General features: G+C 32.5%; 45 protein-coding genes. 12 read left to right on the top strand and 33 right to left on the bottom strand.

Annotation, left to right across the window (positions count from 1 at the left end):
• Positions 1–584: 584 nt before the first annotated feature.
• From T384_RS0103255 to T384_RS0103240, 3 genes are all read left to right on the top strand, one after another.
• Positions 585–3,584, top strand: a complete 3,000-nt coding sequence (locus tag T384_RS0103255; protein WP_027119828.1) for a DUF31 family putative serine protease — start codon at positions 585–587, stop codon at positions 3,582–3,584.
• Between the two features lie 326 nt (positions 3,585–3,910).
• Positions 3,911–4,975 (top strand): Fic family protein, encoded by a 1,065-nt coding sequence (locus T384_RS0103245; RefSeq protein ID WP_027119827.1) that lies wholly within the window; start codon positions 3,911–3,913, stop codon positions 4,973–4,975.
• A 230-nt stretch (positions 4,976–5,205) separates the two neighbouring features.
• Positions 5,206–10,035 carry an MGA_1079 family surface serine endopeptidase gene (locus tag T384_RS0103240; protein WP_027119826.1) on the top strand — a complete coding sequence of 1,610 codons (4,830 nt, stop codon included), beginning with the start codon at positions 5,206–5,208 and terminating at the stop codon, positions 10,033–10,035.
• Between the two features lie 232 nt (positions 10,036–10,267).
• Here the strand turns inward: T384_RS0103240 and recA are convergent, their stop codons facing one another.
• On the bottom strand, positions 10,268–11,275 hold the full coding sequence (gene recA / locus T384_RS06355) for a recombinase RecA (protein ID WP_156933125.1): 1,008 nt from the start codon (positions 11,273–11,275) through the stop codon (positions 10,268–10,270).
• A 249-nt stretch (positions 11,276–11,524) separates the two neighbouring features.
• Between recA and T384_RS0103230 the strand changes: the two genes are divergently transcribed.
• The 3 genes from T384_RS0103230 to ffh all read left to right on the top strand — a co-directional run bounded on the left by T384_RS0103230 (position 11,525) and on the right by ffh (position 14,969).
• Positions 11,525–12,634: an Abi family protein gene (locus tag T384_RS0103230; protein ID WP_027119825.1), complete on the top strand. Its 1,110-nt coding sequence runs from the start codon at positions 11,525–11,527 to the stop codon at positions 12,632–12,634.
• A gap of 235 nt (positions 12,635–12,869) precedes the next feature.
• A complete protein-coding gene (locus T384_RS0103225) occupies positions 12,870–13,589 on the top strand; it encodes a hypothetical protein (RefSeq protein ID WP_027119824.1) in 720 nt (239 codons plus the stop codon).
• Positions 13,590–13,610: 21 nt separating this feature from the next.
• Positions 13,611–14,969, top strand: a complete 1,359-nt coding sequence (gene ffh / locus T384_RS0103220; RefSeq protein WP_027119823.1) for a signal recognition particle protein — start codon at positions 13,611–13,613, stop codon at positions 14,967–14,969.
• 127 nt (positions 14,970–15,096) lie between these two features.
• Here ffh and T384_RS0103215 read toward each other — a convergent pair whose 3' ends face one another.
• The 15 genes from T384_RS0103215 to upp form a co-directional block, all read right to left on the bottom strand.
• On the bottom strand, positions 15,097–16,056 hold the full coding sequence (locus T384_RS0103215; protein ID WP_027119822.1) for a hypothetical protein: 960 nt from the start codon (positions 16,054–16,056) through the stop codon (positions 15,097–15,099).
• A gap of 197 nt (positions 16,057–16,253) precedes the next feature.
• The gene (gene uidA / locus T384_RS0103210; RefSeq protein ID WP_027119821.1) at positions 16,254–18,041 is read right to left on the bottom strand and encodes a beta-glucuronidase; all 1,788 of its coding nucleotides are present in this window, start codon (positions 18,039–18,041) and stop codon (positions 16,254–16,256) included.
• A gap of 139 nt (positions 18,042–18,180) precedes the next feature.
• A complete protein-coding gene (locus T384_RS0103205; RefSeq protein ID WP_027119820.1) occupies positions 18,181–19,452 on the bottom strand; it encodes a hypothetical protein in 1,272 nt (423 codons plus the stop codon).
• A gap of 4 nt (positions 19,453–19,456) precedes the next feature.
• Positions 19,457–19,867: a hypothetical protein gene (gene atpC / locus T384_RS0103200; protein ID WP_027119819.1), complete on the bottom strand. Its 411-nt coding sequence runs from the start codon at positions 19,865–19,867 to the stop codon at positions 19,457–19,459.
• A gap of 36 nt (positions 19,868–19,903) precedes the next feature.
• On the bottom strand, positions 19,904–21,301 hold the full coding sequence (gene atpD / locus T384_RS0103195; protein WP_027119818.1) for a F0F1 ATP synthase subunit beta: 1,398 nt from the start codon (positions 21,299–21,301) through the stop codon (positions 19,904–19,906).
• A gap of 14 nt (positions 21,302–21,315) precedes the next feature.
• Complete coding sequence (gene atpG / locus T384_RS0103190; protein WP_027119817.1) at positions 21,316–22,167, bottom strand: ATP synthase F1 subunit gamma; 852 nt, start codon at positions 22,165–22,167, stop codon at positions 21,316–21,318.
• Positions 22,167–23,759, bottom strand: a complete 1,593-nt coding sequence (gene atpA / locus T384_RS06350) for a F0F1 ATP synthase subunit alpha (protein WP_052663481.1) — start codon at positions 23,757–23,759, stop codon at positions 22,167–22,169. The genes atpG and atpA overlap by 1 nt, the downstream gene beginning before the upstream one ends.
• 1 nt (position 23,760) lies before the next feature.
• Entirely contained in the window at positions 23,761–24,315 is a 555-nt protein-coding gene (gene atpH / locus T384_RS0103180) for an ATP synthase F1 subunit delta (RefSeq protein WP_027119816.1), read from the bottom strand.
• Entirely contained in the window at positions 24,308–24,931 is a 624-nt protein-coding gene (gene atpF, locus T384_RS0103175; RefSeq protein WP_027119815.1) for a F0F1 ATP synthase subunit B, read from the bottom strand. The genes atpH and atpF overlap by 8 nt, the downstream gene beginning before the upstream one ends.
• 27 nt (positions 24,932–24,958) lie before the next feature.
• A complete protein-coding gene (gene atpE, locus T384_RS0103170; RefSeq protein ID WP_027119814.1) occupies positions 24,959–25,252 on the bottom strand; it encodes an ATP synthase F0 subunit C in 294 nt (97 codons plus the stop codon).
• A 39-nt stretch (positions 25,253–25,291) separates the two neighbouring features.
• Positions 25,292–26,236, bottom strand: coding sequence for a F0F1 ATP synthase subunit A (locus T384_RS06345; RefSeq protein ID WP_052663479.1), 945 nt, complete (start codon positions 26,234–26,236; stop codon positions 25,292–25,294).
• Positions 26,202–26,756, bottom strand: coding sequence for an MG406 family protein (locus T384_RS0103160; protein WP_027119813.1), 555 nt, complete (start codon positions 26,754–26,756; stop codon positions 26,202–26,204). The genes T384_RS06345 and T384_RS0103160 overlap by 35 nt, the downstream gene beginning before the upstream one ends.
• A gap of 124 nt (positions 26,757–26,880) precedes the next feature.
• On the bottom strand, positions 26,881–28,452 hold the full coding sequence (locus T384_RS0103155; RefSeq protein WP_027119812.1) for a DUF31 family putative serine protease: 1,572 nt from the start codon (positions 28,450–28,452) through the stop codon (positions 26,881–26,883).
• Positions 28,452–29,798 (bottom strand): DUF31 family protein, encoded by a 1,347-nt coding sequence (locus T384_RS0103150; protein WP_027119811.1) that lies wholly within the window; start codon positions 29,796–29,798, stop codon positions 28,452–28,454. Before T384_RS0103150 ends, T384_RS0103155 begins: the two co-directional genes overlap by 1 nt.
• A gap of 156 nt (positions 29,799–29,954) precedes the next feature.
• Positions 29,955–30,575: a uracil phosphoribosyltransferase gene (gene upp / locus T384_RS0103145; protein ID WP_027119810.1), complete on the bottom strand. Its 621-nt coding sequence runs from the start codon at positions 30,573–30,575 to the stop codon at positions 29,955–29,957.
• Positions 30,576–30,745: 170 nt separating this feature from the next.
• Between upp and T384_RS07000 the strand changes: the two genes are divergently transcribed.
• Positions 30,746–31,624 (top strand): DUF1600 domain-containing protein, encoded by an 879-nt coding sequence (locus T384_RS07000; RefSeq protein WP_052663476.1) that lies wholly within the window; start codon positions 30,746–30,748, stop codon positions 31,622–31,624.
• A gap of 80 nt (positions 31,625–31,704) precedes the next feature.
• On the opposite strand, the gene T384_RS0103135 is transcribed toward T384_RS07000, so the two are convergent.
• Both T384_RS0103135 and T384_RS0103130 read right to left on the bottom strand, forming a co-directional pair.
• Positions 31,705–32,646 carry a Rossmann-fold NAD(P)-binding domain-containing protein gene (locus T384_RS0103135; protein ID WP_027119809.1) on the bottom strand — a complete coding sequence of 314 codons (942 nt, stop codon included), beginning with the start codon at positions 32,644–32,646 and terminating at the stop codon, positions 31,705–31,707.
• Between the two features lie 2 nt (positions 32,647–32,648).
• Positions 32,649–33,908 carry a lysylphosphatidylglycerol synthase transmembrane domain-containing protein gene (locus T384_RS0103130; RefSeq protein WP_027119808.1) on the bottom strand — a complete coding sequence of 420 codons (1,260 nt, stop codon included), beginning with the start codon at positions 33,906–33,908 and terminating at the stop codon, positions 32,649–32,651.
• A gap of 112 nt (positions 33,909–34,020) precedes the next feature.
• On the opposite strand from T384_RS0103130, the gene T384_RS0103125 reads away from it, so the two are divergent.
• Positions 34,021–34,977 (top strand): DUF1600 domain-containing protein, encoded by a 957-nt coding sequence (locus T384_RS0103125; RefSeq protein ID WP_027119807.1) that lies wholly within the window; start codon positions 34,021–34,023, stop codon positions 34,975–34,977.
• A 179-nt stretch (positions 34,978–35,156) separates the two neighbouring features.
• Here T384_RS0103125 and T384_RS0103120 read toward each other — a convergent pair whose 3' ends face one another.
• From T384_RS0103120 to T384_RS06330, 7 genes are all read right to left on the bottom strand, one after another.
• Positions 35,157–35,687 (bottom strand): hypothetical protein, encoded by a 531-nt coding sequence (locus T384_RS0103120; RefSeq protein WP_027119806.1) that lies wholly within the window; start codon positions 35,685–35,687, stop codon positions 35,157–35,159.
• Positions 35,688–35,721: 34 nt separating this feature from the next.
• On the bottom strand, positions 35,722–36,729 hold the full coding sequence (locus tag T384_RS0103115; protein ID WP_027119805.1) for a hypothetical protein: 1,008 nt from the start codon (positions 36,727–36,729) through the stop codon (positions 35,722–35,724).
• A gap of 522 nt (positions 36,730–37,251) precedes the next feature.
• A complete protein-coding gene (locus T384_RS0103105) occupies positions 37,252–38,178 on the bottom strand; it encodes a hypothetical protein (protein ID WP_156933123.1) in 927 nt (308 codons plus the stop codon).
• Between the two features lie 191 nt (positions 38,179–38,369).
• Positions 38,370–38,807 carry an SsrA-binding protein SmpB gene (gene smpB, locus T384_RS0103100; RefSeq protein ID WP_027119803.1) on the bottom strand — a complete coding sequence of 146 codons (438 nt, stop codon included), beginning with the start codon at positions 38,805–38,807 and terminating at the stop codon, positions 38,370–38,372.
• Positions 38,808–38,849: 42 nt separating this feature from the next.
• On the bottom strand, positions 38,850–39,221 hold the full coding sequence (locus T384_RS06995) for a hypothetical protein (protein WP_052663474.1): 372 nt from the start codon (positions 39,219–39,221) through the stop codon (positions 38,850–38,852).
• A gap of 1 nt (position 39,222) precedes the next feature.
• Positions 39,223–40,020: an NAD(+) kinase gene (locus tag T384_RS0103090; protein ID WP_027119802.1), complete on the bottom strand. Its 798-nt coding sequence runs from the start codon at positions 40,018–40,020 to the stop codon at positions 39,223–39,225.
• 17 nt (positions 40,021–40,037) lie between these two features.
• Complete coding sequence (locus tag T384_RS06330; protein WP_084266121.1) at positions 40,038–40,622, bottom strand: Spx/MgsR family RNA polymerase-binding regulatory protein; 585 nt, start codon at positions 40,620–40,622, stop codon at positions 40,038–40,040.
• A 115-nt stretch (positions 40,623–40,737) separates the two neighbouring features.
• On the opposite strand from T384_RS06330, the gene trpS reads away from it, so the two are divergent.
• Both trpS and T384_RS0103075 read left to right on the top strand, forming a co-directional pair.
• Positions 40,738–41,796 carry a tryptophan--tRNA ligase gene (gene trpS / locus T384_RS0103080; protein WP_027119801.1) on the top strand — a complete coding sequence of 353 codons (1,059 nt, stop codon included), beginning with the start codon at positions 40,738–40,740 and terminating at the stop codon, positions 41,794–41,796.
• Positions 41,765–42,688 carry a Cof-type HAD-IIB family hydrolase gene (locus T384_RS0103075; protein ID WP_084266120.1) on the top strand — a complete coding sequence of 308 codons (924 nt, stop codon included), beginning with the start codon at positions 41,765–41,767 and terminating at the stop codon, positions 42,686–42,688. Before trpS ends, T384_RS0103075 begins: the two co-directional genes overlap by 32 nt.
• On the opposite strand, the gene tilS is transcribed toward T384_RS0103075, so the two are convergent.
• A complete protein-coding gene (gene tilS / locus T384_RS06325; protein ID WP_052663472.1) occupies positions 42,685–43,566 on the bottom strand; it encodes a tRNA lysidine(34) synthetase TilS in 882 nt (293 codons plus the stop codon). The two genes, T384_RS0103075 and tilS, sit on opposite strands and share 4 nt — an antisense overlap.
• The gene (pth, locus tag T384_RS0103065) at positions 43,556–44,125 is read right to left on the bottom strand and encodes an aminoacyl-tRNA hydrolase (RefSeq protein WP_245595155.1); all 570 of its coding nucleotides are present in this window, start codon (positions 44,123–44,125) and stop codon (positions 43,556–43,558) included. Before pth ends, tilS begins: the two co-directional genes overlap by 11 nt.
• Before the next feature lie 324 nt (positions 44,126–44,449).
• Between pth and T384_RS0103060 the strand changes: the two genes are divergently transcribed.
• A complete protein-coding gene (locus T384_RS0103060; RefSeq protein WP_027119798.1) occupies positions 44,450–45,361 on the top strand; it encodes a Cof-type HAD-IIB family hydrolase in 912 nt (303 codons plus the stop codon).
• Between the two features lie 2 nt (positions 45,362–45,363).
• Complete coding sequence (gene fldA / locus T384_RS0103055) at positions 45,364–45,861, top strand: flavodoxin FldA (protein WP_027119797.1); 498 nt, start codon at positions 45,364–45,366, stop codon at positions 45,859–45,861.
• Between the two features lie 189 nt (positions 45,862–46,050).
• On the opposite strand, the gene recR is transcribed toward fldA, so the two are convergent.
• From recR to T384_RS0103020, 6 genes are all read right to left on the bottom strand, one after another.
• Complete coding sequence (recR, locus tag T384_RS0103050; protein ID WP_027119796.1) at positions 46,051–46,653, bottom strand: recombination mediator RecR; 603 nt, start codon at positions 46,651–46,653, stop codon at positions 46,051–46,053.
• A 22-nt stretch (positions 46,654–46,675) separates the two neighbouring features.
• Positions 46,676–48,601, bottom strand: a complete 1,926-nt coding sequence (gene dnaX / locus T384_RS06990) for a DNA polymerase III subunit gamma/tau (RefSeq protein WP_052663470.1) — start codon at positions 48,599–48,601, stop codon at positions 46,676–46,678.
• Positions 48,602–49,361: 760 nt separating this feature from the next.
• On the bottom strand, positions 49,362–49,514 hold the full coding sequence (locus T384_RS07635; RefSeq protein ID WP_408631977.1) for a hypothetical protein: 153 nt from the start codon (positions 49,512–49,514) through the stop codon (positions 49,362–49,364).
• 6 nt (positions 49,515–49,520) lie between these two features.
• A complete protein-coding gene (locus T384_RS0103035; RefSeq protein WP_027119794.1) occupies positions 49,521–50,366 on the bottom strand; it encodes an IS3 family transposase in 846 nt (281 codons plus the stop codon).
• Complete coding sequence (locus T384_RS07270) at positions 50,297–50,893, bottom strand: helix-turn-helix domain-containing protein (protein ID WP_027119793.1); 597 nt, start codon at positions 50,891–50,893, stop codon at positions 50,297–50,299. Before T384_RS07270 ends, T384_RS0103035 begins: the two co-directional genes overlap by 70 nt.
• A 255-nt stretch (positions 50,894–51,148) precedes the next feature.
• On the bottom strand, positions 51,149–51,436 hold the full coding sequence (locus T384_RS0103020) for a hypothetical protein (RefSeq protein WP_027119791.1): 288 nt from the start codon (positions 51,434–51,436) through the stop codon (positions 51,149–51,151).
• Positions 51,437–51,782: the final 346 nt, after the last annotated feature.

Raw genomic sequence — 51,782 nt, 5'->3', positions numbered from 1 at the left:
CAATTCTAAAAATTGTTTATTTAGGCATCATGAATTACGAACGCGACGATAGGCAAATGAAAGTTCGTAATTGGCAAAGTATAATTCAGCAACTCGAAATTCTATTTGATATAGATTTGCAACCAGAATAAATACAAACACTTAATTTATTGTTCAATCTTGACCAAGAGTCAAAGATTTGCGCGTTTAAATAATGATAAAAACGGAAAATTGCGAAAGCGTTTCCGTTTTTTAGTATACTTTTAATAACACGATGTCAATGGTTTCAAAGAAATCTAGACATTAACACACTTAAATCATTACTTCCCGAAACGCACCTACCCATGCGATAGTTAGCATTCTTTTTTTCAAAATAATCAAAAACCAGGATAGCTTAAGATAACTTTTTTCCTTTAAATTTTTTAAGGCTAGAAAAGAGCTAATAAATAATCATTTTTACCATCATTGTCCCATTTTCCTAATTGATTATCTCAAGGTTTCAAACCATTTGTTTTTTAAATAAATATAAAATATATAGTGTAAATAGAATGAGAAAGTACCATTTTTGTATATCTCTTCTTGTCAAATTTCAGAAGGACATATTCATGCCCAAATTTAAGCAGACGAAAAAACATCCGAAAAAATATTGGTGATTAAGCTTTAGTGGATTATCGGCTTTAGCTTTTGTTGTTTCAGCATGCGCATCTACTTCAACTTCTTCTGAATTACAACCATCGCCAATTCAATCTGAATCAAACGACAACGTAAATTCTAAACCAAATACTGATTCAACGAAACAACCAGTAAAACCAGACCCAGTTGAACCAGCTGGTCCCACTCAACCAACAACTCCCTCTGATCCAGAAAATCCACCCAAGCAGCCAGAAAAACCCGGTGCGGGTGAACAATCACCCAAAGAACCTAGTAATCCTAATCCTGAAAAACCAGATCCTAAGTCTGAAGAGAAGACTGTGGTTTTTCCTGAACAATTAGCTTTAACTGTTAACAGTCAAGACCCTAGTGTTCTTCCTAGCTCAATCATTGGAACAAACTACAGCCAATATGTTGAAATAAACTATCAGACACAAGAGTTTAAACCTATCAATGTTCAAATTTCTAATCAAGACGACAATACAGGTAATTGAACCTTAACGTTTAATTTACAAGATATTGCATCTAAAAAGATCTCGTCAACTACCTACCGTTTCAACTTTTCGGATTTTTTAACAACGCAAGCATATTTAAATCAAATTAATAATTTGGACTTTAATGCTGCTGATACGACAACCCGTCCAGATCAAGTAACTAATGATAACTTTTTACAAAAAGTAACAATTGACAACTTACCAGAAGGTGTCACATTTCATATAGTAACGGACAGTCTTAATCCAGATCAGAAAACAGGGATTCTCAAATTCAAATATACGCTTGAAAAGCAGGGCGAGACTTCAGTACAAAAAGATGGCTCAGTAAATAATTTAAAGGCCCTAAGTCCCTTCAATCCGATTATTAATTTTAACCAAGACAGTATTTCAAAACTAATTGCTGATCGTGAATTTGCTAGTGAAGTCAGACCAAGTGATTTAGAAGATACTTTAACATATACTGAAACTACTAATCCTAAACCCCCTGCTGATGAACAAGTTAATCAGATTATTTATTCTGATTTAACATTTAATAATGCGAAGCGATCAATTACATTTAAATATAAATTGCGAAACAGTTTTAATGCAGAAACTAACCTTCAAACAAAAACAATTACCGGATTTAAAAATGTACTACCTTTCTTGCAAAAAATTACTGTTACTCCAGCAATTACTGAGTTGGGAAGCGAAACATATATTCCCGAAAATCAATCCTTTATTTCACCAAGCAATTCACACCTATATTTTGACCTAGCAGGATCTGATCCACGGATTAGAGTTTCGTTTTTAGGAATTAACCAAACTTCAAATTATTCAAAAAACGGAGAAGTTAGCATCACGGCCAACATTTCCTTGCAAAGCGACACTTCCAGAGACTTTGTCCGTCGAACAATGTCAAAGATTTTACTTACTGGTTTCAACCCATCCAGTGACACCCCAAACCCAACAATTTCGTTTACAAATACAATTGCTGAAAACAATGTTCGACCAGCTAATAACATGTTCCCTTATTTCCAAGTGGGACAATCACCAACGGCACAAGGCCATTTAACAACTAATGTTGATTTAAAAAATAATGCCCAAGACAAAAAAGCCTTTGATTTTATGGCTAATCGGGTTGTTGCTTTGCATGTTAATTTTGATGCAAATAAACAACTTGGTATTCAAGGAGAACCAAACATTCAATCTGTGGGAGGAACTGGTTGATTAATTGGTAAAGCATCCAGTACTGATGATCCTTATGACCCGAATTTCTATTCTTATTATGTTGGTACAAACTTACACGTTTATACAGCATTCTTACAACGCCAGCTTGATCAAAGCATTATTGATTATAGTTGAAGTGCTAATAAGCAATACAATCATCCTGAACAATTCATGTTGCAACGTAACCCCCAAGGCCAATGGGATGATACCCAAACTGCTTTAACTCGATCTGACTATGCTAAAGGTGATATTGATTATGTTTATTCAGCTACAAATTTAACAGCTAAAGTTGATCATTGAACTAAAAACCAAGCAGGCGAAATCACGAATGATTCAAATGTAACTGATAATGTGACAATCAATATCAATAACCAACCGACAAGTGTCAAACTAGCAATTGATTTTGCTGTGATGAAAGTTAACTTCTTATCACCAGAACTAAAAGCAAGTTTAAAGCAAGCAAAAGATGCTAAGATACCAGTAGCAACGTGAGCACAGCAACTCGTTTCTAAATCACAAGCAACAAGTGGGCACAATGAAAATCAAATTCGTACGTGGAATGCTGCTTTCATCCAGCACTTGACTACAAACACATTAGCTAACTTCCCAGATTTACAATTTGCTAAGACAACTTATAATCCAACTGACGGATTTGATCACACCTCTACTGATTTACAATTGTTAGGTTATACAGCAGGTTATCCTGCTTCTTTAGGTGATGACAATGGAACAGCTAAAGAAGAGTTGTATATTGGTCAAAACCGGGGTCAAATTGGTAGCGGATTTATGTTTACTAAAGTCAACAAGATCGACCAAATGTTACAACACGGTACCTTAACAGATTCAGTTGTTAATGGAAACATTCGACGGGATACCACTCAACCTTTAGATTTCTATCCGAATGGTGCTAATTCCAAACCGGGTGATATATCTACTCATGTCCAAAACATTAGTGTAACTAAATCCGTTCAATACTTAAATGTTAGTGGTGGATCTTCCGGCAGTCCGTTCTTATCTACTAATAATCCAGATGTAGTTTTAGGAATCTACCGCGGGGTTTATAGTGATACACCAAACCCCCAAGCGCAAAACTTCTTCGGACAAATTGTCCAATTACGGGTTAACGGTTATTATGATGTTATTGGCGGAGCAACCCCAATGGCGAACACGCCAGCCAATAATACTTTGTATAGCGCATTAGAAAAATTGCATAATGAACATCCAGAAGAATACCGGATCTTGAATTTGAAATAGATAAACGAACAAAAATTTGAGTAAAAACTCTCATCATAATTAGAAGATATTATACTTACTATTAGAGTGGTTTAAATATCTATTCGATAAAAATACGGATTATTCGATACATTCTGATAAAGAAATATGAATTATTCGATATATTATGATAAAAAATGTCGATTATTCGATAAAATCTGATAAAATAATCGTTGATTCGATAATATTTGATAATGTTAAAGTTTTTACGTTTTCATTTAGAAATTATCGAAAGATTTTTTGTTTTAGATAATCCAATTAATATTGCTAATTTAATTTTAGTTAAAACGACGTCAGGAGATTAACCTATGCCTAACTTGGATAGAGTGAAAATTACTTTAAAAATTTTAATGGATATTTCTGAAATTGAATTTTTTAGAGGAAAATGACAATCCGGTGTTAATCTTCCTTCAGAGATTGTTTTGAATCAGTTAATAAGATTTGCAACTATTGAGTCAATTGGATCATCAAATCGAATCGAAGGAAATGTTTTATCAGATGAGCAGGTTGATGAGATATTTGATCAAATAGAAATTAACTCATTTAGAAATCGAGATGAACAAGAAGTTGCAGGATACGCAAACATCATAAAGAAGATTTATGATTCTTATGAAGATACTCCATTTTCTGAAAATTTTATTAAATCATTTCATAAAGAATTGATGATCTTCTCTGATAAAGACCAATATCACAAAGGCAATTATAAAACAGTGTCTAACCACGTTGTTTCCACTAAAGATGGTGAAATTCAGGGAATAATTTTTCAAACAGCTACTCCTTTTGATACACCTTTTATGATGGAAAAACTAGTTCAATGAACTAATGAAAATTTAGAAAAAAAAGTCCACCCACTAATAATCATTGGAATATTTATCGTCCATTTTTTAGCAATCCATCCTTTTGCGGATGGTAATGGGAGACTCTCACGTCTGTTAACAACTTTTTTAATGCTTAAGTGCGGTTACTCATATGTCAAGTGTTCGTCGCTTGAGAGTATTATTGAAGCTAATAAAATTGAATTTTATAAGTCAATACGAGCAACCCAAATGTCAATTTGAAACGAAGCCGAAGTCAACTATGAACCTTGGTTATCTTTCTTTATTAATTGTCTCGTAATTCAAAAAAGAAGATTAGAGCAAAAATTAAAAAATTTACCAAAACAAGACGACGCTATGAAATTAACCGAAAAAGCATCACACATTCTAAGCCTTTTTAAACCTAAAGTTTCTCTCTCAGTTAAGCAGATACTAGAACTGCAAACCCTTCAGATAAAATACGATGCACTTAGGAAAATTTTAAGTAATCTCGTAAAACATGGTTATATATTGAAAAAAGGAACAACAAAAAGTACAAAATATTCACTTAAATCATAGGAATTATTGACAACACTTAGCTGCTTTTTATTTATTTGCTGAATGAAAATAATCTACCATTCAAAATTGTCCAAACATCTAAACAGAAACTAAAAGCTGTTTCTTCGTTCTAGCTCTTATTTTGGGAAGACCTGACACATAAAAGTTCACTGCGTTGTTACATCAAAAGTTGTTTAATAATGTAAAATTCTTGGAATGATTAAATCTTTATTGAAATGAATAATTATTAAATGAAAAAAACAGATATCAATCCTTTTATCGTAAAAACTAAACCGCCGGTTAATCCTACTCGTAAAATTGTTTCTAATAGCAACAATATTTTTCAAGTTAAGATTGCTCATAGAAACAACGAAATTAATCGCCTCAAAAAGATCCGCCGAAAACGGATTATTATTTCTGCTGTTGCAAGTGCAATCTCAGCAGCGGCTGTTATCATAATTGTACCTTCAGCTGTTTTAACTACTCGCACAAACGCTACAGATATTAAAACCGCAGACCACCCAACAACCCCAGTAAATAATCCAGGAGCTAATGAAAACCAAAATCCAACAAACATAAACCCAAATATGCCACCATCTGGTTCAATTCCGGCAACTAATCCTTCTCCTTCAAGTCCAGTTGGTTCATCTGAACCAACTGGCAATCAACCTGAACTAAATACTCAGGCAGAACTAAAACAAAAGCTTAATCAGTTCAATCTTGAGCAGCAAGACTTAGTATTTACTAACCAACCAATTAGTGATGCTAACTTTCAAGATGTTAATACTGATGTTAACAATATCAACTTAGCAAGTGATGTACTTACTAAGTTACAAACCCAAGGCTTGAACAATTTAAATTTAAAAATTTTAAATCATACATATGATCAAGCCAAAGGAACTATGAATTTGTCATATCAATTGAGTGATCAAAATCTTGTAAGTAGTCCCAAGCAATTGGTATTACATGAAGCAAGTGAATATAATGTTCTCAGATCAGTAGCCAAAACCAACATTGATTTGGTTCCTAAAAGCGCAGGTATTTCCCGCTTTCAATTAGCTTTGTTTTCAGCTAGTATTACTCCTAACAATTACCAAACATATTTCCAAATGGATGATGTTAACGGATATCCTTATGAGCTGGTTAACATTAGTGTTAATCCTGAAAATATTAATCAATCGATCTTAACTTTTAATTTATTTTCGAAAGATAAAAAATATCACATTAAGATGGTTCGGACTTTTAATGCGCTTGGAACGAATGATTTAAACACATTAATTAATCAAATTAAAACAAATGTTGATAATGTTGATCCAAAAGATGAGGCTGGCAAAGGTAAACTAGAAACCTTATTTGATTTTCCTTCTAATTTACGCGATACGAATAACATTAGTCAGTTTAATGACCCCGCATTTTTAAATAACTTTGTTTCTAAATACAACCATTATTTCAGTTTTAAAATTAACCATATCGCTGGGTCAGATGCAATTGTTGATATTTATTTAAAAAACAATGAAAATCCTATCAAGGTTTCTAGTGTAAATGTTCCCCTTCAGAACTGAACCCAACAGTATGATAATAACATCGCAGTTGGTGTTCAACAAGCTGCAATTGATTCAATTAAAAATTTAGCAACTACGCCAAAACAATTCTTCACAGCCAACGGTCAACGATACACAAAAATATTTGTGGGCCAATCAAGAATGACTCGAATGCAATTGTTATTTGTTAATGCCATTGAAAAAGCAGCTAATAGTATTGACTTTAAAGGGACTGCGACAGATAGCACAGATCCAAATATGTTTAACAAGTACGAACGGCTTTGAAATTCTTTTGAAGGACCAAATTTTCAAAGCGCTCGGGCATGATTTAATTCCAATAATTATTCTGATCCTTCCTGATTGAAAATGAATCAAGCTAGTTGAAACCAAATCCGGTCAATTGCCCTTTCAGATATTTTGAATATTGACCAAACTCGTAGCAACGGTGTTGTTCAACGTGATGCGAATGGAAACTTGGTAATTAATAACATTACAACTGCTGACCGCGATCAACAATTAGTAGTTGCTTTAAATGCCGTTAATAAAACCACTAACGTTATTGTTCCCCTTAATGTGACTCTCAATTTTAATTCCCAAGCAATTAGTGATGCTGAAGCAACTTTAATTAAAAATATTCAAGCCCGACCATTAACTTACATTCGTCCTAAAAACAACGCTAATATGAACGCAATCATGGCAAGTGCAGTAAATTTGAATGCTGACTTTGAGCCCATTCAAGTTCCTGGATATACGCTGACTTTAAAACCATTTAATAACCCTAACCAATCTGTTCCATACGACGATTTAAATGGCGCATATCACTTTGCAATTGAACTTACACGGACTGGTGAAAATACCCCAATTGCGACCGTTATACAAACTAACGGGAATGGTTTGAATATTCCAAACTTTGTTAAACAACAAGATCCAATTGATGATGGTTCATTTAATGATGCTTATTTTACAACACCAAATTCAGCCGATATTCAAAACCAAGCTAATCAAATTAATGGTAGTGATTTTGCTTTGATTACAACCAATGGTTTTTCTTATTTAGAACCAAAGGCAATGACCAACCAAAACATTAAATATTTCTTACGTTTCACTGGTGCAACTCCACCAGCTCCAACCGAAAGTGAAGGCGATAAAAATAAATTTGGTTTAGATAATCCTGTTGCTGACAAAGATGCTGGAATATCTGGTCATGAAACTAGTGGGACAATAACAGTCCCACCTGGGCAAATTTCTAATGATCCAAGTTCACCTGTTAACATTAATTCACTAAGAAGCAATTATTTCTTTGCTTATTATGATGTAAAAGCACTTAATGATAAAACCGTTACCTTTAAAATTGGTTTTATTAATAAACGAAATCCGGCTATCCGTGGCCATAGCAAGACAGTTACTTTAACTAATTTAGGAAATAAACTAGCCGATAGTAAATATCTGTGACAAGATTTAAACAACATCCGTCGTCAGGATTTATTTGTTGATACTAGTAATATTAGTGGCATCAGTGGTGTCACCCCACAACAGTTTATGAGTTTTATTAATTCAAAAACACCAACTGTAATTGACCCAAATGAAGCCATTCGTGTTAAATGATCAGATAAATTTATGTACCAAAAATACCAAAGTAAACGTTTCATTAATGAATTTAAAATTGCTGAAGCAGCACAGCCTGACAATGCCAATGGAACGCTTTTTGTGCGTTTTAAATATACTAATGAAAACAACCAAACACAAACTTCTAATACCTGAATTCAAATTGCTGGTTTCAAAAAAACTGCTGGAACAACAGGACTTGATCAAGCCACGGCCTTTAATAATTTGACCAACACAAGTTTAGATGTCAATAATTCAAATTTATTTAGCAATCAAAATATGGCTAGTGTTCAATTTGATAATCTTAATGTCACCCGCTTGCGTAAATTAGAATTAGCTAAAAAAGATGCTACTTGACAAATTGATCAAGACCGTACGAGTGCGACATTTACGCTTGATAAAAAATATTACGACCCGTTATTAAATAATTCTAATCAACCCACAATTGGTGATCCAATCATTAACTTGAAATTTACGGGTGGTGTCAATAACACTCATGATCGGGCTTTTGATTTTTTTAGTAATCGTCCAATCCAAATTAGTTTGAATTACAACCAACTTAAACAAGCGCAAAATCAAACTATGGTGTTTCATAAAACTGCAGTAGGTAATACTTTATTAAATAATGCTCCTGCTCCAACTATTAATTACACTATTACAACAACATTAACAGCTAGCGGGCTGAATGTTAAATTAGTATTAGATAATCCAACTTTTAAAATTACAGACAATTACTTACAAGATGTCAACACCAATGTTGTTGCCACACCACAAAACCAGTTTGGTGTACTACATAACAACACCGCTTTTTATTTAGACTACGTTGTTAGTAATGTTGCAGTTAGATATACTAATCAAGTTGCTAATGAAAATTTCATTAACTACCGATCGAATCTATTTGATTACAATCACGTAACGTTTACCCAATTAAATGAACCAATTATTTTAAAGGGACAACCTGATAATGTTGATCCATTTATCTTTAACCCAAACCAAAATTTAGACTACAAATGAACCCAAGGTTATAAAATGAACTTGGAATATGTAAGTGATACAGCAAACTACCCGGGTTTTGATGATGTTAAAGCTCGTACTTTTGCGGGTAGTTATGGATCATTAAGTATGTTGCGAAAACTTACTGACGATCCAAACGATTACCGTTATTTTATGGTAACTAATAATCACGTTTATGATCACCCACGTAACATCTTTGATCCTACTCCCGTGAATAATCCCAACCAAAATTTTGGGATTACCAAGCATAGTAATGACTTTAGTAACATGTACTACAATGGTTTCAGTTACTGGGGTGGTAAAAACGTGGTCGCTGTTGATTCCAAAGAATTTTGGGATGGCAAAGACCAAACAAGTAAAGATGGTAAGGGCAAAACATCAGTCGATTATGCAATTGCGGTTGTCGATATTAAAAGCGCTTTGCAAAGCGCTTTAGATAATGGCCAATATGATATGTACAATTGGTTAAGTAATTGGAAAAACTTAAAACCGTTAAATATATCTTATGATAATCAAAACTGAAGTCCATTCCAAAATGGCGTAACTTATGATTACTCATTCAGTGGTTTCCCATATGGAAATCAAGCTTCATATTTATACCGTCGTTTAGATGGTAGTATCAGTGATAATAATTATGTCTTTAGAGGCGATGGAATTAATCCAATTTATCACGATGCTGGAAACTCTGGAACCGGTGTCATTAGCAACGATGGTCAATACGTTGCGGCTATTAATTCAGGTGTTCCAAGAGCATTATTAGTCGCTTGAAAATTAGATCGTAGTGGTTTTGATTTTTGGGGTGGAAACGCTGATGGAATTAGCGTTTTAGATAAACAAAATCCAGCCAGTTTTACTGCAACATACTTACGAGCCAATGCATATGATCCTGTTGCTTACCCTTTATTTGCAACAATCAAATAAATTAATAAATTCAATTGAAGTCAAATCAAACTTAACAAACACCAAATTTTGACATGCTTATATTTTAAGCTGTTTAAATTAATCTAGTGAATCTACTATCCTGAATTAAATAAATTTTAACTAGTTTAGTATTTACGTTTTTTATGAAATAAAAAAGGTAACTTATACAAATAAAAAAATCTTAATAGACTAAAGCCTACTAAGATTTAAAAATGTTTGAAACGTAATTATTTTACGCTTGTGATTTAGGTCTTTTAACAGGTGTTGCTTTTGTCAAAGTCAAAGTTTCAATTTCGGAAAATAAAGTATTATCGTTTTCAATTAACTTCAATAAATTTTCTCTACCTTGACACAATTTATTAGAGTTAAAACTATATCAAGATCCGGCTTTTTCAATAATTCCATATTGCACTGCAAAGTCAATTATTTCAGCACGGTAATTAACACCTTTATTAAAGTAGATTTCAATATACGCAACTCCAAGCGGTGGAGCCACTTTATTTTTTACTACAGTAACTTTGGATTTAATTCCAACGTGTTGATTTTCATCACGTAATAATTCCGAGCGTCTTACCTCCAAGCGTACCGAACTATAAAATAATAAGGCCCGCCCACCTGGGGTTGTTTCGGGATTACCAAACATAATCCCGATTTTCTCGCGAATTTGATTAATGAAAACAATACAAGTGTTGGAATTTGCCATAAATGATTGCAACCGGCGTAATCCTTTTGACATCATTCTAGCGTGTAGCCCTACAACCTGGTCTTCCATTGTTCCTTCAAGCTCGGCTTTAGGGACTAAAGCGGCTACAGAATCCACTACTATTAAATCAATCATATTTGTTTTTACAAGAGCTTCAATTACCGAAAAGGCTTGCTCGCCATGCTGGGGATGAGCTACTAATAGCGTTTGTAAATCAATTCCAAGGTTTTTAGCATAACTTGGATCTAAAGCGTGTTCAGCATCAATATAAGCGGCTTTACCGCCAGATTTTTGGCATTGAGCAATAGTTTGTAAAGCAAGAGTTGTTTTTCCAGAAGATTCATTTCCATAAATCTCAATTATTCGGCCTTGTGGTAATCCACCAATTCCAAGCACCTTATCAAGTTTTAAACTTCCTGTTGAAATTGCAGGAAATTTATTTTCGGCATTGCTATTAAAGAAGTTTAAACTTTCTTTACCATAACGCTTTTGGATTTCAGCAACTGCTTGCTCATATATTTTGTCGTCTTTAAGCATAACTTTTTTGTCCTCCATTAAATAGAATGTCGAAAAACCTCAAAATTTAAGAAAAAATTTTCAAATATTTTTTATTTTCGGTCAAAATGATTGTGTTAAAGAATCAAAAAAAAGTAATTAAAGACCTAAAAAATTTGAATAATAATACTTACTAATTATAATTAATAAAGATCAAACAAAGCGTTTCAAACATCGTTTGAATCATCACTCTCAAATATCTAACAATTAGAAAATACGATTATTAAAATTATGAATACACTAAAAGTCTACACAAGTGCAGTTCAACAACTCAATCGCCTAGAAGCTTTTTACCAATTGAAGATGAACACAGTACAAAAAAATAAAATTGAACTTTATTTAAATTCTTACGGCTACGAAAGAGTTGTATCAAGTGCTAAACCATTAATTTTTGACTATGAAAAAAATATTTTTAAACCAGAATTTAATGGTCAAGACCTTTGTAAAATATTTGATATCGATCGAAATATTAGTTCAACAATATCACGCTATTTGCTAAAGTCTGCTGAGATTCAATTCAATACTTTAGTGGCAAATCAAATTGCTCAATTATTATTTGAAGCAAATATTGAAACTCATGGTCTTATTGGCGCAGTTAAAGATAAAGATTTAGAAAAGATATTTGATCAACACAAAAAAGTCTATAAAGTTTTCAAAAAGCAAAAAAATAACAAAAATCTAATTATTCCTGCCATCTGACAATTAAAAAGAGATTTAATATCTCGTCCTGTTTCTAAAGAAAAATACAATAAAACGATTGAAGAATACAAAAAGGAAATAACTAAATGTCCAGAAATTGCAACAATCATTAACGACTATATTAACAAACGCCCAAACGATGAAGCGGTCGAAAATTGTTGATTGCCAATTTGGATATTAGCTACTAACTGAACATTTGATCGCACAATAGCAATCTATCACTGCTTATCACCAAAAGTGCAATACCAAATCGCTAAAAAGTTTATTAGTAATCCCAAATGATTAATTGATAATGACTTTGATAATACTTTTAATAATAGTTTTGATCTTTTTTTAGATTGAATGAAAACGGTTCGAAACATTATTGCACACAACGATCAAATATATAATTTTTCATACAATTTACAAGAAGTTCAAAACGATGTTTTAAAACTAGAAAAAACCAGAGACTTCTTATCTCAGGTTGTTAAAATTGAACCAAAAAGTGGCTTTAAATATGGGTTAATATCTTTTGTTAAATTTTTAGAAGGCTGTTTAAACATCCCTCCAAAACAAATAGTTAAAGAAATTAAGCAATTATTTCAGAAAGAAACGATCTCAGAACGATTGAAACTACTAATGCAAGACACAATAAATTGGTAAAATATCAGTACTAAAAATTTAATAAGAGGGCATTAGTATAAGTTCATATCAACACACATGGCTCCAAAAGCAATTATTTAAAGAAGGTTACTCAATTGACTATTTTTATATTGCGCAAGACAATTGATTTAAGCAAAAATTTGGAGCCCAACTAGAACAGATTGGAAAAACTTTATATGACGAGCAACAAGCGTCATTAAAACGTTGGACAAACCTATTAACAGAGATTGAATTTTTGTCTTGAATTGGCTTTTTTAAAAAAATTCAAAATAATGAAATAAAAGTTAATCCAAAAATCGTTGCTGCATGCAAGTTTTATCCTGTCGAAGAATTAAAAAAAACAAAATCCGAAATGGATTTATTGCAAAAACAAATAGATGATATTTTGATTCAGCAGCAAAGACCTCATAAAAATAGCTCACAGACCAAATTAGATTTAGAACATAATTTAATTGATTTAAATCTTCAATTGAAAAATGCAAAATCAACTTACGAATCTAAAATTAAATATAATGCAAATAAGTACGAAAAATTACTTCAATTTTTAAGAAAAAAAATTCAAACTTTTAGACGTGTTAAATCTGATATACTGGATTTAAAATACGAAGAAAAAGAAAAAGCCGTTTACCAAAACATCAGTGGTTTTCAAAAATCTTATTTAGAGCATTATGCTTATTATCTAAATTTATGAGAAAATAAGACGCAAGTAATTTCTCAATATGGAGACATTGTCTACAAGTTAGATAGCGGTAGCTCCCAAACAATTATTATTAATCTTTGATTTAATAACTTAGTATATGGGACTTGTTTGTTTGATCCTAAAGCCTTACTTAAGAATCAAAACGCCGTGACTTTAATATCCAAAGTCAATGAACAAAAAATTACCGAAGAATTTAAAAAAGTCAGTTTACAAATTGCCAACTGAATTTTAAATGAATGCAAAAATTTAAGTTAAAAATATCTAGGAGATAAAGTTATGTTAAAAAGTATGATCGCATCCATCGTTGCCAAAAAAATGCGCCGGCGATTGGATTTACAAACTATTCAAAAAGACGATATCGCAGATGTTTTAAAAGAAATCAGAATTGCTTTATTAGATGCTGACGTAAATTTACAAGTTGTCAAAAAATTCATTGAAGACATTGAACAAAAAGCAGTTGGTCAAATGGTCAATGTCGGTCAAGATCCCCAACAAATCTTTTTAACAATCATTAAAGATGAATTAATTAACATTTTAGGACGTAAAACCCAAGGGATTAATTACGCTCTTAAACCTTTAAAAATAATGCTGGTCGGATTGCAAGGTTCAGGTAAAACTACTTCAATCGGAAAACTTGCCACGCTTTTAAAAACCAAGCACGAAAAGAATCCATTAATGGTTGCTTTGGATGTCTACCGTCCTGCAGCTATTGAACAATTAAGAACCTTATCTCAAGAAGTTAAGTGTAACTTCTATGAAAAAGGAACCCAAGCTCCAGCAACTACGGCAATTGAGGCTTTAGAGTTAGCTGAAACCCAAAATAATGATGCAATTTTATTTGATACTGCTGGACGTTTGCAAACAAACCAAGAATTAATGGATGAATTAGTCAGTATTAAAAAAGCAGTTCATCCTGATGAAATCATCATGGTAGTTGACGGATTATCTGGTCAAGAAATCATTAATGTTGCAACCGAATTTCACCGGGTTCTTAAGTTAACGGGAATTGTTATCACGAAATTAGATTCTGATGCACGTGCAGGGGCTGCATTGTCATTAACTAGTTTATTAGATGTTCCAATTAAATTTACAGGAATTGGTGAACGTTTAGGATCATTAGACCTGTTCTATCCAGAACGGATGGCAGACCGGATTTTGGGCTTAGGTGATGTGATGACCCTAGCTGAAAAAGCGGCTGATACAGTTGATGAAAAAGACGCCATGAAAACAATGCAAAAAATGCTTTCAGGACGAATGGATTTAGACGATTTAATGAAACAAATGAGTGCAATGTCAAAAATGGGTTCACTTGGTTCGATTATGAAGATGGTTCCTGGTGCAGGTAAAATTAGTGACGACAAAATTGAAGAAGTTGAACAAAAACTCGGTATTTGGAAAATCATGATGTCTTCAATGACTTTAAAAGAAAGAAGACAACCAAAATTATTACAACGTGATTCAAGTCGTAAAGTTCGAATCATCAAAGGTTCTGGCCGAAAACCAGATGAATTAAATAAACTTCTCAAAGAATGAGACACAGCTTCAAAGAAAATGGAACAAATGGGAAAAATGCTTCAAAAAGGACGCAATCCATTCTTAGATTTAATGAAGGGTGGGGGCGGATTTAACTTCTAAATCTAAAACTTAACTAAAAAGACACCGTTACAATCTATCTTAAATTAAGATTAGACTGAAATGGTGTTTTTTAGTTCGTATATTGAATGATAAGATCAAGATTACTAAAATCTAAAATAATGTTTTACTAAGAAGTAGCCGCTCCTATTACTGTAATCGCAATTCCCGCAAATGGGTTTGCAGCAGAAACAGGATTACCTTGCAAATTATAAACGGTTCCATCACCGCTAACTAAAACTAAACTAAAAGTTAAGGTCCCATTAGCATCACTAGGCGATATGTTGTTTGCGTGCAATTTAAACCCAAGATTTGTAATTTGTCCAAATAGAGGAGCTAAACCAAAATTTGCAAGTACAGAATTTTTAAGCGTGTTAAGCATTGTAGCAGAATCTGATGCAGCATTAGCTGTTGTTAATTCCGCTGCAAGTTGGGATGCAGTTTTAGTTGATGAAGCACTATTAACGGTGAAGTTTCCTCTAATACTGTCTTGAAGGTCTATATATTGTTGAGCAACCAAGGACGGTAATGTTCGATAACCTCCAAAATTAACGATTTCTCCAGCGCTTTCAGCAGTGCCTACTGTTCCGTTAGCATTATAGAAAACCGTTGGCTGTTTAGAAGGATCAGTCAAAATAATTTTAACTGGTAAAAATCCTTCAATGATATTTGCAGGTTGAATTTGAAATTGCAAAACAAAACCTACCAGGTCTGCACCCGGAGCAACAAGTTTAGCAGAATTAGCATCTAAAAGATTGTTTATTGAATCAATCGTTGAAGCGTTTGTAATTGAAGATCGATCTGATAAATTAGCACCTTCGCCAGCAGCCAAATCGCGAACGATAAAACGTTGTGCCCGCAAATTTTGATAATAATTTGCAGCGCTTTGTTCTGTTGGACTAAGAACAATCGGTGGTTGAGGTGGTGACGAAGGAGTTTCTGGTTGAACTGGTTTTTCTTCTTTAACTATTAATGCTGTATTCGGGTCAAATTTAGAATCTAAAACCATTACAACTGGAACAATTAATCCAATTAATCCTAAGGTCGTTCAAGTTCCAATCCAAGCCTTAATGTTAAAACGATTTTTCATTTTATTTTCCTAATAAATATAAGAATGACATCACATGAATTGTGATTATTGGTCTGACTAATGATTCAAAGTAAAACCTATTATAGAACTATATGTAAATAAAAATTCATAAAAAAAACAATAACTAAAAAAACCGATTACCCTAAATCGGCCTTTTTAATTAAATAACTTATCAAAAAATAAAAAAGAATAGTATTTTAATTGCCTAATTTGGCTTTCAGTTTAAGCCAGCGGTCACGAACAACATAAGCATTATGTTTGGGTTTACGGTCACGAGTGAACATCCCTTTTTTATTTCCCCCAACACGCATAATTCCAGATACAGTCATAAAGTCTGCAAAGTTTCACATTTGTTCTCCAACAACTTCTGGATGACGATCAAAAACCTTATGAAACATACTTAGCATATCTGCTTGGTATTCTTCACTTCAAGGTTGATGATAAAAATCATGAAGACCTGCTAAAGTATCTGGCCCGTATTCAGTAAAGATAATCGGTAATCCAGGGTGTTTTTTAATTCAGTGTTTAATTTCTTGTTCAAGACTTCGTTCAGCGGCTGCTAAATCTCCAGTTTGAAAATATCATCCGTTATAACGATTAAGCATTATTAAGTCAAAAAATCCCGTAATCTTGTCAAGTTCAGGAGGAGCTAGCATTACATTAACAAAACCAACCGGACGAGTTGGATCAGCTTTTTTAGCTAATTTTGCTAGTGGTTCAAAGTACTTGGCAGCACCTTCAGTATGTGATTCTGGCTCATTGGCAATTGATCAAATAATAACACTTGGGTGATTTTTATCGCGAGCAATTAAATCTAAAATGTGTTGCTTATGAACATCTTGCGTTTTTTGGTTAATTGTTTTTTCACTAAAAGTTTCAAACTTTTTGCCAAGCCCAAAAGCTCCACCATCGACCCCCATATTCATTCCCACAGCTGCAGTTTCGTCAATAACCATAAAGCCTTGTTCATCAGCATAATCCAAGACTTCTTCAGCATACGGATAATGACTTGTCCGGAAGGAGTTTGCGCCTTGTCATTTCATAATTTCAAAATCATGAACCAACATTACTGGATCGTGTTGCTTACCACGAATTAGATTATCTTCGTGGCGTCCGTAACCCCGTAAATATACTGGTTTGTTATTTATTAATAGTTGGCTATCTTTAATAGTTACTGTTCGAATACCAACACGAACTGGATACACATCATCTCCAACCCGAATTTTCAAAGTATACAAGTATGCAGCGCCAGGTTGTCAAAAATGAGCATTATTGATTTTTATTTTCCCGTTAGCACCAGCAGCCTTTAATAATTCCTTACCATCTTGATTATACAAGTGGACGTGAACTTCTTTTTTAAAGCCACCAACTAAAACTTGATAATTAATAAATCCTGTTTTGTCTTCGATGTCGGTAACAATTCGAACATCTTTCACATAAGTGAGCGGTCTTGTATAGATTGCAACTGACCGATGAATTCCAGCATAATTGAAAAAATCATGTCAGAATTTCATTTTAGTTCTTCCTAGTTCATCAGTTGTGACGTTTCCTGGAGGAATTGTTTGAAAACTTAAACGATTATCACACAAAACAGTAATGACAAATGATTTCTTATCATTAATAAGATCACTAATATCAGCTTCGAATGGTAAATATCCACCAGTATGTTCAGCAACTTTAACACCGTTAACTCAAACCATGGCAGCATGAGTCACTGATCCAAAACGTAAAATATAACGTTGATTTGAACAGTCCACTGGTAACACTACGGTTTTTTGATATCACACATAACCAACATGCTCTCGGATATTATTGTCTAGAGTAATTTCATTATATGATGCAGGGACTGGCATCTTAATGGGATTTTTAAGTTTTTTCAAAAATCATTCTTGTTTTAATCCAACATTTTCATAATCAACAACAAAATCCCATAAACCATCTAAATTAGTCACTTGGCGGGATGCGGTTTGACGAACTGCTAGCATCTTGTTTATCTTCCTTTATTAATCTTTATTTTACTTCGATTGAAATATTCAATCACAAGTAAAACTGCCATTAAATTATAGATAAACTAATTAAAGTTAGATGTTAATATCGTGCAAAATAAAAAAATGATGCAAAAAACTAGACGATTTTTTGAACCCCATGAACGATATCGTTGATGTTCAAATTATAAGTTTTAAAAGTGTATAAATAATAGGGTATTAAAGCGGAAGTATTGATTATAAATAAAACAACGATAGGTCACAAAACACCCAATGCTTGAAAACTGATTTGGGCAACCGAAAATAAAATAGATAAATTAATAATCAAATTAATTAAAGTACTAAAAATAAATAGATAAACAACGATTACTAAATAATTATTAATCAAGACAATACGTGCAAAACCTTTGGCAATTAAAAAGTTTCTTAAAGCATGATGTTTCTGATATCTTCTTGCAAACAAAAAGACATAAAAACCGCTTGCAGCAATTTGGACTAATAATGAAACAGCTCGTAAAAAAGCATTCAAATCAAAATTAGCAAAATGTAAGGAAAAAGTTTCATTAAAGTCAAAAGAATTTAGAAAACCTGCAATTGTCATAAAAGCTGCAGTTAAAATAAACCAAAAAACATAATAAAGTTTTTCAAGGTTAAATCCAATTAGCAATGAGCGAAGCATATTTCTAATTATTAAAGATGTCCAATTGTGGATTTTTTGTGATTCATTTTTAATACTGTAAATCATATCTGCAGCAAAAAAATTGCGTTCATCTGATAAATTAACAATATGACTTTGTAGCAAATTGTCAGTGTTGTTAATATATGCTATCCCAACAACGTTATTGTCAAGAAACAGTTTTTCAAAATATTCTAAAAAATCTTTTCCAAAAAATTCATTTTCAATAATTGATGATAAATTCAGATGAACAAAACGGGGATTTTTTCACAATAGTTTTGCGCCTAAAACTTGATACTGTTGTTGAGTAGATAAATCAGTGAACAAACGATCACGGTATGAACTTAAATCAAACTGCGAAAGTATTGTTTCAAGTTGATCTTTAATTTTGGAGCGCGAAAAATTATTTATTAACAAATCATCCCGAATAATATGACTAACACTTAAATGGTGCATCCGTTCTAATTCATATAAAGAAAAAACGCTACATTTGTGGTTTAAAATCTCGCTTCGCTTAAGTTCGGATAATTCCCAAAATATTTCTTCGTCATAGACAAAATTACCAGTTATTGGCGCCTTGATTCCACAAGCAGCATCAAATAACTGGTTAATTCGATCAATATTTTGGTCACTAATAAGATGTAAACCAGAGTTTTTAAACTCAACTCACAATCCATTTTTTAAAGGGTCTTGGATAGCTTGGGTTAAGCAACCTTCAATCCGGAAAACGGCCATGTTTTTATTTATGAGGTCCTTCGCGTAGTTTAAGTAATTCAAAAGCAAGTAAGCGTTCAACTTTGATTTTTTCTTTCAAATCTTGAAGCGCTGCCAACCGTGCTTCTAATTCCCGTTTTTCATTTTCGGTTGCAACTACATCCACATCTTTAGCATAAACAAAATCTAAGCAAAAGATTTTGGCTTCAGTTCGTGTAGCATAAACAGTACCTTGATCTAAAATGGCTGGCTCTCGTTCCCCATCAGGATGAGTTATATAAATCACATTTGGTTTAACGTTTGCAACAAAAGGAGCATTATTTGCCATTAATGCAATATAGCCTTCAGGGGCTTTGACTTCCATCATTCGAACTTCCTCGTCAAATTTTACTCCACGAGGCGTTAAGATTTTTACCTTGTAATTATTTCCGGCCATAGCATCACACCTTTCTTTTGAAAATTAAAGTAACAACTATAAGTGTTTGGCTTTTTCAACTGCTTCATCAATTGAACCAACGTAGAAGAATGCAGCTTCTGGTAAGTCGTCGTGTTTTCCTGAAAGAATTTCTTGGAAGCCACGAATGGTTTCAACTAACGGAACATATTTCCCTTTGTTACCAGAGAATTTTTCAGCAACGAAGAATGGTTGACTCAAGTAGTTGCGGATTTTTCTTGCACGAGCAACTGTAATTTTGTCTTCTTCAGATAATTCATCAATTCCTAAGATGGCAATAATATCTTGCAATTCAGCGAATTTTTGTAAGATCTTTTGAACATCTCGAGCTACTTTATAGTGAGTTAAACCAACAACATTCGGGTCAAGTAAACGACTTGTTGAATCAAGCGGGTTAATAGCCGGGAAAATCCCTAACGAAGCAATGTTCCGGTCCAAAACGGTTTTTGCATCCAAGTGACTGAAAGTTGTCGCAGGAGCAGGGTCTGTTAAGTCATCGGCTGGCACATAAATTGCTTGAACCGAAGTAATTGAACCACTCTTTGTAGAAGTAATCCGTTCTTGTAAAACACCCATTTCATAAGCCAATGTAGGTTGATAACCAACCGCTGATGGCATCCGACCTAACAACGCTGACACTTCACTACCAGCTTGGGTAAATCTGAAGATGTTATCAATGAATAACAAAACGTCTTGGTTATTATAATCCCGGAAGTATTCAGCCATAGTCAACGCAGTTAAAGCCACCCGCATCCGAGCGCCTGGAGGTTCATTCATTTGACCAAACACTAATGCGGTTTTATCAATAACACCACCTTCAATCATTTCGTAATAAAGGTCATTCCCTTCGCGAGTCCGTTCACCAACACCAGCAAATACTGATAAACCACCATGACCAGTTGCAATGTTATGAATTAATTCTTGAACTAATACGGTTTTACCAACACCAGCTCCACCAAACAACCCGATCTTACCACCTTTAGCATAAGGGATTAATAAGTCAATGACTTTAATTCCTGTTTCAAAGATTTCAAGACTGTTTGATTGTTCTTCAAAAGTAGGTGAAGTTCGGTGAATCGGCATCCGTTTTACAGTTGCCGGTAATGGTGCTTGACCATCAATGGCATCACCAACAACATTAAACATCCGACCTAAAACGTCGTTTCCAACTGGAACTGAAATTGGACCTTTGGTACTGACAACTTCTGTCCCGCGAGCTAAACCATCAGTTGCTCCCATGGCAATACAACGTACAACATCGTCACCAACTAATTGGGAAACTTCAAGATAAAGTTCTTTTCCATTAATTTTAGTAATCAATGCATCGTTAATTTCAGGCATTTGGTTTTCCGTGCTAAAAATAACGTCAACAACGGGACCAATTACTTGATACACTTTTCCGATAATTTGAGGCATTCTTTCTTCTCCTTTTATTGCTCACTACCAGCAACAATTTCTGTAATTTCTTGCGTGATGGAAGCTTGGCGTAACTGGTTGAAATCTAATAAATAATTATTAAACAAATCGGTTGCATTGTTTGTTGCAGTTTCCATTGCGTTTTGACGGCTGGCATATTCAGACACTTTTGACTCAATCATTGATCCATATAAAACAGCTTGCAAAAATTGGGGTGTTAAACCAGCTAAAACTTCACGTTTGTCTGGTTCAAAATCAAAGTCTGCCATACTTTCAGTTTTTTTAGAATCATTTTTAAATAAACTTGTATCAATTGGTAAAACTTGGATTGATTTTGCTTCTTGTACTAGGGTATTGACAAAGTGGGAATAAACAATTACCACTTTCCCATATTTGCCGGCTTCGTAATCTGCAAAAATATCATTACCAATTTTAAGACTGATACCAAAATTAATGTCGTTATCTTGTAAATCTTTCGGAGCCACTAAAGCATCTTCAAGACCTTTAGTTTTTCAGTAACCAATACTTTTTTTACCTAACGGCATAATTTTGTCATTCTTTTTGTACATGGAATACAAAAGCTTATTCATCCCAATGTTATAAGCTCCACATAACCCTAACGAAGAACTTAAGATTACAAATAAAGTTGGCGCATTTTCGTCTACTTTTTTTTGGGCAATGCTGCCACAGCTACCAATAATTTTTCCAATTACATCATAAAATTCATGATAGAACTCGTTAACTTCGGTAAATAAATTACGAAACTTACGAAGCTTTGCAGCAGCTACCATCCGCATCGCTTTAGTAATCTTTGCGGTTATGGTAATGCTATCCATTTTACGACGTAATTCTTGCATTGACGCCATTATTTAGTTCCGCCTTGTGCTTCTGCTTTCATGGGTTTGTCGTCAAGTTCAGTGCAATCACCAAACTTGCTTGCGTCGTAATTAGGGATCGTTACAATAAATTCTTTTACTAGCGCATTAAATTGGGTTCTGAAGGCTTCAATCAATTCCTTGCTAAAGGCTTTTTCTGCTGCTAGTTTATTGTATAAATCTCCGTTTAAAAATTTATCAATGATAAATGATTTAAAGCGTTGAATTTCTTCGACCGGAATTCATTTGATAAAACGTTCTTTAATACTAAACAATAAAATTGATTCAAGAATTTGATCAATTGGTTTGGCGTTTGGTTGTTTCAACATTTCCATAACCCGTTTACCGTGGTCCAGAATTTTTTTAGTTTCAGCATCCAAGTCACTACCAAACTGACTAAAAGCATCAAGTTCACGATATTGGGCAAGTTCTAGTTTTAAACTACCAGACATTTGTTTGACAGCTTTAATTTGTGCTGCTGATCCGACCCGACTAACTGACAACCCAACGTGAATCGCTGGACGTTGACCTGAATTGAATAAATTGGTTACCATGAACAATTGTCCATCTGTAATTGAAATTACATTAGTTGGAATATATGCTGAAATATCTCCAGCTTGGGTTTCAATAATTGGTAACGCAGTAATTGAACCACCACCAGCGGCTTCGTTTAATCTTCCGGCCCGTTCCAACAATCGTGAGTGTAAATAGAAAACATCACCAGGGTAAGCTTCCCGACCTGGAGGACGACGTAATAATAATGATAACGTCCGGTAAGCAACCGCGTGTTTGGACAAATCATCATAAACAATTAAAACATTCTTGCCTTGATGCATCCAGTGTTCAGCAATAGTTACACCAGTGAATGGAGCAATGTATGATAACGCGGCAATTTCACTAGCTGTAGATGAAACAATACATGTATATTTCATCGCATCAGCTCGTTCTAATTGGGCAACAATTTGCGCAATGGACGAATTCTTTTGCCCGATGGCAACATACATACAATAAACATCTTTCCCTTTTTGGTTAATGATGGCATCAATTCCGATTGTGGTTTTTCCAGTTTGACGGTCACCAATGATCAATTCCCGTTGACCCTTACCAATTGGTAACATTGAATCAATTGCTAAGATCCCAGTTTCAAGTGGTTCACTAACTGATTTTCTAGCCATAACCCCAGGCGCTACTTGTTCAATCGGCGCATAGGTTACATCTTTAAGTTCGCCTTTACCATCAATTGGCATTCCAATCCCATTAACGACCCGGCCTAATAAAGCGTCACCAACTGGAGCTTGCACAATTCTTCCAGTTCGTTTAACTAACGAACCTTCGCGTAAGTTAAAATAATTTCCCAACATAACGACACCAACGTTATTAACTTCAAGGTTTAAAGCCATTCCGTACGCGCCGTTTTCAAATTCCACAAGTTCGTTTAAAACAACTTCATCAAGGCCACTAACTTTTACGATCCCGTCACCTACTGTGATAACATGACCCTTTTCGTTAGTTACAATCTTGTCAGAGTATTTTTTTACCTGATCCTTGATAATTGAAGCGAACTCGCTTAGATTAATTGCCATTTTAAATTTGACCTCCAGCCAATTGTAATAATAAGTGACCCTTGATGTTTTTTAGTTTCCCTGGAATTGTTGAGTCAAATGATTTCGATTCAGTTTCAACCCGAACACCAGCAATCACACTTGGATCAATTTTCGTGTGCACAATTAAGTGGGTTGCTAGTTTCTTTTCTAAGATTTTTTTAATCTTATCAAGTTGTTCAGTTGTTAGTGGATAAGCTGATGTCACCCGAACGTAACGAACGTGCTCAACTTGTTCAACAATTCCTAGAAATTTTTTAATGATAAGTCGAATCGAATGAAACTCTCGCATATCGATTACAACTCGTAAAAAATCACAGAATAACGGATTTAAAAATTTGCCAAAAATTGCAGTTACAGAATCATTTTTTGAGGCTTGATTAATAATCGGTGAACAAAAGATATTTAGCAGGTCGGGATTATTTTGAACCAATTCCATTAAATCAAGAGCTTGTTGATAAATCTCATGACGTAAGTTTTTTTCTTCAGCCAAATCATATAAGGCCCGAGCGAAACTAAATAAGCGTGTTTTATTCAATGTTAGCTTCCTCTAATTCTTTAATAAAGTCTTCAATAAACTTCTCGTTGTCCTGACGGGAAATGTTTTTCTTAGTCAAGGCTTCAGAGACATTTAAAGCAACCGAAATGATTTGTTCGTGCATTTCTTCACGTAGGACCCGTTCCCTGCGTGAAAGTTCTTGTTTGGCATTTTGAATAGTCATGTTAGCACTACGTTTTGCACTGTCTTCAATTTCAGATTTAATCTTGAATCCTTCGTGGGTCGCTTGGGAAACAATTTGTGAAGCTTCCATACTTGCTTTTAAGCGTTTATCGTTTGCTTCTTGCAAGAAAGTTAATGCTTCTTTTTGAGCATTAGCAGCATCATCAATATTTTTTTGAATCAACGCATTGCGCGCAGCAAGATTCCGTTTTGTTGGTTTTCATAAAAAGTAAATCATGAAGAACAACAAAATGATTAAAGCGATAATGTGCGCGATGAAAACCCAGAAATTAGGAAAGAATTGGTTAACAATGTTATCCTGATTAAATTCATCTGGTAAAGCACATGAAGTTACGATAAGCGGAATTAAAACAACCCCAGTTAAAGCAACAAGAATACGTTGAATTTTACGGTAAGGATTTTTCTTATACATTTTACAGCTCCATTTTAGATCAAACGATTAAGCAACGAAGATTAAAATAATCGCAATAATTAATCCGTAAATAGCTGAAGATTCGGCAATGGCACTTCCAACGATGAAAAGGGTTCTAATTTTACTTTCAACTTCAGGGTTTCTAGCTAAAGCCACACAAGCTTGACCAGCTGCGAAACCTTGACCTGCACCCACACCAGCGGCTGCGGCCATGGCTGCACCACCACCAATATATGCTCCGGCTTTTGCTGTGCCATCGGCTGATGTTCCACCGAATGTTTGGTTAACGATGTCGCTAAGGTGTAAGATAATGTTATCCATAAGTTTATACTCCAAATATAGTTTTATTAAGAATGAATTTTAGATGCGATCGTGATCGCTTAGGTTGGTTGTTTTCACATTCATTGAAACACCAGGGGAATTGATTTCAACAGCAACTTTTTTTGCACGGCGTTTGCCTTTTTTGTGGTGGGCTTGGCCTTCTTCAGCATTCATTTTGTTAGACCAATAAGAATACGTTAAGAGCATAAATACATACGCTTGCAATAACGCGATCCCAACGTCAAAATACGAGTGGAATGCCGAGGCAACGACCCCGCCAAAAATACTACCAAGGGCCAGACCTAATGGTACTGGATTAACGCTTGCAAAAATTAATTGGAACAATGCGTAAAACAAAGCCATAATCAATGTTCCAGCGAAGATATTACCTCACAACCGAACTGAAATAGATAGTAGTGGGGAAATTTCTTCAATGATATTTAAAGGATTGATCATAACTGGAACTTTATGACCTTTAATTTTGACATTGAACGTAAATTCTTTTAAGTAACTTAAACGTTGGTATTTAAACCCAGTAATTATAGTCCCAAAAAAAGTCATTAATCCTAATGTAAAAGTGACTGTTAATGAACTTGTTGGTGGCGGCATATTTCCAAACAGAGAAAAAACGTTGGAAAATCCTAAGTACGTCATCAACAATAAGAAGTAAGGTGTAACCTTACGGTTTCTTTCGCCTAATAAATCCAATGTCAAGCTTTCCATGCCTAATACATATTGCTCAACCATGAGCACATATCCACTAGGGGCTTGACTCGGACTCAAACGTCGCGCTTTAACAAAATAGACAATACAGAAGATGGCAATTAAAATAACAGCCAGCGGAATTGTAAAGATTACAGCTGTAGGTTCGAATGGAAACCATTCGATACTATCAACAGGCTTTGTATTTAAAAAAGCCAGTGTTGGATTAGCTGCTTTGAGCGCTTCGTTAGTTTGCTGAAAGACTATCGCCTGAGGCAACATTTGGAACTCCTTTCTTCATCATTTTTTTCAAGTCAGAACGGAAAAAAACGTAATTTAAAAAAATAGAATTAGTTGGCACTAATGCGACAACTGCAACAACACCTGCGATATGGAAAATGCCATCAACTTGAAAGTTGTTTACAGCCGCTACAATAATAATCGGAATGATGTATAAAAAGTAACGACCAATAAACAAAAATCCGCCAATAGTCGAAAAAAACATCGCCCCACGTTTATGAGAATTTGTTTTTTTACTGAGTTTTAAGCTTAAAGACATTAAAAATTTTGGAATAACTGTTGATGAAAAGACAGCAACAATTCCAAAAGGGAGACCAACTAATCATGCGTACAACGTTCCTCAGGGAGCGGTGTTTGTAACACCAAGAATAATTAGAATAATGATTCCAAGCAAGGCAAACCCAAGATAAGAAAGGTTTTTGAAAAACCAAGCTAAATCTGAAGTTGAAGATGCCGTTTTATTAAGCGATTTAAATTTGCTTAAAAATGCAACCTTATTCATAACATACTCCCTTCGCTCCCTAAAAGACATTAGTATTATACGCTTAAAATAAATTCCTTCAAGCAATTGCTTTTAAAAAAGGCAGAAAAATGCTAACAATTGGCACCAATCTACAAAAAAGACCTTAATTACTGTTTGGGAACCAATGAGAACTAATATTTTTGACTTGTAAGGATACTTTATATGATGAGTTGAATATCTGGTTTAATTCACCGACCTTAGCTGCAGAACGCATTAACGAGTTTCCGGCAATCAAATTATAAGGACTTAAATATTCATAATTTCCGTCTGAGCTAGTAAAACTATCAATAATTAAAGCTATTCCAATTCCAACAGAAGACTCTAAACTTGGATTATTTGGATCAGCAAAGGTACCAAAGTAAATTGCTAGCAGCTGAAAACCAGCCGGGTTGCTGTCCTGATGTAAAATCATGGTTCCAGATGCACCACCTGCTAAATTTGAATCAGAAACAATATATCCCAAACCATATTGAACATATTGAACCCCATGATAAAACAAAGTTGTTGCTTTAGGAACATTGGGATTATTTGTTTCTAAAGGAAGATTGGGATCATAAGGACTGTAAGTACCATCTACGCTTGTATTAGGGTTATTATCAGTAAATTCATCTGTTTGAGATTTCGAAACCAAACCAGGTGGAGTATAAGTTAACGAACCATTTGCTTCATCTTTTGTTTTTTTAGCATTAATAGTTCATGCTGGAGAACCTGTTGGGTTACCAAAATTTGCTCCTGAAACTGTCCTTGAATTACTAGTATAGTGTGGTGGTGATACATTTCCAAACGTATCACCCATAGAATAAAATGGGTAACCTCCAGCATAAATTTGTGTTGGAAGTGGATGAATTGGAGTTTTGTTTTTATTAAGTGAAATATAGTCTTTACTATCAAAAAAACTGGTGTAATTTGCTCCCATTAAACTAATTAAATTCATAGCTGGTTCAATTCAGTTTTGGTACGCTTCGCTCTCACCCCGTTGTTGGTTATTTATCGGATTTTTACGATAATGAATCTGAATTTGCAAGACTGCAAAATCTGTATAAATATTTCGATCAGGCTGACTTGCTGCTACCGTACGATTAGGTTGATAATAGTTGGTTGCAGTATAAAACGTGCTTGGTAATGTCGAAAGCGGAACTGAAGTTAGGTTGGCTCCATTTGCATTGCTATTTAAAAATCCTGGGTTTTGGTTATAAAGTTTTCCTAACGAAAACCCGATTGTTGAATCTCCACCTTGGCCATTTGGTGATAACCATGATGGCGTATAAATTCCATCATCAGATTTTAATAAAGCATCAGCCACATGTAAATTAGTTGCAAAATAACCAGTCCAGTTAATATCACCATTGTTATTAACTGGTTTTGTACTAGTTGTATCCCAGTCAAACAACCATCCTGTTCCAAAAATAAAATAGGGCGAATTTCGGTCAGGATTAGCCATTCTTTCAGGATCTAAATTAAATCCTCCAGTATTATCAAATTCAAAACTGAATTCTAAATCGTGCGCGGCCTCATATGGGGTTTGTTGGGGAACTATTCCAACAACTTTATCAGTTTTAGGAGTTACCAAAACTGGCTGGACCGCACACCCAGAGCTAACAACTAAAATCCCTGAAAGGCCAAGACCTAAAATTATATTCAACGATTTAGCTAGTTTGGTTTTATATAGTTTCATTAATTTTGAGGTGTCGTAGTCGAAGTTTTATTAAAAAAATTTGTTTGGATATTATCAGCTTGTAAAGAAGCCAAATAAGAATCTTTAGGGTCAGTTATTAAATTATACGAATTTATTCCGGCATTTTTAAATCTTGCTAAATCGTGGGTATTTAAATACAAAGCGTCAGCAAATCCAAATCCGATTGGAGTAGTGTCGCCAACGGGTTGAACTGTTCCAAAGTAAATCCCCATAACTTGACCATCTTGATTCATCATCATACTACCTGATGAACCTTCACCAAGATTGGAATCATTAATAAAATAAGAAACCCCATATTTGCGATAAGTCGTCCCGTGGTAGGTTAGAGTAAATTTAGGGTTAAGCGTATTTATTTGCATTCCCGGGACAGGCGAATTACTGTCAAATGTAAAATCCCGAGATGTATTAACGGGTTGACCTAAAGAAATACTATTTGATCCAGCATTACTATTAATAGTTCATGTTGGAACATTACCTACACTCGAATCAGCAGGATATCCCGCAATAAAAGCACGAGTAGTTGCTAATGCTCCTCGAGTGTAATCAACACTACTAAAAAACGATTTATCAGCAGTTAATTTATCTAGAGTAGAAACTGCTGGAAGAAACAAATCATCATAGATGGCTTGATCTTTTGCAGATTGAGGAGTACCGAAACGATTAAAAGAAATCGTATATTTAAGCACAGCAAAATCCAAATAAGCTTTAAGATTTTGATTGACACTTGAACCATCGGTTTGTTTCACTGGAGTTGTATAAGTTGTTCCGTCGTTTAGATTAATGGCAGCATATTGAGTCATTGGCAAATGGCTTGCGGGAAAATCTACTATTTTTGGATTATTTTCTTCAAATTTACTAAATGCAAACTCTAAAGTTTTACTTGCACTAGGGTCAAAACTACTACTATTTTTATCAAACGCTGGGGCAAGGTATTCAGGATTGTCGTTTGGGTTAAGTAAATTATTAGCAACATGTAAGTTAGTTGCAATGTATGCTGTAAAACTACTAAGTGAATTGTTAGACGGGTTAACAGTTTCACTATAATCAAATAGTCAACCCGTTCCCCTAACAAGGCTAACGTGAGACCGATCAAATTCTACAGAGTTTCTAAAAAACAAACTAAATGTTAAATCGTGAATATCTTCATACAAAGTATTCTGTGGGACCGTATTTGTTACATGATTTTGACGCATTGGGAAATCAGACGGCGGATTTGAAAATAATGAACAACCAGTCGAAATGGCAACAACAGAAAAACCACTAAAGCTTAATGCTCCGATTAACCACGCTTTTTTATGATTCTTTTTAAAACTTTTGGGATTCATCTGAATATTGTTTCCTTGTAATAGTGTCCCTAATTAAATTTATTGTAAAAATAACAAAACAAAGTAACAAGTATATTACTTTGCTTGATTTTAATTTTTTAATTAAATCAAAACATCCTTAAAATAAAGATATTGATAAATTATATAAAAATTAAATTATTTTGTGCCGTATAAGCGGTCTCCAGCATCACCTAAGCCAGGTAAAATATATCCAAGTTCATTAAGTTTAGGATCTAGTGCGGCTAAAAAAACGTTCACATCTGGATGGTTTTTGTTTAAAACTTTAAGTCCTTCAGGAGCGCCAACTAAGCCAACAAATTGAATTGATTTTGGTTTTAGTTTCTTAATAATAGAAATAGCTTTAGATGCAGATCCTCCTGTTGCCAACATTGGGTCTAAGACAATTACATCTGCCGCTTTAGTATTTTTAGGAAATTTTGCGTAATATTCAACGGGTTGAAGACTTTCTTCGTTTCGGTATAAGCCGATATGACCAATTTTAGCACCAGGAACAACGTGACTAACACCTTCTGCCATTCCTAATCCAGCTCGCAAAATAGGGACTAAGACTAGATCGTTTTTTAAAGCATATCCTGTTGTTTCACACAGTGGTGTTATAATTTTTATTTTTTTAGTTGGGTAATTCTTTCCAATTTCATACATCATCAAAGCGGTAATTTCTTTAAGCAAATCTCTAAAAAAATTAGCCTTGGTTTTAATGTCGCGCATTCTTGTCAACTTATCCTTAATTAGTGGGTGGTCAATGATAGTGTTCAAGATGAAATCCTTTCTAAGAGTTTTATGAATTATATATAAAACTATTTAGATCTAGACCAAAAAATGTTTTTTTAACCCGAAACATTTTCAACCATAAATTTTAAGAATTATAAAAGAACTAACACGATTCGTGGGTTTATGTATAATTTTAAAACCTGCAAGGAGGATTTATGCAGACAAATAATCAAGATTCAATTCGGTCAAGAGCCTTTGGAATTGGAACAATTAACTGCCCAATTAGAAAATACTTCAAAGAATTCGATCGCATTCGTTGAGCCTTTTTCGTTGGCCTATTATTTTTTGTCGTCTCGACTGCTTTTGTTTTAAAAGCATTTGTTGATAATTTAATGGTTAATGAAGTCCGTTTGGGATCAGACGGACGCTTAGATCCAATTGATGGATGAACTGTTTTTGATAAATTCACAAATCAAAGTAATGTTTTACTTTTAATCTTTGCAATTTTTATTGTTTTCTTTCCTAAACACCAGTTTTTAAAAAACAACAAATTTTTATTAGCAACAATGGTTTATATCTGATTCACATTCTTTGGATATAACATTGTTTTAAGCGCAACTGGTGGAGCTTACGGAATAATTGCAACCCAATATGATTTAGCAGTAAGTATCTGACAACATGTAATTACAGATATCTTATTTCTTGTATTAGGATTCTTGAAAATGTTTTGGGATCCTAATTCACGCCTTAAATCTTACTGGACAACAATGCTTCCGGGAATGATTTATCCAAGTCTTTATTTAATTTATGCAGCTAGTATTCCGGTTGTTTTCAATCATTTAAATCATGATAATTTTATTGATTCAAATAATTTCTTAGCCGCGATTCACGAAAAAAACCCTAATTTTATTCCGGTTTATTCAGTTTATGGTTCAGCTACAGACGTAGTAAATAATCCAGCCATATCAGGACCAGCGATTGCCATTATGTACATCATTTTCTTTCCTGGTAGTTTCGCGATTGTCTACTACGCATACTGAGGGATTCAAAAACACTTGGGTCCAAAGATTCCAAGTTATGCTAAAGCACATTAATTAACTGTCTTATTAGTAAAAAAAATCCGGGCTCAAAAGTGAGTTCGGATTTTTTCTTTTCTTATAAAGATTAAGTGAAATTAATCGATAATTGTTTTTGTTCTAGCCGTGGTTCCAAATTCATAAATCGCCGCAAGAGTTTGTTCAACAACTTCACGCAAGGCATCACTGGATTCAAATTCAAAGCTAAAGCGATTGACGACTCACGGAACATTAACTTTATTTGTAACAACTAACTGCTGCTCAAATGAAGAGTTATTAATAAAATTGCGGGCATATCCAGAAATTAAGTTTGTTTTGTACGCACTATCAATTGCTAGTATTTGTTCATTACGCAAACCGCTATTATTTAGAATGAAAGGCTTAGCCTTAACTTTGCTAAAAAAATTGTTATCAAAAAATAAAGGAGGCAAATTTGGATTTTCAGATTGGTAAGAAATAATTGAACACGATTCTAACAAGTCGTCTAATTCAACAGGCTTTGCTAAATCAGATTCGATAACCTCTGGATCATAATAAAACAAATTTGTAAAACCAAGTTGAATTAATTGGGTTGCTAATTTTTGTCCATAATCATTAAATCCAATTAAACCAATTTTAGGCTGTTCATTTTGCGATTGATCATTGAACAACATCTTTGTATCACTGTTTAATGGATGTTGATCTAAAGCTAGATGGTCTAAAATCGCATGAATACTATTTAGAATTCGTTGGGGGTTAATTCGAACATCTAATTTTGCCACATGAATTTGCGCAGAAGCAAAAGCCTTAACGTTTAAATTTTGAATGCTACTTGGAGTAGTGACAATTAAACTGACTCCGTATTTTTTTAAAGATTGAAAAACATAATCGTCAATCCGATAATTCCGCGAAAGTAAAACAACAACATCAAAATCTTCACAAGCATATACAGTTGAAGCATTCAACTCCGAATCAGTAAACCGCATATCAAAGCTATATTTATTAGCTTCATTAAAAAGATTAGCGGTTTGACTTTCAATATCAAAACAAATTACACGCATATTTACTCCTTTGGCAAATCTTGAGGCGGATTATTTTTTTCACTGTTCTTTGCAAGAATTTCAGCAAGCCGTTTTTTAATCGACTTGCCACCTCAATCTCTACCGTATCTATAATGTTTATACAAAATTATTGGGAAAAATAACAAACCAAGAACAGTAGGTAGATAAAAATTGAACGCCCGTCAGACAAAAATAGCAGTATTTAATTGCCCTAAAAAAGCATCTGGATCAACGTTTCCAGTAGAGCCACCGTCCCAAGCTAAAATAAAGCGTTGCAAAACAATTTGAATAGTTCCTTCACCCCCGGGTATTGGGACAAAATTATTAGCTGAAATTGCGACGTTAGAAATATTAAAAATTGTTTGTACATCGTAGTCTTTAGCAATCACTGTATCTAATAATTGAATCGAAAAATAAACAGAAAAATAATTAATGATTGCCAAAATCGTAACACCAACTAATTGAACAATCACATGTTTTCATCGTTTCATTTCGGCAATATAAGCCTTTTTGAAGGATGATTTAAGTCGGTATTCTTCGTATAACTGATCTTTTGTTTTATAAGGCTTTTTCAAAAGCTTCAAAATTTTATTAAAAATTTGTCCTAAAAAGACATGAACATGACGGCTATAAGAAATTGAAAAGAAAATTACAAAAACAGCGATGTCCATCATCATTCCTAAAAAACTAAATCAGTAAGCAACCAACCCCCCCTCAAATAAAACAATTTCTTGGTAATGCAATGAAACAATTATAAACGAGGGTCAAGTCACAATAATTTGTACGAGAGTCCAATATACAGAAGTCGAAGATACAACCAATAAAGCGTCACGATTTGATAAACCATGGCGAGTTAATCAATAAATCCGGTATGGTTCAGTTCCTAACGAAAATGGTGTAATACTTGTAACAAAAACGTTTGTAATCCCAAAAACAAATCATTCCCAAAAATTAGCCTTAATATGATAAGCACGTGAATTAAATCAGATACCAAAACTATTTCAAAATCAATAGAATAGCATCGAAATAATAAGACCAATTAAAAATGGAACTTTATCGGGTGATAATGCCCGTTTAGCTAACTGATCAACTGTATCGAAATTAATTCCCAAAAAGAAAACGGAAGTAAAAACGCCGACCAAAACAACAACAATAAAAAAGACGGCTAAAAAAGCCATGTTTTTCTTGGAAAAAAACTTATTCGCTGCTGATGTGTCAACAGAAACGTTGGGATTAATTAAATTTAATTCGGAATTAGTCATTATGTAAACGTTTATAATTGCATTATAATTATGGAATTAATTATACATATACAAAGCAAAATAATATGTTAAAGTATATGACTAATAATGTAAGTTAATAGTGGAAATTTAAATGAATAGTAACAATAAAAATAACTTAAATAATACTAGTCTAGAACAAAAACAATATCCTCGATATAAAAACATCATTCAAAGGTATTTTTTATTCAAAAAGTACTATGCTTACAATTGAATGCATTTATTTTCTCTTGTCGTTAATGCTTTTATTCCATTTATTATTTTGGCAATTGGAATCAGTACTGCAGTCGAAAAACATAATGCAGCGTATTTATGATTTTCAAGTTGGGATACTTGAACTCATCAAAGTAATATGCTTGTTGCTGTTTTTGTTTGATTATCATTTTTTTGACCTTCATGTAAAGTCTTTAAATCAAATTCATATTTAGTTTGGATAACTACGTATATCTTAATTACATTTCTATTTTTTAACGCCTATGTCATTATGCAAGCTACTGGATTAACTAAAACCAGTGCAGCAATTGAAGAAAGCACAACGTCAGCAAGTTCATTACCAGGTCACATCGCATACATTCCAAAAGATTCTAGTAGCCGCGAAATTTTTTATTCAGTAGGATCGATTTTCTTACATTTAATTAATCCAATCTCGTTTGTAACTTACGGAATTACAAAAATGATGTTGGCCCATAAAAAGGTAACTAAAAACTACTTCCAGTTTCTTTTCTTTGGATTATTATATCCAACCGGATACATGCTTTACTTGATTTATATACCATGATCTGGATTTGCTGATACCGGTACAAGTTCATATGCAGTTTATGGTTCTTTTACACAAACTAAGTACAATCATTTAACTTGAATTTGATTTCCACCACTGTATTTAATTTTTCCTATTATTGGATCCATCATTTGAGTCTTTAATTATTACGGCATTAAGGTCACTAGAAAATATTTACATCACTTGTGACACAAAAAAGAAGACCGTAAAAGCCGAAATAACAAGCCCATAGATAACAAAGCAGAATATGCAGATAAAAACTCAACCGAGTAATTCAAGAAACCAATCAGAAAATCAAGTATTCATCTTGGGCAATTACCTTATCGTTACAAAACATATCTCCGAATAATAGAATTATTAATCTATGTGACGCAAACAATTCATTACTGCTAAAAACTTTTCTTACTCAAACCTTTAAAGTCTCTTATCTAAACGTATTAAAAATACATAAATTACAGTAAGAACAAAACTTTATCTACCTTTTTCTTCATATAAGGGAATAAACTTTTAATTTTAAATTTAACGTCAATCAACTGTGTTTCATAATAAGAAAGGGTCTTTTTTAATTCACTAGATTTTAAAACAGGTTTAGGTTCTGAATCAAATACAAATTTTTGATATTTAAGACCAATTGTCATCATTCCTAAATATAAATTGATTCCCACAGCACACAATCCTATTAATACTAAAACAACACTTAAAATTCATCAATGATTTTCAACATATGAATTAGGAACAAAAGGAGATATATTTAAATTTAAATTTTTAGCAGCAAACTCTGTTGTTCCTTGTGGATTCTTACCAACCAATCCAAAAACCAAACCTAAGATTAGTTGAAAAGCACCAACTAAAAAAAATACACAGGCAATAATTAAACTAAAAATGTACATGGATATATAATATCGACGATGTTTTTTGTTTTTTAATAACAATAACGGCTTGCTATTCGGATTACTAGAAGATGATAAAACATTTGACGTCATAAAATTACCTTAAAACAATTTTACTTTTTAATTGTTAAATTTTATTCATTGCATTATTCAACGAATCAACAGATTTTCCAGTTCCTAATCATTCATAGTTTTGTAGTTTGTCGCGTGAATCTTTCATTTTATTGTAAGAATCATCTAAAATTTTTATTTGATTTTGAATTGAAACTTTATAATCACCTAAATTAATTTGTTTTTGCAAAGAGCTGACTTCATTTGAAACAAAAGCAGATAAAATTACTATGGTACCTGCTGCAATTGTAAATACAGCAGAGAATGTCCCAAAAACTATATCGGAAATGCCCAACGTAGGGACTGAAAGCGCTATAGCTGCTGCCGCTGAAACACCAGCACCAACTCCTAAAACTCCTGCTGTTATTTCTAAATCTGATTCTAGACTGTTTCAATAATCTAATTGATCTTGTAATTGGTTTCTTGTATAAAAAGCTGTATCGTTTATAGTTGAACCGACATTAGAAATATCAGGTTCTCCACCCCCTCCATAACCAATAGGGTAATTTACAGTTGGATAAGTCATGTTAAAACGATTGTTCATAAGAACCGAATTAACGTCCGAAACAGAATTTAATTCTTTTTTATTTTGAAACAGATTTGTAACCAAAGTTAATAATTCTTGAGGAGTTTTGTCAAGCTTTGCCAAAATTGCTCTTTGCGCCGATTCTACGGTTTGTCCATCTTTTAATCGCAACTTATTTTGGATTAACAGTTGGGGTAAATTATTAGCAATTAATTTTAAAGTGGATTTATAAGTGTCTTGTAAACTTTTTGAGTTATCAGTTCAATTGTTAATAATCATAGATTTATAATCAAGCAGATCTGAATCCAAATCATAAGAATCTAATGCAAAAACAACATCATCTTGATTATTCAATAATGAAATTTGGTCAGAATTTACATTTAAGCTATTTAAAGATTCTTTTGATTTTTGATTAAATACAACAGCAGGAGTTAAAACACCAATAATACCAAGTGTACCGAATGCTGTTGTTAAGCAAATTTTTCAATGTTTTTTCATTAATCTTTCTCCTTGAAATAAGTTTTGTGCATAGATCATATTGTGGAAAGTTTTGATTAGGTTACTTCAACTAAAAATAAAATTAAAGACTGAATATCTCAATTGTTCAGCCCGTTTAATAAAATTTTAAGTATCAATAATTTAAATGGGTTGAACTGCTTCAACCCACATAATAAAGTTTAGTGCAAGTTTAGAAGCTTTATATCTTAATAACCAACATTGACCGAATAACAAAATCGGCAAACAAATTTTTGTTTACTATAATTTTGAATTCAGTTCAGTTACAATTTAGAGATAAAAGTTTCATAATTTCAACAAAAAGTATAACACCAAATTTTAAAACGATGCCAAAAAATAATTTAGTAATTTAATTTTTATTCATTCATTATTACAGTTTTATTAATGGCTGCTTTTAGATGTGACATGTTTCTAATTTCTATATCCAACATAATTTTATGAATAAGCAGAATTCTTTTAACACTGAAGCCATCACGTTATGAGATAAATAAAATGCAAAAAAATCTAATTTAAAAAACGACAACTTTTAATCATTTTTTGAAATAAATTTTCAACTTCATTTAGCGATGAAATTTGTTTATTCAAAATTGATTGATGAAGATTTTTAATTGTTGGTAAATCATCATTTTTCATTTTAAAAATTTGAAAACTTTTTACATAATATCCTAATTCATTAATCGAATATTCTAATCGAAATAATATCGTAAGATTACGTTCAGAAAGTTCCATAATATCTTCTAAAAACAATGCTTCGTTATTGTTTTTAAAATTTTGATTAAGACTTGTTATCTTATGATTAGAAGTATTGACTGGTTCTTGTTTCCAACAAATTTCATTAAAAATTTTATATTTGGTAGACTTAATTTCAATTTGGCGAAAATTAATATCATTAAAATTAGTATTAGCAGGAGCGTCTTTAATTTTGTGATTAATAACGTTTAAAATCATAATCAAATATCCAAGTGAAAAATTAAAACGATAAGCGATTAAAAATCACAATAAGATACCAACAATAAAAATAGCCATAATGGTCGGAATTCCAGTTATCAAAACAATATTAACTATCATTGGGACTACACTTAAAGGAATAGAAATATTTTGCAAGTTAAAAAACTCAATACTTCATTTATTTAAAAAAACCGGATAAGAATTTAACAAAAGTAAACTAAACCCTAAAATAAAAGTACAAATTGCACAAAAGATTGCACAGCTAAAAAATACATAACGACACTGTTTTTTAATGTTTTTAATTGGCGTAAGTAAATCAAAATGATTTAACACAATAAAAATCACGAACAAAGTCGTAGTAATTATTCCAACGACAATAAGAATTGAAGTAACAATTATTGAAGCATTAAAATTAATGCTTGGAATAGATCCACTAAAATTGAAAAAGTTAGCTCCAAAAAAGAAAAGCATTAATGGCGTCATAATTGTTACTACTAAAGATAAAAGTAAAAAAATGATAGAAAAAACCAAAGTAATAGGAAATAAAAAATAATATGAACGCAAAAAAGACAAATGCTTATTTATAAGGAGTGGGTTATTTCAAATTTGGGTTTGGTATGCGACAAAAGATGCTTGAAAATTTTTTTTGATTTTTAATTTTGTAAAGCTTTTCATTAATAATCAAAATCTTTCATTCTTCTTAAATCATCACGTAATTTTAGCGTTTCTCTTTTATCGTGTTTCTTCTTACCACGACCCAAAGCAATTTTTATCTTAATATGACCTTTCGACCAATAAACACTTAAGGGAATAATTGTTAATTTATCTTGTTTTTTTAATAATTCAATTTTTAGAATTTCGTGTTTATGCATCAAAAGCTTACGCGTTCGCGATTCCTCATGCGTTTTTTGAGTATTAAATTTGTACTTAGGAATTACCATATTCAACAAGAAGATTTCTTGTTTACGAATGATAACGAATGCTTCTTCAATGTTTCCGTGAGCTAAACTTAAGGATTTAACTTCACTCCCAGACAACGAAATGCCGGCTTCAAATGCTTCGACTATTTCGTATTTAAAGTGGGCTTTTCTATTGTTGATTAATAATTTCATAAAAGCGTTCACATCTTTCCAAAAGCCTTAAATAATTTAATACTAATGAGTGCGAGGATCTTGAAGACTTAATTCTTTAGCAATTGTTGGAGCATAATCTCCAAACACTAAAACTAATGAATTCTGCCCATTTCACATAATTCCCTTTGCACCAACTTTTTTTAGTTCATTTGTGTCTACGTTTTGTCGATTAATGATATCTAATTTTAAAGTATTTATTGTGCTCGTGTAATTTTTAACATTATCTCAAGTCCCAATAGCTTTTACTAAATCAGCAATAGCAAAAGGAATTTTTTCAGAAATAGTCAGTTCTGTTTTCTGAATTTGAGCATGTTTTTTTGAGCGCTTTTTTAAAACAAAATAATAAATGCCAAAACTAAAAATATATCGTAATTTTAATTTCCAATTTTTCATATTAACCCTTTATAAAAGTAGATTGAAGTTTCTTAATAAATTCTGCATGATTATTAGGAAGCAAAAATTTAGCAGCAGACTTAACTGGCTTTACCACGATTTTTCCGACACAAAAGTTCTTATTAATTTCATTCCCATCAGCATAAACTCTTGGACAGTTCGATTCTTGCGTATATTCACGAGCCGGCTTAATTGTGATAATAGTATCTGAAGGTAAAATAATTGGAGCCTGAATCGTAATAAATCCAACATGTAATAAAGGATCTAATTCAACAAATTCAATACAATCTACTCCGGGAAACACAACAGCCCCACGGGCTGATTTGACAAATCCAGTAGATCCGGCTCTAGTACCTACTAAAACTCCAGTCCCTCGAAATTTTTCATAAAAAATATCATTGAAGTAAATATCTAAGGGATATGCTGTACTGCTGACAATAGAAAGTTCATTAACTGCTACAGTTTTAATTCCACCAACATCCAAATCTAAAAGATGAATTTGGCGAAAAGATTCATCCCGTAGATTTTTGCACAAAACATCTACTTGTTGATCTGAAAAAGCTGCATAAAAACCGACAGTACCGCCATTAATTCCAACTATTTTAACACCGGGTTTGTTATGATTTAATGCTTCACGAATAAATGTTCCATCACCACCAATAATAAATAAATAATCTGGGTTATTAGTTTCGACTTCTAGCCAATCAAGAAAATGCATTTTTACGCGTTTTTTGACAGATTGCGCTTTTGGCGACGGACTCGCCACTATTTTAAAAGTAGTTTTTGTGGTGCTGGACATATGTTTATTACTTTAAATTAATCTTCAGATTGTTCTTTTTCAGTAATCATTGCTGGAGCAATATCTGTAGTTCCTTCAACTGGATTTCCGTAAACTTCGTTATTAGGGCCTTCGTAAATTCCGTCATCAGATACCGTAATCGAATGGTGAACTTCAATGTCCTTGATAGGACGGCAAAACACTTTAATGTCTTGGCTATTGTATCCAATCATTAAACGTTTTGGTAAACCAGATTTATCATATTGTAATAAGATTGGTCGTTTAACAATTGAAGGATGCTGATGAATGAGTTCAATTAATTCTGATATTTTTAATTCATCAATGTCAATCTTATTACTAGATAAAAATTTACTCCGTTGGGAAATAATGTCATATACTCCATTTTCGGTCATTGACAAAATATCTTTAAAATGCTTCTCAGAAATCGGTTGAGAGTAAAAATTTTCTTCAACAAATGGTAATTGGTTATCAACAAAAAATTTACGCGCACGAACACAACTAGAACAACTAGCAGTTATTAACAAAAGGGTTTTGTTAGCGTCGGGGTCAGAATCGTGAGCAGGTTGAATGAATTCGTTGTTATTGTTGTTATCATTAGCCATAGTTTTCCCCCTTAAATTGGCATTTACCATTATAGTATAATGACAATGCAATTTATTAATTAAATATTATAAAAAATAATTAGAATAATTAATACAAAAAATGGAGAAATTATAAATGCAACGCATTATTTCTGGAATTCAATCTAGCGGCCGTTTACACTTAGGTAACTATCTTGGATCGCTAGCAAATTTCATTAAGTTACAAGAAAAATATGAATTATTTATTTTTGTTGCGGACTTACATTCAATCACAGTCGATTTCAAAGCAGAAGAATTAACTAAAAGCCGTCAGGATTTAGTTGCTACATATTTAGCAGCTGGCTTGGATCACCAAAAAGTAAGTATTTTTTTACAAAGTGAGGTTTTAGAACACCCAGCTTTAGGTCATATCATATTATGTCACACAACCCTAGGTGAATTAGAACGTATGACCCAATTTAAATCAAAAGCAAACGATGGTCTAAAGCAAAATAACAATACTGTTAAAATTCCAACTGGGTTATTAACTTATCCAACTTTAATGGCTGCTGATATCTTGCTATACCAAGCATATGGCGTACCCGTGGGAGCTGACCAAAAACAACATATTGAATTAACACGTAATATAGCCTTAAGAATGAATGCAAAATATGGAACAATGTTCAAGGTTCCAGAACCTATCATTCCCGAAATTGGTGCCCGGGTAATGGATTTGATGGATGCAAATAAAAAAATGTCTAAATCCGCAAAGATTACTAAGGGAGTAATTTTTTTAGATGAAACGCCTGAATCACTAAAAGCAAAAATTAAAAGCGCTAAAACCGACAGTTTAAATCAAGTAATTTATAATCCTAAACAACAACCAGAAGTAGCTAACTTATTAACTATTTATGATTCGTTAATAAATGAATCTGCTGCAAGTTCTTTAAGACAAAAATTTTACGGAACTAAGAATACAATTAGCATGCAAGAAATCGAAAAGAAATATCATGGTAAAAACTATGGTGTTTTCAAACAAGACCTATACGAAATTATTAATTCTCGATTGCAACAAATTCAAAAATTAAAAGCACAATTTGCTAAACCTGAAATTCTCAAAAAGATTTTAGAAAAAGGAAAACAAAAAGCGCAAAGTGTTGCTCAAAAAACATTAGGAAAAGTATATGAACTCATCGGCTTTAAAGAAATTAAATAAAAGCACAAATGCTGACGTGCAATATCATAAAAGAAGAATGCTTATTATTAGCGATCTTGATGGATCGCTTTTAAATAACAAAGGAGAATTAGACCAATGTACTGTTGATACTGTTAAAGAATTGACTAAGTTGGGTCACGTCTTTTGTTTAGCTACTGGAAGACCGTGGAGAGGCTCAAAGCACATTTATGATCAATTGGGATTAAAAACGATATTAATTAACCTCAACGGATCATATATTTGACACCCTTATGACAAAGATTTCTTACCGATTAACATTGTGTTTCAAAAGGATTTAGTTAAACGGTTGCTTTTGAAAAAAAACATTATGAAACGAATTGATAACGTTATTGTTGAAAACCGTTCTGGAACATTCATTTTAAAAAAACCTACAGAAAAACATGAAATTGCAGAATTTAATCAATGATTTCATATCCAAATGGATGATGAAAAAATGAATTTTTTTGGTCATGACAAAATGCTAAATATGGAATTTGATCCAAATGCAATTTTGTTACAAATCCGGGACAATCGTTGTATTGACGAAGTTACATATTACTTAAAAGAAACCTTCAATACCTTTGTTATCCGAACTTCTTCATTACCTAATTCAGGTAACATTGTTGAAATTAATACAAACTACGCTAATAAGGGAAATGCTATTGATTTATTATCAAGTTATTATGGAATCCAACGCGATAGTACGATTGCATTTGGCGATGGCGAAAATGACCTTGAAATGCTTCAAAAAGCCCGTTTTGGATATGCCATGAAAAATGGGGGAGCAACAGCTAAAATTGTCGCCCGGTATATTACCAAAGATACAAATAACAACCATGGCGTTGCTCATGAATTAATTAAAAAAGTTTTGTCGCGGTACTATATTCATTAATTATTAAACACTATTAAACAGTTTTTTTGAACCTTCAAAAAAACATTACAAGCAATTCTCAAGTTTTTTTTGGAATTGCCTTTTTTTATGAAATCTTGTATCAAATTAATTTTATTTGTATTTGGAGTTACGGCTAATGATCATAAGAATAAATATAAAATATGGGGTTGATAATCTATATCAAGACTTTCAAAAAAATCGATGTTATATTCAGTTTGTTTTCATAAATCAAAAGACTTGTGAATCGACTTCAATTTGGCTTCATTATTTTTATTAAACGACAGGACATATTTCTCAAACTCGAGTATTCTTTCAGCAGTTCACGAAGCTATTTCGATTCGTGCTTTATTTCTTGAATAAACGGGCAGTAAATTAGATTCGTCAATTCCGTAAGGGATTTTATGCTGATGACAATAATCAATTAAGGAAACTTTTTTAGTATTTAAAAACGGGCGAAAAATTTTGATTCCAAAGACCGTGTTCGTTTGTTTAATTCCCAAAAATAAAGTTTTTGATTTTCTTTGAACTTGCATCCAAGCAGTTTCAATGAAATCATTTCAATGATGAGCAACATAAACTGTATTAACACCAAGTTCAATACATTTATTTTGAAAAAAATGGTAACGGAACAATCGAGCCACTGTTTGAAAATTTTGGTTTTTGCCCTCATTAGAAGAAGTTTTTTTGAAATGTTCTACAAAAACCGGGATATTGTGTAGTTTACAATAATTCTCCACAATTAATTGGTCGCGTTCGCTAGAATCTCGTTTGTGGTAGTTCACGTGTAAAACTCCAGTGCAATCATTTCCATACTGATCTAATAAAGCCATGGAATCAGGCCCGCCTGATACCGCTAATAAAAAACGATTATTTCCCATTGTATTTATTCATTAATTGGTCAAATGATTCACTATTAATAAATTCATAACAAATAGTTGTTGCATTAGCTACAATAGTTTGTAAAGTAACAACTTCATCCATTCGAAATTGACCTAAAACAAATTTGGCTCGATCACCAATCATTTTATTAGCAATTCCAATTCGAATTCGCTTTATTTTCTCTGTTCCCATTCGGCTAATGATATTTTGCATTCCATTATGACCACCACCTGATCCATGTGCTTTTAGTTTGAGGTGCCCTAAATCAAATGCAAGTTCGTCATAAACAACTAATATGTGCTGTGGTCAAATTTTATAAAAGTCACATAAACTCCGAACAAAATTACCCGATAAATTCATAAAAGTTAATGGTTTTGCAAGAATTACTGTTTGTCCGTTGATATTGGTTTTTGTAAATGTTCCATCGAATTTGGTTTCATCTAAAGTCAAATTTAACGTATCCAACAATTGGTCAATAACTTTAAATCCGACATTGTGTCGCGTATTATCATATTGTGAACCGGGGTTACCTAAACCAACAATTAATTTAATGGCCATTTGTTTTATCCTTTTGTTTTTTAGATTCAATCCGACAACTACATTGCTCAAAAATCTTTTAGAATTGCTTGTTATTTTAACTTCATTTTTTATTTATATGCATCCAAATTGTGTTTCATAAATAATCGTTTTTAATAATCAAGATAATTTATTTAAAACTTCATCAATCAAATTCTAAATTCTAACCAAAAGAAATTTTAAAACATAATTTAATAGCGTTTACGGGTAATTTCTTTTAAGAGCAGCAAAAATGCTTATATAATATACTAAAGTAAGGTTAAAATAAAATTCTTAAACCAAAACAACCAACCAAATTAAATTACTATGAACTCAAACAAAATCAAATATATTTACAGTGATCTAGACGAAACAATTGTTCCGAAAGTATCCAAAGAAACTTGCCGCTACGGAAAATACACTTTTAACGACTTATTGGAAATATCAGAACGTAATCAAAAAGCAATTAAAACTTGCCAAGATTTAGCTCTTGGATTTGGAATTGCAACGGGTCGTTCTTATCAAAAAACTTATCCTATAATCCAAAAACTAAAGATTGATATTCCGGTTGTTTGTTTAGACGGTGCTCAAATTTATTTAAAAAATAAGTTGCTACTTAGTGAATGTTTACACCCAGGATTAATTTATAGCTTTAATAAGATTATTAATCGGAATCAAGACGTCCCGTTCTTTTTAATAAGTGACTATACGACATATTTAAGTGAAACTGATGACTGAATGACTGCTGAAGAAGAGATGTATTTAGAAAAAGAATTGTTCCCCGAAAATGATTTTTTGTATTCGGTCCGCTTAAATCCAGAAACAACATGAGATTTACCGTTTGAAAAAGTCAATACAATTTTAATTATGATTGAAAAAATGACATGGCAAATGCAAAAAGAAATTGAATTATTATGCAATCAATTTGATGCACATTTCATAAGGTATAACCGTGTTATTCAAATCCTTCCACTAAATGTATCTAAAGTGTCTGCCTTAAAATACATTTCTCAATATTTATTAAAAGGTATGTCACCATTCAATACTGCGGTTTTTGGAGATAACAAAAATGACATTGAAATGCTAAAATGATCGCACTGAGGAGTTGCGATGGAAAACGGACATCTTACAGCAAAAGAGTGTGCTAAATATATCTGTAGAGATGTTAATGAAGATGGGGTCGCATTGTGGATTGAAAAAAATATTCTAAACAAAACTACCAAAGGGGAAAATAACTAATTATGGCAATTGCAATTGTATACGGAAGCAATCTAGGAAATACAGCGACTGTTGCAAAAATTATTGGAAAAGAATTAAACATTGCAGATAATCATATCATTAACATCAGCGAAACTACGCCCGAAGCCTTAAATGAATACGATAAATTAATTTTGGGTACTTCAACATGAGGTGTTGGCGATATGCAAGATGATTGATTAGAATTTGATTTCAAAAAATTAGAAATTAAAGACAAAACAGTAGCTTTATTTGGTTTGGGAGACAGCCAAATATATGCCTTTACATTTTGCAATGGTCTAGGAAGTTTATATAAACACCTTCAAAAAAAACATCCTAAATTTGTTGGCTTTGTTGATAAAAAAGACTATAATTTTGGCGATTCATTAGCTGTTGTCGGTGATCAATTTGTAGGTTTGCCATTGGACTACGATAACTTTCCAGAAAAAATTGAAGATCAAGTTAAGGACTGAGTTGCAAAAATTAAACCGGATTTAGAATAAATTCACATAAGACAAAAAGTTGGAAATCATAAATTGTCTTTTTTTGATATGGTAAATATTTTTAATATTTAAACTAGGGCTACCCCTAGTTTTTTTAATGACGTTAAGTACAAAAGCACTCAAAAAAAGAGTTGTTAAAGTAAATTGAATTTTTCAAAATTAAAATATTTAAGCCAGAAAAATTAATCTTTATTTAATCTTATTTTTGTTTTCAATTGCCAGCTTTAAAGTCATCCCATCAGCATAATCAATTTGGGAATTTACTGGTAATCCAAAAGCAATTCGGAAAATTGAAACATCACTATCTTTTAATAAAATTTTAATATAGTTAGCTGTTAGTTCTCCTTCAATGGTAAAGTTAGTAGCAATCAATACTTCTTTAATTTTTTCACGTTTAATACGGGGAATTAAAGTATCAAGATTAAGGTGTTCTGGATTAATATTTTTTGCTTTTGATAATTCTCCATTTAAAACATGATAAACACCGTTAAAACCTTGACAAGATTCGATTGTCATTAAATCATCTACGGTTGCTACTATACATAATTTATCTTTTTCACGATTAGAAGAGTTACAAATTTCACAAATATTGTCTTTTGATCAATTTCCGCAATTAATACAGGCTAAAATAGAACTCCGTGCATGATTTAATCGTTCAATAAATTCTTTAATAAAACGATGATCTTTCTTAATTAAGAAAAAAGCTATTTTCCGAGCTGATTTAGTACCAATTCCTGGCAAAACACGAATTGCATCTACCAAATATTCAAATTCTATAAATTCGTATTTCATTTAACAATCCCGTAAACAGTTATTACTCGTCTGATGAATCTTCGATTTTCAAATCGTCACCGAAATAATCTAAGGCAATTTCTTCAGTAGAAGGTTTTTTAATAATAAACTTGCTAATCTGGCTTAAGTCTAAACGTTCAATTGTCTTTTCACTTTTAATTTTCTTGAAATTATTAGTTCAATTTTTGGCCATTGATTTAGTAACTCCAATTACGTATAATGGTTTACCAAATAACTGATTGCAAAAATGAATAAATTCAACGGTTTGACTTTTTGCATTCAATAAGATGCTTTCATCTTCATTTTCAAATAAAACAACAATTCCTTCGTCTGCTGCAATCAAGACTTTTGTCGCATCAATTAACAAATTCGAAATTGGTTCATTTTGAAACCATTCCTTACTTTTTAAAACTTCTAAAATCGCCTGATTATCTTTTTGAATTTTAGGGTTATGATAAGCGGCTAATTTAATAAATATTTCTTCAACACTAATGCCATCAATTTTTTTAGATATTTGTGAAGTTGTATCTTGAGATGCGGATTTATGATTTTCTTGTATGTTTAATGAATTAGAACCGTCTTTTTTATCATCATTTTTTACATCAGCAGAGACACTTTTAACACCTTTATCTTGAGGTAAGTCATATTCTTTTGTTTCAAAAACTGCATCTAGATTTTCTATATTTTTTTGTGTTATTTCATGAATATCTGAAGATTTTAAATCACTTAAAGGAACAATAAAATCCGCAGACTGTCTGGAAGAGCTTTGGTTGGATAAAGAAGAATCATCTGCAATATTAGTGTCTTTTCTAGAAACTACATGAACTTTTTTTAATGAATCAGATGAAATAACAGCAGTGTTATTAGAGTTTTTTGAGTTAGTATTAATTCCCTTAAAGATTGCTAACTCCAAATTATATTTAATGTTCTGATTATGTTTAATTTTTCCAGTTAGTTCTTCTCAAATTTCAGCAAATACAAGAGCTTGCGAACCACTCATTTCAATTTTATTTCAATCTTTTTTATGAAAATTTTTTGGATTGCTTTTAGAATTAGTTTTTGTATATAAATAGATATCTATAAAAAAACCAAAAGTATCTTCAATCAACTGTCCAAAGTGGACGCCATCAGCCTCATATTGTTCAATTTGAGATAACGCTGCGCTAATATCGTTGCGAGCCAGCAAATTAATAAATTCAATTTTTTTGGATTGATCCAATAGACCAAAAATACTATCAATATCTTCGGTGTTAATTTTAGTATTAATGGAATACGAGCTGATTTGATCTAAGGAACTAATCGCATCTCGTGCAGATCCATCGGCAAGTACTGCTAGTTTTTCTATTGCTTCTGGTTCTATTTTAATTTGCTCTTTCTTAGCAACTTTTGACAACAATTCACTTAATAATTCGACAGTTAACCGTTTAAAACTATAGCATTGACACCTAGAAATAATCGTCAAAGGAATCTTATGATATTCCGTGGTTGCAAAAATGAAGACAACATGAGATGGACATTCTTCTAACGTTTTCAGTAAGGCATTTCATGCCCCAGTGGTAAGCATATGCGCTTCATCTAAAATATATACTTTTTTTTGTAAATCAGTTGGTAAGTAATTAACTGAATCTATAATTTGTCTTATTTCTGCAACACCATTATTACTTGCAGCGTCAAGCTCTTGAACATCCATTGTATGAAGATTATTTATTTTAGTACAACTCGTACACTCGTTACAAGCATCTCCGTTTTTAGGAGTTAAGCAATTAATAGCTTTTGCTAGAATTTTGGCTATTGTGGTTTTTCCAATTCCTCGTGGTCCTGAAAAAATATATGCGTGAGACATTTGTCCACCATTAATGGCATTTGTTAAAGCCTTAACAATGTGAGTTTCGCCAAAAACTTCCGCAAAACTAAATGGTCGATATTTCTGATATAAAGCGCCTGCCATAATGTACCTCAAAGTAGTAATTAATTATAAATTTATTTAACTACCGAAAATAATTAAATAAAAATGGGACTTCATAAAAACGACAAAAAAAGCAGAAAAAGCTAACCTGAAAAAATAATTAACGAAGAAATAAGAAAAAATGGATTCTATGCAACATTTAAGATACCTTTTCAAAAAATTAGGTCTGAAAAATATTTAAATCTAGCAGTTTAATGAAGTGCAGTTTGCTTATTTAAATTCTTTAAAAAGATTAAAAATAACAAGACACTCAAGAATAGGTAAGAAATACTGATCAAGAATAAAATATACCAACCGTCGTTTACAATTAGCATTGCATTACCAAACAAGTTGTTATTAAAATAAACAGCTAATTGCACATTTACACCAATTGGAATCAAAGTTTGAAAATAATTGAATCATCCTTTAGCGAATACGTCTAGCGTGCCATTAAATAAAAAATAGGGAATAGTGTAACCAGAAAAAAGCATAAAAACAGTGTAAACTATATTCAATATAAGATCATAATTACGAATTCCATTTACTTTAAATGAAAGAGCACCAGCAAAAAAACAGCAAGTTAAAACTACAAGCAAAGTATTTATTCAATTTATCAATATAAATGACGCAGTGGCTGTTCCGCTAAACGCGACAATGCCAATAAAAATTTCAAAAAAGTAAATTATTGTACTGAAAAGAGAATAAAACAAGAGAATGGAAGATGGTGGCCCAATAATATTGGACTAATTAAGTTAATTTTAAATTACAACATTGCTTTTTTACAAAAGTAATCATTTTTGTACCTATGAGGAGTTCTTCCTCCAAGTGATAACATAATGCGTTTAAAGGTAAAATATTCTCGGTAATCTTCAAAAGCATTGTATACAGCATCTACTGATTCATACTTATTTCTCATTCCGTGCTACATTTCTCGTTTCATTCTTGAAAAATAAGTTTCGGGAATGATATTATCAACTGTTTTTCCTCTTCGGGACATACTTTGAATGAACCCATTGTCTTTTAAAAATGACATGTATTCATTACTAGTGTATTGAATCCCTTGATCAGAGTGTATGATTGCTTCTTTCATTTTGTCAAGGCCGATTGCATTTATTGCCTTTTGAATCATTTCAATCGCTAGTTCAGCAGTAGGATTTAACGAAAATGTGTGCGCCACAGGTTCTTGATTAAATAAATCAAGTAGAACGGAATAATAAATGTGAATTCCGCGGTAAACAAACACCGAAATATCAGTTGCAAAAACGGCATATGGGTTTTCCGGTTTAAATTTATGAACTCATTTGAATTTTTTAGTTGTTGAATCATAAATTTTAACGCGTAATAAATTAGGAATTTTTCTGTATTCAGATCCAATATAACTTTTATATTTTTTGGCTTGAGCACGTTTGCCTTCAAGATTCATTTCTTTCATCAATTTGGCAACAAGTTTGCGATTTAATTTTTTGTCGCCGGATTGTTCATTTAATTCAATGGTAATCTTTCGATTACCATATCTGCCCTTGTGTTTTTCAAATACTGCCTTAATCTTTGACTTTAAATCTTCATATTTATCAGCTTTATTGAGTAATGAAACGTTGTAAAAATATGTTGATTTTGACAATTGAGCAACAACTAAAAAAAGTTTAAGTTTGTGACTGCGATTTAGTAGCCTAAGAATCGCATTTGTTTTTGCTAAATTTATGTTTTTTTTGACATTTCTTGAAGCACCTTTTCGAGTTCTTCAGAAAAAGCACTTTTGGTTTTTCAAAACTCAACTTGTTCTTCTAAATTTTTGCAGTATTTTTCCCATTCTTCATTGGAACGAGGTTTGCTTGGTTCTTTATGTGATTTTTGCGAATTTGGGTTATCTGTAGTGATTTTACTTGCACTTTTGTCTGGCTTTTCACTAGAAGATTCATTTAAATGAGTTTTTATATGTGATTTTTTAGGCATGTTGCGCTCCCCGCGACTGTTTCTAAGACCATTATAACCAAATTTTTCACATAGTTTGTACCACAAACCTGGTAAATTTTTATCAATCCGGTAAATTCCAGCAAGATCTCAAGTGGATTTTCCCTTACAAATTTGTTCGACAATCATTTTTTTGAACTCAAAAGTATTGTCACGGCGTTTTCGGTCTGGTTTTATTGCTTCATCGCCATGATACTTTCAAATATTTAAGAAGCCATATAACGTTGTAGCCGAAATCTTCAATTTTTCTGCAATTATTCACCTTGGTGTTTTTAATTTAGTCAGTTTAATTATTTTTTTACGTATTGAGCACGATAGTTTCATGAAAAAGGTCCCTTCGGTTGGTTTTCTTAGTCCAACTTTTTGAGGCCACTATCAATCGTACAACGAAAAATTGTTCAAAAAGAAGTCAAATATTAAATTTTCATTAAAACCATTTGTTAAATATATGTTTTGATTTCTGTTTAATGGGGAATATTTCAAAAAAGAATTATTTGAATTATATGAATATGTATTTAAAAAATTTGTTAAATAAATTTTTGATAAAAGCCTATTTTTTATCTTTTTTTTGCCCATATTTTATTTTCCTCAGCAGCAGCAACAACATAAGCAACAACAACCACCGCATCCACCGCAACCAGTTCCAATTCCACCACCTGCAGGAATATTACCATTGCTTCCTAATCCACCGCCATTAGAAACGCCACATCCTCCACATCCGGAGCCACCTATATCGATCGCAGCTTTGTTATACTTCAAACCATTTAAATTTAACCCATCTAGGTTTAAAAAACTATCATTATTTGTTAAAAAAGTTTTTCTCACATTAAAATTTATTTTTTCATAAAGTCCTCGTTTATATGTCAAATTATTCTTACTTAATAAAAAGACAAAGTAAAAAACAAACCAGCAAAATTAGTTTTGCAAATACTAAATATGCGGTAACAAGGCAAAGCTTGTTATATTGACTATATGTTCGTTGATTTGCTTCGAATAGAACATTTAATAGAATAAATCGGAAATATTTATCACATTTTTCTGATTATATCAAAATTTACTTTTTAGAAAAACTGATTATAATGATTTTGCATACCTGAGTTGTTTTGAAAAAAAGATTTGGAAGTAATGATTTAAGTGTGTTAATGTCTAGATTTCTTTGAAACCATTGACATCGTGTTATTAAAAGTATACTAAAAAACGGAAACGCTTTCGC

Source organism: Mycoplasma testudinis ATCC 43263 (assembly GCF_000687795.1).
GTDB classification, from domain to species: domain Bacteria; phylum Bacillota_I; class Bacilli_A; order Mycoplasmatales; family Mycoplasmoidaceae; genus Mycoplasmoides; species Mycoplasmoides testudinis.
This window is presented reverse-complemented; position numbering and strand designations above follow the sequence as displayed.